Raw genomic sequence first — 57,022 nt, 5'->3', positions numbered from 1 at the left:
CAAAGGCAGTGCGTTCATCATGCTGAGCGACGGGACCATGCTCGCGCACCGCCCCTATTCGGACTACGAAGTGGGCGCGCAGATCGGCGAGCTGGATTACATCCAGACGATGCTGAAAACGAGCGATGGTTCGTTCATTGCCGCGGGCGAGGACGACAAGGTCCAGCGCATCTATACGTTCAAGCGCGTGCCGCACACGTCGCTCATCGCGGTCGTCGCGCCTTCCGTAGACGGCGCGCTCGCCGCATGGCATCAGCGCCTGCGCATCTATGTGCCGATGGCGTTGATCTTCGGCGCGCTCATCGCCGCTTCGTCGTGGCTGCTCGCATTGTCGATGCGCGCGCGGCTCGCTACGCAAAAGGAGTTCGAGCGTCTCGCGGTCACCGACGCGCTGACGAGCCTCCACAACCGGCGCGCACTCGACTTGCGTATCGAAACCGAATGGCAGCACGCGAGACGCGCGGGCGAACCGCTCTCGGTGCTCTTCGTCGACATCGACAAGTTCAAGTTGTTCAACGACTTTTATGGGCACGCGGAGGGCGACAAGGTGCTCGCCGCCGTGGCTCGCGCGATACGCGAGGCCTGCCGCCGCGGAACGGACATGGTCGCGCGCTACGGCGGCGAGGAGTTCGCCGTGGTCCTGCCGGCCACGCCTTTCGATGGCGCCGTGAAGATTGCGGAAGGGGTGCGCCAGCAAGTGGCGGCGCTGGGAATCGTGCACGAGCACAGCGAATACGGCACGCTGACCGTGAGCATCGGCTGCGCCACCTGCGTGCCGCGCGAGCGCACGGGCGCGCAGGCGCTGCTGCGCGCCGCCGACGCCGAGCTGTACGCGGCGAAGCAGGCGGGGCGCAACCAGGTGAAGGCGCGCGAATTCGAGGGCGCGCCGCCCGACCCGCGCGACGCGCTACCCACCTTGAAGGCGTGAGCACGCCTTTTTATTCGGCATCCTCACGATACCAGCGCGGCGTATAAATCCACTCGCCGCCGTCGCCGCGCGAGAACCCGCGTGTGGCCGAGGAGCCGACGATCACCATCGTGCGCATATCGACGTCCGACGAACGCAGTTCGCCCAGCGTCGTGGCGCGCAGCGCTTCGCCGGGGCGGCCCACGTCGCGGCCCAGCACCACGCGCGTGAGCGGCGCGCGCACGCTGCGCACGATGTCCAGCGCGCGATCGAGTTGCCATGGCCGCGCGCGCGAGATGGGGTTGTAGAACGCCATCACGAGATCGGCCTGCGCCGCATGCAGCAGGCGCTTTTCGATCACCGCCCACGGCTTCAGGTTGTCGGAAAGCGACAGCATGCAGAAGTCGTGGCCGAGCGGCGCGCCAACCTGCGCTGCCGTGGCGAGCGCGGCGGAAACGCCTGGCACGATCGCCAGCTCGACGGCATGCCAGCGCGGGTCGTCGGCGCCTTCGAGCGCTTCGAGCACGGCGGCCGCCATGGCGAACACACCGGGGTCGCCCGACGAGACCACGGCCACGCGCCGCCCCTCGCTCGCCATCTCGAACGCGTGGCGCGCGCGCTGCAGCTCTTCGCGGTTGTCGGTGGCATGGCGCTGCTGGTCTGCGCGCAACGGTCCCGCCATCTCCACATAGGTTGCGTAGCCGACGATATCGGTTGCGTCGTCCAGCGCGGCGCGCGCGGCGGGCGTAAGCAGATCGGCGCGGCCGGGCCCGAGGCCCAGCACCGTGAGCTTGCCGCGCGAGCGGCCCAGCGCGCGTGGATCGAGCGGCGCGGCGGCGCAGGCCAGCGCGATGCCGTCTTCGTTCGGCGCGTAGCGCTCGACGTCTGCAGCAAGGTTGAGCGCCGCGAGCGTGGCTTGCGGCGTGGGCTCCGCGCTTTCGACGAAGCGCAGCGGCACGCCGAGTTCGGTTGCCGCCAGCGCGAGCGATGCGTCGCACATGTGAGCAGACGGGGCGGCAAGCGCCGCAAGCGCGAGCGGCGCGAGGCCGTGCGCATGGAGCGCGCGCCGCACGCCTTCTGCAAGCGCCTCTTGCGGCGCGCCCACGGCCGCCACGATGCTGCGCGGATGAATCACAAGGTCGTCGGGGCTGCCGTTCCAGGCGTGCGCGCTCACGCGTATGGCATGACTGGCCGCTGCGTCGCGCGGCAGATCGACGCTCTCCAGCCACGGCGCCTCACCGTCCACGCGTGTCGTTGCGCCCGCAAGCAGATCGGAGACGAAACGCTTGCCTTGCGCGAGGCTCGCGAGCGCATAGCCCGCGGGCGGATTGAGCAAACAGGTGCCGAATCGCAGTTCGCCGCTCGTGGTGATGGCGGGCGCGACCGCGAGCGCCGCGCCAATTTCGCGCGCCATCACGTTCACGCCGGTCAGTCCGCCGAGCAGGGGCACGACGGCGCTGCCGTCCTCGGCGAGTGCGAGCACCGGCGGCTCCGCGCCCTTGTTGGCCAGCAGCGGCGCGAGGCACCGGATCACGATGCCCGCCGCGCACAGCGCGACGATGGGCAAGCCGCGCGTATAGCATTCGCGCAAATGCGCGCCAAGCTCGCTGAACGCGACATCGCCTTCCACGCGGCCTTGCAGCGCATGGATTTGCGCGCCCGCGTAGAGCCCCTGCACGCGCCGCGCGGTGGCCAGCGCGCCGGGCCCGAGAATGACGATGGCAGGCGGCGTCACGACTGCCATTTCACCCCCGGCACGACGAGCAGCGAGAAGTAGGGCGAAGCCATCGGATCGACGTCGTCGAGCGGGACGATGCGCTGGTTCGCCATCGTTGCGCGCTCGACATACAGCGCGCGATGCGCGAGACCCAGCTCGCCCAGCACGCGGCGCACCTTGTCGAAGTTGCGGCCCAGTTTCATGATGACGGCGGCGTCCGCGTCGGCCAGCCGCCGGCGCAATTCGTCCTCGGGCAGCACGCCCGACAGCACGGCGAGGCTCTGGTTGCGGTAGACGAGCGGCACGCCCAGCACCGCCGCGCCGCCCAGCATCGAGCACACGCCAGGCACGACTTCGGCCTCGTAGCGCGCGGCGAGCCGGTCGTGCAGATACATGTACGAGCCGTAGAAGAACGGATCGCCTTCGCAGATCACGGCCACGTCACGGCCGGCGTCGAGATGGCGCGACAGCATTTGCGCGGCGCCGTCGTAGAAGTCGGCGATGATCGCCTCATACGAGAGCGGCGGTTCGAGCGCTTCGGTCGTCACGGGGTACACGAGCGGCAGGCGTTCCTGCTCCGCTTCGAGATGGGCCTCGACAATGCCGAACGCATTGCCTTTCTTGCCCTTCGCGACAAAATACGCGACGACGGGTGCGGCCTTGAGCAGGCGCACGGCTTTGAGCGTGAGCAGTTCGGGGTCGCCGGGGCCGACGCCGATGCCGTGCAGACGTCCTTTGCGGGTCATTTATTCGGTCTCCGAAGCGAGTGCGTTGACGGCGGCGGCGGCCATCGCGCTGCCGCCACGGCGGCCATGCACGACGACGAAGGGCACGCCGTGATTTTCGGCGGCGAGCTGCGCCTTGGACTCGGCCGCGCCGACAAAGCCCACGGGAAAGCCGAGGATGAGCGCGGGCAGCGGCGCGCCGGCGGCGATCATGTCGAGCAGGTGAAAGAGTGCGGTGGGCGCATTGCCGATCGCCACGACGCTGCCTGCAAGATGCGGCCGCCAAAGTTCGAGCGCGGCGGCCGATCGCGTATTGCCAAACTCGCGTGCGAGCGTGGGCACAGCGGGGTCGTCGAGCGTGCAGATGACGGCGTTGTTCGCGGGCAGGCGTGCGCGCGTGACGCCGTATGCGACCATTTTCGCGTCGCAGAGAATGGGCGCGCCGCCTGCGAGCGCGTTGCGGCCCGCCGTGCCCGCGCCTGCGGAAAACGCGAGGTCGGCGGCGACGTCCACCATGCCGCAGGCGTGGATCACGCGTACGGCGAGTTTTTCCAGGTCGGCGGGAATGCGCGAGAGGTCGGCTTCGGCGCGGATCGTCGCGAACGATTCGCGATAGATCGCCTGGCCGTCGCGGATGTAATCAGACATCTTGGGTACTCCGGGGCCGCTGCGCGAGTGCGAGCGCAGCCGCTTCGATCGTCAGGTTGCGCGCGACGAGCTGGCCAAAGCGCTGGCCGAAGCCGCTTTGCGTGTCGTCGCGCTGGTAAAGGTCGTAGTGGTCCGGCTCGCTGGCGAGCAACGTGAACGGCGCGCAATGAGCGGCCGCGCAGGAGCGTTCGCAGCCGCTCAGGTGCGCTTGCGCGCCGGGCGGCAGCAGGGCGGCGAGACGCTGTGCGTCGGCTTTGGTGTCGGCGCGGCTTTTGGCGCACCCCGCCGAGCCCGTGCAGGCGATCAGGCGCGCGAACGGATCGGCGCGCGAGACAATGAGGCCGAGCGCGTGCAGCCGTTCGAGCGCGCCGGTCATGGCGCGCGCGGGCACGTTAGGCAGCAGCAGGCCTTGCCATGGCGTCACCCGCAGCGTCGCATCGCCCGAGTCTTGCGCGAGCGCGGCGAGCGCGCGCAGCGTATGCGCGTCGATGCGGCCGAGCGCGGGCTGCGCGCCTACGTAGCCACTGCCGTCGACGTGCAGCGCGTGCGCGCCCAGTCGCAAGCCGGCAGGACTCGGCTCGCGACGCCACGCGTGCAGCGCGGCGTCGTCACGCATCAGCGCGAAGCCGCCATGATCGCGCGCGCGTTGCAGCAGCGCATCGAGTGAGTGTGCGGCGAGCACGTCACGCATGCGCGTTGCGTCTGCGCCCGCGAGATCGAGGAACGCATGGAGCAGCGCACGTATCGATGCGCAAATATTTTCGGTCGCGAGCGTGCCGATTGGCTGCGTCGTGGGGCACCCTGCAAGGCCCAGTGCAAAGCGCACGGTCGCGCCGTGCGGCAACGCGGCGAGCCAGATGTCGTGCGGATGCCCGAGCATCGCCATGCGCTCGCCGCCGTCCAGTTGCAGCGCGAACTTGGGCGAGAGCGCGGCGAAACGCGCTTCGCGCTGCATCATGTCGATGAGGGCTGCGGCGAGCACCGTTGTGTCGCACAAAGCCTCAGGGTCAACGCCCGCGAGCGGGCTCAGCATCACGTTGCGCAATTCGTCGGCGGCGCACGCGTGCTCGACCGGGCTCGCGGCGTCGATGCCGGCGGGCCCGAGGCCCGCAGCGATCAGCGCGGCGCTCAACGCGGCCTCCTCGCCCACGCGTACGCCGCGAATCTGCACGTTCGCGCGATTGGTCAGTTCGAGCACGCCGCCGGCATGCGCCAACGCGGCGTCGGCGAGGGCGCGCGCCCGCGTGGCGCTCAGCACGCCGCCGGGCAGGCGGATGCGGCACAGGCCGCCGTCGCGCGCCGCGACCACGCGCACGAGCCCCGGGCACGCCGAGGGGCGGAGCACGGCCAATGCAGCAGCGGGCGAGACGGGCTTCGTTTCGTGTTTCAAGGGAATACCGGGTAAGCATCGCGCGGGAGCGGCGCGCTGCCCGCACGTGAGGCGGGAAACGGCAGCGGTATCGGTACACCCCGCCCGATATGGGTTCGCACGAACAGTCGGCCGGCAGGTCTCCTGGCTCGCAGGTCGTGGACCGCATCGGCCTTCCCGGTAAAACCAGTGGCTCGGGTGGATGCGGTCTCGCTGCTTACAGTCGCGGGGGCGGCCACAGCTTGCTGTGTTCCCTGTTTGCGATCCGGAGTTAGCGCTTCAGCGCTGACTCCGGCCTCATACAAAGTGCCTTAAAGGCGCCGGCGGACACGGTATTATGCCCGTTTTCGCGCGCGCTCCGCCCGGCAATCGGGTTGCGGGCCGCCGGTGGCGCAGGGAAACAGGCGACAAACCAGGCAACAAAGCAAGCAAAAGCGGGAGAACGAATGCAGGGCACGCAGGCATGGCTGACGGTGGTGGGCATAGGCGACGATGGCTACGCGGGCCTCGGGCGCGACGCGCGGCGCGCGCTGTTCGACGCTGCCGTCGTGACGGGCGGCGAGCGCCATCTTGCGATGCTGCCCTCGCGCGTGCGCGCGCGCCGCGAAGCGTGGCCGCAGCCGTTCAGCGTCGAGGCGCTGCTCGCGCATCGCGAGTCGAATGCGCCCGTATGCGTACTTGCGAGCGGCGACCCCATGCTGTTCGGCGTGGGCGCGACGCTCGCGCGCCGTGTGGCGCCCGGTGAAATGCGCGTGCTGCCCGCGCCTTCGTCGCTCTCGCTGGCGGCGGCGCGCATGGGCTGGGCGTTGCAGGATACGGCGATGGTCTCGCTCGTCGGCCGACCGCTCGATGCGCTGCGCCGCCATCTCTACGCGCGCTCGCGCGTCTTTGCGTTGAGCGCGGATGGGCGCACGCCCGCGGCGCTCGCCGCGCTGCTCGCCGAAGCGGGCTTCGGCGCCACGCGTCTTGCCGTGTTCGAGCATCTGGGCGGCCCGTTCGAGCGCCGCATCGAAGGCCGCGCCGATGCGTGGCACGTCGACGAAACCGCGGCGCTCAACCTCGTCGCGTTCGAATGCGAAAGCGATGTTGCGAATGCGCCTGCGCACGGCTGGACGCTCACGCCGGGCCTTCCCGACGACGCCTACCGCCACGACGGCCAGCTCACGAAGCGCGACGTGCGCGCGCTCACGCTCGCGCGCCTCGCGCCGACGCCCGGCGCGTTGCTCTGGGACGTGGGGGCGGGCAGCGGCTCGATCGGCATCGAATGGATGCGCTCGCATGCCGCTTGCCGCGCGATAGCAATCGAGGCGCACGCCGAGCGTCAACGCTTCATCGAACACAATCGCGCCGCGCTGGGCGTGCCGGGTCTGCAGCTCGTCGCGGGCCGCGCGCCCGAAGCGCTCGCGGGACTCGCCACGCCCGACGCCGTCTTCATCGGCGGCGGCGTGACCGTTCCCGGCGTGCTGGACGCGTGCTGGGCGGCGCTCGCGAGCGGCGGCCGGCTCGTTGCAAATGCGGTGACGCTGCAAAGCGAAGCGGCGCTCGTGACATGGCGCGCGCAGCATGGCGGCACGCTCACGCGTATCGGCATTGGCGAGGCGCAGCCGCTTGGCGGCTTCGATACCTGGCGTCAGGCGTTGCCGGTCACGCTCTACGAGGCGGTGAAGCCATGACCGCGCGCATCCTGCTGCTGGGCGGCACAGGCGATGCGCTGGCGATCGCGCGCACGCTTGGGCCCCAGCACGTGTACTCGCTCGCGGGCCTTGGCCGCGTGCCCGCCGATCTCGCCTGCGCGGTGCGTGTGGGTGGCTTCGGCGGGGCAGAAGGGCTCGCGCGTTTTCTCGCCGACGAAGCCATCGCGCTCGTTGTCGACGCCACGCATCCTTACGCCGCGCAGATCAGCGCCAACGCGGCGCGCGCCTGCGCTGCGGCACAGGTGCCGTACTGGGCGCTGCGGCGCGCGCCGTGGCAGCCACAGCCCGGCGACGACTGGCGCATGGTGAGCGGCTGGGCCGGCGTAGTCGAAGCGCTTGCGCCATTTGCGCGGCCGCTCTTCACGCTCGGGCGCGAACCGCTCGCGCATCTGCACGAAGTGCCGGAACAGCAGCATTGGACGGTCCGTTGCCTCGAAGCACATCCCGGCCACGCCCGCGCTCGCATCATCGACGCTCGTGGGCCGTTCACCGCAGAAGGCGAGCGCGCCCTGTTCACCGAAGCGCATATCGACGTCGTGGTCAGCAAGAACAGCGGCGGCGCGGCGACCGAAGCGAAGCTCGCGGTCGCGCGCGAATTGGGCCTGCCCGTGGTGTTGATGCAGCGGCCGCCGCTGCCGGATGCGCAGCGCGAATTCACGTCGGCGCAAGAGTCGATCGACGCGCTCGACGACTACATTAAGCGGAGTTTGAACGCATGACCGTTTTCTTCATTGGCGCGGGGCCGGGCGATCCTGAACTGATCACCGTGAAGGGCCAGCGCCTCGTGCGCAGTTGCCCCGTGATTCTCTATGCCGGTTCACTCGTGCCGCCCGCCGTGCTGGAAGGCCACCGCGCGCACAAGGTGGTCGATACCGCACCGCTCACGCTGGACGAGATCATCGCGCTGCTCGAAAACGCGCACGCCCAGGGCTTCGACGTGGCGCGCGTGCATTCGGGCGACCCGTCGCTCTATGGCGCAATCGGCGAGCAGATCCGGCGCTTGCGTGTGCTTGGCATTCCTTATGAAATCGTACCCGGCGTGACCGCGACCGCCGCATGCGCGGCGGCGCTCGGCAGCGAACTCACGCTGCCCGGTATTTCGCAAACGCTGATCCTCACGCGCTACGCCACGAAAACGTCGATGCCCGAAGGCGAGCAACTGGGCGACCTCGCGCGCCACAAGGCGACGCTCGCGATCCACCTTGGCGTGCGCCATATCGCGCGCATCGTCGAGGAATTGCTCCCGCACTATGGCGAGGACTGCCCCGTGGCGGTGATCTATCGCGCGAGCTGGCCCGACGAGGAACGCGTGACAGGCACGCTCGCGGATATCGCCGAAAAAGTGCATGCCACGGATATCGAGCGTACAGCGCTCATTCTCGTGGGGCGTGTGCTCGCGGCAGAGGGATTCGCGGATTCGACGTTGTATGGGGCGTCGAAGCGCTAGGGCTACGAGAGCGCTCGCAAATGCTCGCGCAGTTTGTCGACCTCGCCCATGGCGAAGTCCTTTTCGATTGCCTCATGCGTTTGCTGCCATATCGGAAATGCCGCGTTGAGCAGTCGATGCCCCTCGTCAGTGAGGCTCAGCAAGCGGCTGCGCTTGTCTTCGGGGTCCTGCTCGATGACCACGAGGCCGCGCCGCTCCAGCGGCTTGAGCGCGGCCGTAAGCGTAGTGCGGTCCATGGCCAGCAGCGACGCCACGTCTTTCATGCCGGGCGGATGCGGCCGGTTCAGCGACATCAGCAGCGAAAACTGGCCGTTCGTGAGATCGAGCGGGCGTAGCACGTCGTCGAAAATGCGCGCGAGATTGCGTGCCGCCCGCTGCATATGCAGACACAGGCAGCAATCGCGCACCAATAGCGTGGTTTCGAAGGGAAGTTTCTTTGCGCGTGCCATGTTGAAATTATGTTGATATCAACCTATGCTGTCAAGGCCGGACGGGCGTCACGCCGTTGCACCCGATTTCAGACCCGTAGCCGGATCATTCACCAGACCAGCAGTTGGAGGGCACATGAGCGATCAGAAACTGTTTCTCGCTGTTTTTCTCGGCACCAAAGACAACGCGCGCATGAAGGGGTGGGCGGCGCTTTCCGAAACGGAGCGGCACGCAAAGGAAAAAGAGGGCATCGCGGCCTGGCATGCGTGGGTCGAAAAGCACAAGGCGTCGATCGTCGATATGGGCGGCCCGCTCGGCAAGACCAAGTCGATTGGCGAGCGTGGCATTGCGGACACGTCTAACGCGCTAACCGGCTATACCGTTCTGCGTGCCGCATCGCACGAAGAGGCCGCGAAGCTGTTCGAAGGGCACCCGCATTTTTCGATTTTTCCTGGCGAGGCCGTCGAAGTGATGCCCGTCCTGCCGATTCCCGGTGCCTGAACGGAGGTTCGTCATGAAACTCTACGGTTTCGCTGGCACCCGTTCGCAGCGCGCGCTATGGGGCCTCAAGGAAGTCGACGCCGATTTCGAATTCATTTCGGTCAATCTGCTCGAAGGCGAGCACAGGCGGCCCGAATACCTGCGCATCAATCCCGCGGGCAAGGTTCCGGTGCTGATCGACGGCGACCGCGTGATTCCCGAGTCGGCCGCAATCGTGCTGTATCTGGCGGACAAATATCCGGAGAAGGCGCTGCTGCCCAAGGATCTCGACGAGCGGGCGCAGGCGTATCGCTGGACCCTGTTCGCCGTCACCGAACTGGAACAGCCGCTCTGGCGCATCACGCGGCACTCGTCCCTTTATCCGCCGGACAAGCGCAGTCCCGCCGATATCGAACTCGCGCGGGAGGACTTCAAGACCATGGCCGCCGTGCTCGAGAAACACCTCGAAGGGCGCGAGTTCATTGTCGGCAACCAGCTCTCGGTTGCCGACTGCGTGACGGTTTATCTGATGGACTGGGCCAACGAAGTGCAACTGCTGGAGGGCTTCCCGCGCTTGCAGGCGTATCTCGAACGCCTCTATGCACGGCCCGAAGCGCCGCAGCGCATCGCCGAAGCGCGCAAGGCAGCATAAAAAGAAAAACGGCCCAACCGGATCACGCCGGTTGGGCCGCCTTGTTATCGCGTCAGGTCAGGTCAATGCGCCCGCGCATGCTCATGATCGATATGCGTGCGCGGCTGCGTCACCGTGCTCACCACGGCCAGCACGATCACGTTCACGAACAGCGCAAGGAAGCCGATGTTGACGTCCTTGAGCGCATCGGGCGCGAACGGAATGAGCTGCGCCACGCTCACATGCGTGAGCGTCGTGACGATCACCACGAGCACGCCCGCCACGATGCCGCAGAACGCGCCTTGCTTCGTCACGCGATTGCGCGTGGAGAGGCTGCACACCATTGCCGGGAAGAGCTGCGTGACGAAGTTGTAGCCCATCAGCAGCAGCGCGACGATGGTGTCGCCACCGTTGAGCGTGAAGCCTACCGCCACCAGTGCGACCACCGGCACGAAAATGCGTGCGAGCTTCGCGACTTGGGCGTCGTCCGCGCTCTTCGCGACGCCGCCGCGATAGATATCGTTGGCGAGCAGCGTCGAAGCCGTGGTGAGGATCATCGAGCCAGGCACGAGCGCGGTCAGCACGCCCGCCGCGCCAATCACGCCCACGAACCACGGATCGAACGTTTGCAGCGCGAGACGGAAGAGCGAGAGGTCGATGTCGCCGCCCTTCAGGCCCGGCACCTTGAGCACGGCCGCGAAGCCGCAAAAGAACACGAACAGCAGGATGAGCTGGTAGAGCGGCAGGATCATCGCGTTGCGGCGGAAGATACGGTCGTTCTTCGCGGTGTAGACCGACATGAACGTGTGCGGCCACATGAAGAAGCCCAGCGCCGTGAGCAGCACGGTGGACTGGAACCACGTCACGCTCTGGCCGCGCGCCGGGAAGGTGAGGAAGCCGGGCTTGGCCGCGTCGATGGCGCGGAACATCTCGCTCAGGCTGCCGTAGTGATGAATCGGCAGGTAAATGCCAAGGAACACGGCGATCGCGAGAATCATCGTGTCTTTCACGACCGAATTCCACGCGCAGCCGCGCACGCCCGAAACGATCACGTAAGTCGTGACCACGGCCGCGCCGATCCAGATCGCCGCCGTGGAGGAAATCGCGCCATAGGAGGCCGTCGTCACAATGATGCCGAGCCCCTTCAGTTGCAGCACGAGATACGGCACGAGCGCGAGCACGCCCACGCATGCCACCAGCACGCCGAGCGCCGGGCTCTGATACTTGCGCGCGAAGAAGTGCGGCTGCGAGACGAGCCGGTGCTGCTTGGCGAAGCGCCACACGGGCGGCAGCATCCAGTACGAGATGATGTATGCAAGCGTGCCGTAAGCCAGAATGTAGTAAACGGGCGCGCCCTTGCCATAGGCGAAGCCGCTGCCGCCGAGGAACGTGAAGGTCGTGTAGATCTCGCCCGCCATCAGCAGGAACACGAACGCGGTGCCGAAGCTGCGGCCGCCCACGGCCCACTGCTCGAGGTCCATGTCGTGCCCTCTGCGGGCGCGCATGCCGAGATAGAGCGCGATGAAGGCCATCGCCGCGATGATGACGAGGGCACTCATGCTTGTACCTCCGCATCCGCTTCGAGTGGCAGGCGGTTGGCCGGATCGAGCCGGTAGACGATCCCCATGATCACTGCGGCCAGCACGACCCACATGACGATCCAGGCCAGCACGAGCGGCATGCCGAGCACGAGCGGCTCGGTGCGATTGACGAACGGCACCCCTAACAGGATGCCGATAAAGGGCAAGGCAGCGAGCAACCGCAGTGACATGGCAACTCCTCTTTTATATGAGAAGAAAAGAAACGTCGCGCCGGGGTGCGAGGCAAACCACTCTATGCTTGTGAACGCGCCCCGTAAAGCTGCCAAAAATACTGAAGCGCTTGCGGTAAATATTGGTGCGGCGCGCCATTTTTTCGGGCGCACGGCGACATCGATCAGGCACGCCAAACGCCGATCCGGCTACACTTCTCGCAGCCCGGCGCGCTGCTTGCGCGCATGCCCCTACCGGATCGACTCCATGATCGAGAGCCTGATTTCAGACATCCTGTTCGGTTTTACCGGACTCATCAGCATCATCAATCCCTTGAGCGGGGCTTTTGTTTTTCTCGATCGCACCGTAACGCTGACCGACGAAGAGCGGCGCCTGCTCGCCAAACGCGTGGCGATCAACGCGTTCTTCGTGCTGGTCGGGGCGTTTTTCGTCGGCACGCCCATCCTGCATTTCTTCGGCATTTCCATGGAAGCGTTGCGTATTGGCGGCGGTCTCGCCGTGGCCGTGGCCGGCTGGCAAATGCTCAATGCGCCGGAGCCGGAGCCGCCCGCGGTCGATCATCCGGTCAAGCCCGTGAGCCCGAGTTCGGCCGCCGGCAAGGCCTTTTTCCCGCTGACCATTCCGCTCACCACCGGCCCCGGCTCCATCGCCACGGCCATTGCGCTGAACGCCAACCGCACGCACAAGCTTTCGGCGTGGCTGCTTTCGAGTTGCGCGTCGATCGTGATCTCCGCGCTCGTCATGCTCGTGATCTATTACGTATATAGCCGCGCTGCGCGGCTTTCGCAGTACCTGGGTGTGGAAGGCACGCGCGTGGCCATGCGCGTGTCGTCATTTCTGCTCCTGTGCATCGGGGTGCAGATCATACTGACTGGCCTGACCGGCTTTCTCACGCCGATCGCCGACCTGCGCGCCGTGAAGTAGCGGCGCTTTCGAGGCGGCCGGCGTACACGAGCGTCCTTACACGAAGGAGACCATCATGTGCCGCTGGCTCGCTTATAGCGGGAACCCCGTACAGCTCGAAACCGTACTGTTTCACGCACGCCACTCGCTGATCGACCAAAGCCTGCATTCGACCAAAGGCGCGACCACGACGAATGGCGACGGTTTCGGAATGGGCTGGTTCCAGGACCCGGACGACATTCCTTATCGCTACCGCAGCGTGCATCCGGCCTGGAACGACCGCAACCTGCGCGAACTCGCGCGTGCGGTGCGCGCACCCATGTTCATTGCGCATATTCGCGCGGCCACCGACACGCCGGTGCAGGAAACGAACTGCCATCCGTTTCGTCACCGGCGCTGGATCTTTGCGCACAACGGGCTGATTCGCAGCTATCCGCTCATGCGCCGCGACCTGCTCGTCGCGATCGATCCCGACCGCTTCAACGCGCTCGAAGGCTCGACGGATTCCGAAACGATGTTCTATCTGGCCATGACGTTCGGCCTCGAAATCGACCCGGTCGCCGCGCTTGAACGCATGGCGGGGTTTGTGGAAGCCACGGCGAAAAAGCATGGCGTCGAGCCCGCGCTCAATATGACCGTGTGCGCTTGCGACGGCGAGCAGATCGTCGCCGCGCGTTATTCGAGCGAACGCAATTCGCGCTCGCTCTTTCACACCACGGCGTTCCGGCATCTGCGCGAACTGTATCCCGACGACCCGCGCATCGTGGCGGCAGGCGACGACGCGTATCTGCTTGTTTCGGAGCCGCTGGGCGACCGGCCCGAGGTGTGGGCCGAAGTGCCGGAATCGACGGCCATTGTCGTGCGCGGGCCCAAGGTCGAGTACCGGCCGTTCGTGCCGGTCGCGCCTTAAAGCAGCATCAGGCGCTTAGGCGCTCAGGCGTTGCGGCGCCGTTGCCGTGTCGCCGCGAGCGCGAGCACCTCGTCGAATAGCGTGACGTCCACGGGCTTCACGAGGTGCATCTCGAAGCCCGCTTCGCGCGTGAGTTCGATGTCGGCGGCCTGGCCGAAACCCGTCATCGCGGCGAACAGCGTGTGCTCGAGCGGCGGTAGCGCGCGCAGGGCGCGCAGCGTCGCATAGCCGTCGATCTCGGGCATGGCGATGTCGATGAGCGCGGCGTCGGGCGTGAAGCCGTCCACTTCCTCGCGCGCGTGGGCGGCGCTGTAGGCCACGCGCACCTCATGGCCTTTGAGTTCGAGCAGCATGGCGAGGCTGTCGGCCGAGTCGCGGTTGTCGTCGACCACGAGCACGCGCAGCGGCGGCACGCCGGCCGCGGCGAGCGCGGCAAGCTCGGCCGCGTCCGGGGTGAGTTGCGGCGGCTGCATAGCGTGCACGGTTTCGCGCGCGAACGGCAGGCGGATCGTGAACGTGCTGCCTTTGCCCGGCCCCTGGCTCATGGCGGAGATCGTGCCGCCATGCAGTTCGACGAGCGAGCGGCACAGCATGAGGCCGATGCCCAGCCCGTTTTCCGCGGGCCCCGGCACCGAGCGGTCCTGGCTGAACAGGCCGAAGATCGACTCGTGGGTGCCGGGCCGCAGCCCACGGCCTTCGTCGCGCACCTGGATCTGCACGGCGCGCGCAGCGGCACGCACGTCCACGACGATGCGGCTGCCGTCGGGCGAGAACTTCGAGGCGTTGTGCAGCAGGTTCTGCAGCACCTGCACGAGGCGCGTGTGGTCGCCCGTCATGGTGAGCGTCGCGTCGGGCATCTGCACTTCCACGTGCTGGCCGCGCGCCGCGGTAAAGGGTTGCGCCGCGTCGATGGCGTGCGCGACCACTTCGCACAGGTCGAGCGGCGCTTCGCGCAACTCGATCTTGCCCGACGTGATGCGCCCGACGTCGAGCAGGTCGTCCACGAGCCGCGTGAGGTGCACGATCTGGCGGTCGATCATTTCGCGCGCGCGCTCGATTTCGGGGCTCGGCGCATCCATGAGGCGCATGGTGGCCACGGCGTTGCGCACCGGCGCGAGCGGGTTGCGCAGCTCGTGCGCGAGCATGGCGAGGAATTGCTTCATCTGCTCGCTCGAATGCTCGAGTTCGTCGGTGCGGCGGCTCTCGGTCATGTCGCGCGTGACCTTCGCGAATCCCGTGAGCCGGCCGTGGCCGTCGTGCACCGCGGTGATCGTGACGTTGGCCCAGAACATCGAGCCGTCTTTGCGCACGCGCCAGCCCTCGGTCGCGACGCGGCCGAAGTCCTTCGCGCGGCGCAGCTCGCGCTCGGGTAGACCGGCGGCGATCTCGTCTGGCGGATAAAACACGGAAAAGTGCTGGCCGACGATCTCGGCCGGGCGATAGCCCTTCAGGTTGGTCGCGCCGGTGTTCCAGCTGATCACGTGGCCTTGCGGGTCCAGCATGAAGATCGCGTAGTCGCTCACGCTTTCCACGAGCAGGCGAAAGCGCTCTTCGGAAAGGCGCAGCGCCTCGACCTGGAGGCGTTCGGCGGTGAGGTCGCGCGTGACCTTGGCGAAACCCGAGAGCGAGCCGTCGCGCTCGCGCAGCGCGGTGATGACGACGTTGGCCCAGAACATCGAGCCGTCCTTGCGCACGCGCCAGCCTTCGTCGTTGAAGCGTCCGTGCAGCGCGGCTTGTTCCAGTTCGTGATCGGGCCAGCGGCGCGCGTTGGCTTCGTCGGTGTAAAAGCGCGAGAAGTGCTGGCCGATGATCTCGTGCGCTTCATAGCCCTTGATGCGGGCCGCGCCGCGATTCCAGCTCACGATGTAGCCGCGCGTGTCGAGCAGGAAGATCGCGTAATCCTCGATCGGCTCCACGAGCGCCTCGAAGCGGCGTTCGGTGTGGCTTTCGGCGGCGACGTTGTGCGGGGCGATGCCGGGGTCGGGCGTCGTCATGGTCCTCGGGTCTGTCATAGGGCCTGGTCAGAAGTTTGACAGGCTCTGGCCTCCTGAATGGACGGCCCGCGTGCAGCAGGCGCCGCAGCTTACCACGCGCGCTGCCCAGAGCGGTCGTACTTTTCGGCCATTGCCGGAATGCCTGCGCGCACGTGGCGTTCCGCGCGGCGCACCTGGCGGGTGAGCAGCACGACGTGGGGCGGCACCACGCGGCGCGCGCGCAATGTCCAGAACGCGCCGCGCAGCAGCGCGACGCCCGCGGGGCCGAGCGAGCGCTGGCGGGCGAACACGGCGAGCGCGCGGCCGGTTGCTGCGAGTGCGTCGCGTGCGGGCAGACGCATCCACGCCACCCAGGCCGTGTTGCGCGCGAGCGCGCATTGCTGCGCGCGCGTGAACCAGCGATACAGCGGTTCGCGATGCGCGAGCGCCTGTTCGCAATAAACGATCTGGTGGCCGGCCGAAAGCATGTCGAGCGCGGCAAGCTCCTCTGCGCCGCCGTGCGAAAGCCGCTCCTCGTAGCCGCCGAGCGAGCGGAACACGGCCGCGCGGAAAATGCACGCGCCGGCCATGAAGTTAGCAAGCACAGGGCCCGCCAGGCCTTCGGCGCCCGGCGACGTGGCGGCAAGCATCAGACAGGCGGGGTGAATTTCGCGCTCGTCGCCGCTCACCACGCGCGCGTTGAGTACGGCGACTTGCGCGTGCGCGTCGAACAGCTGCGCCGCACGCGCGAGCGCGCCGGGTGCGAACCAGGTGCTGTCGTCGCAGCACGCAACATAATCGGTGCGGGCGAGCAGCACGGCGCGATTGAAGCCGGCCATGCCGCGGTCGCCGAGCGTCTGGACGATGCGCACTTGTGGAAAGAGCGACGCCAGCAGGGAGACGGTGGAATCGGTGGAGCCGTTGTCGGCCACGATGACGTCGGGGTGCTCGGGCAGCGCGGTAAGGCGTGCGACGGTATCGATGGTTTGGCGCACGTGATTGCGCGTGAGGACGACCACCGTCACGCGTGGCGCGCTGGGAGTTCCGGGGGCATGAGCGGAGTCGTTCATCGCAGCAGGCGGCGGAAGCCGGCCGGTGAGTTGTCGAATTGACCTATGTCAGCATACGCCGATGGCGCGCGACATGCAGTACACGCGATGTGCTAAAGGCGTGGTGCCGCGGCGGTGCTGCTGCACTGCACAGCCGTCAAGCGCGCAATTTTCGCGCCATGGCCGGCGGTGCCCGGTTTGCTCCGTAGTGAGCCAACTCAGTCGCGGGCGCAGACTTCGTCGAGGTGGCCAAGCAAATCGGCGGGATCTTCGTACACGCGCAGCGCCCCCGCGCATTGCAGTTCCTCGGTGCCGTAGCCGCCCGACTGCAGGCCAATGCCGAGCGCCCGGCAGCGCTGGGCCGCCAGCATGTCCCAGACGCTGTCGCCCACCACGAGGCAGCGCTCGATCGGCATATTCAGCCGCAACGCTGCGGCGACGAAAAGATCGGGGTCCGGCTTGGCGTGGCGCACTTCGTCACGCGTGACCACGGTCGTGACAGCCGGGTCCACGCCGAGCGCCTGCAAGTTCACGGAAGCCGTGGCGAGCCGCCCGCTCGTGGCGATCGCCCAGGGCACCTGGGCGGCGGTCAGTGCGTCGAGCAGCGCCCGCGCGCCGGGCAGCGGGCGCACCTGGTCGGCGTGGTGGCGGTAGGCGTCGGCGTGGAGTTTTTGCAGGCGTGCGATGCGCTCGGGCGAGATGGCCTCGTGCGTCTCGCGCAACAACTGGTTCATGAAGAGCCCGCCGCTCATGCCGATACGCCGGTGAATGCGCCACACCGAAAGCTCGATGCCGTCCGCATCGAGCGCTTCCTTCCATGCGAGCACGTGCTGATAGACGCTGTCGACGAGCGTGCCGTCGAGGTCGAACAAAAAGGCCGATTCGCTGCGCATGGCTAGCTCCTGAAGCAACACGACGATTACGCTTTAGCGGCGCAAAAAGTGTACGCCGCGAGCCCAGGGCTTGCGCCGCGGGCGTTGCGGATGTTGCGGATGTTGCATTAAGGCGCGCTTGCCGCCGCCGCGCCTTGTGCCGCACCGGCTTGCGGATATATCTGCAGCAGCGCGCGCAGCACGCCGTTGGTCCACCCGAAGCCATCCTGCAGCGGATATTCGCCGCCGCCCGCCGCCGACGCCTGGGTGGCCGACGCGCTCACGTCATACTTCTCGACGAGTTTGTGCGTGCGCGCGTAGTAAGCGAGATTCGTCGCGATCCAGCGCGAGGCGATTTCCTGCGCGAGGTCCGCCTCTCCGTAGCGGCGCAGCCCCACGACCGCGAGATATTGCAGCGGCGCCCAGCCGTTCGGCTCATCCCATTGCTGGCCCGTCGCGACCTGGGTGGTGGCGAGGCCGCCCGGGCGCAGCAGGCTGGCGCGTACGGCGGCGGCCACGTCCTGCGCCTCGCCTTTCGTCGCGACGCCCGCATAAAGCGGGTAGACGGTCGCCGCCGTGAGCCGGTGCGTGAGCGTGCGGTGCGCGAAATCGTAGTCGCTGTACGCATGCAATTGCGGGTCCCAGAGCACGCGGTCGATGGCTTTGGCGCGTTGCTGTGCGCGCTTCGTCATCCATGCGGCCTCGCGCGCGTCGCCCTTCAGGCCGTAGGCCTTCGCGAGCGTGCGCTCGAGGATCGCCATCAGCGAATTGAGGTCCACGGGCGCGAGCGAGGTCACGTCGATGGTCGAGAGTGTGTGCCCGTCGGCGAGCCAGCGCGAGCTGTAGTCCCAGCCCGTTTCCGCGCCCGCGCGCAGGTTGCGCCAGAGGTCCGAAGCGTCGCGTTGCGGCGTGGCCCGCGCGGTGAGGATGTCCTCGCGGTACGACTCGTCGCGCGGCCGGTTGCGTGCGTCCCAGTAGCGGTTGAGCAGCGTGCCGTCGGGCAGGCGCACGAGGTGGCGCGCGGCGTGGCCGGGCTTGAGCGTTTGTTCGCCGGCCATCCAGTAGTCGTATTCCTTGCGCAGTTGCGGCAGGTAATGGAGGTACACGGCGTCGCCGTCTTTCTCGGCGACGAGGCTCACCATCTGCGCGAAAAACGGCGGCTGCGAGCGGCTCAGGTAGTACGTGCGATTGCCGTTCGGGATGTGCCCGTAGCGGTCGATCAGCGCGGCGAAATTGTTCAGCTCGTCGAGCGCAAGGTCGTGGCGGCCGCTCGCTTCCAGACCGAGCATGATGAAGTACGAGTCCCAGTAGTAGATCTCGTTGAAGCGGCCCCCCGGCACGACGTACGCATAGGGCAGCGGCAGCAGCGACGAATACGGATTCGGCTTCGCGTCGGGGCGGCGGCTCAGCACGTTCCAGAGCGTGTCGATGTGGCCGACCACGTCCTGGTTCGGATCGGAAACGTAGTGGTCCCCGGTTTGCGCCGGGGCCGCGAAATACTGGTTCACGAACTGCGCGAGCGCGGCCTGGCGCGCGGCGGCGTCGTGCTCGTCCGCGTGCTGCTGGCGCCAGCGCTCGTAGGCCGCCGTGATCTGGGCGGGGCGCTCGTTCGGCAGCATGTCGGCAAACGTCTTGCTGTCGGGGAAGATCTGCGCGAGCTGCACGTCGTGATAGAGGCGGCCGTAGAGGTCGGCGGGCGTGGCGGGCGGGTTCTCTTTTGCCGTGTCGTGTTGCGCTGGAGTACGAACCGGATTCTGTAATTCCTGCGCGCTGGCGGGGGCTGCGGCGTCAGCCTGAGCGTCGGCGGCACAGGCGGGTTGGGCGAGCGGCCATGCGAGGCACAGCGCGGCGGCTAGCGTGGCGGCAAGCGGTGTACGGCGGGGCGTGCGGCGGGATTTCGTGGCGGATTCGGGCGTGGGGGAGCGGCGTGGCAAAGGCATGGGCTTGATGTTCTTGGAGGGCGAGGAGCGCGCCGGCGGGCAAACCTGAAGCGCAGGCGAAGCGTGCCGTTGAGCAATTTCCGTTCCGCACAACGGTTAGCGAGCCGGCCGGCGGCTGCGGCGCTATTCGAAATCGGGATAGTGCATATTCTCCATATCGCGTTGCGCGATAACGGGTGCAGCGGTGAAACTTGCGAAAAATCAATTCAAGCAACGCCGCATCAGGAGACATCTCATGCGCACTCAGGTTGGCATCATCGGCGCCGGGCCCGCAGGCCTGCTTCTTTCCCATCTTCTGCATTTGCGTGGCATCGACTCGGTCGTGCTGGAGCTGCGTGGCCGCGAGCAGATCGAATCGACCATTCGCGCCGGCGTGCTCGAGCAAGGCACGATGGACCTGCTCACCGAAGCGGGCGTCGGCGCGCGCATGAAGGCTGAAGGCGCGCTGCATCACGGCTTCGAACTCGCGTTCGAAGGCAAGCGCCGCCGCATCGATCTCACTGGCCTCACAGGCAAAGCCATCACCGTCTATGCGCAGCATGAAGTGCTCAAGGACCTCGTGGCCGCGCGCGTGGCCGCCGACGGCAAGCTCTTCTTCAACGTCTCGAACACCTCGATTCACGGCGTGGAAACCAGCACGCCGTCGATCCGCTTCCACCACGAAGGCGAGGAGCGCGAGTTGCATTGCGACTACGTGATCGGCTGCGACGGCTTTCACGGCGTGTCGCGTGCCACGATTCCGGCGGCGCTGCGCCAGGACTATGAGCGCGTGTTCCCGTTCGGCTGGTTCGGTATTCTCGTCGAAGCGCCGCCCACTTCCGACGAGCTGATCTACGCGCGCCACGATCGCGGTTTCGCGCTCATCAGCACGCGCTCGCCGAATGTGCAGCGCATGTACTTCCAGTGCGACCCGCACGACAAGGTCGAGAACTGGTCCGACGACCGCATCTGGGCCGAGTTGCACGCACGCGTCGATTCGCTCGAAGGCCACCAGGTGGTGGAAGGCAAGATCTTCCAGAAGAACATCGTGGGCATGCGCAGCTTCGTCACGACCACGATGCAGCACGGCCGCCTGTTTCTCGCGGGCGACGCGGCGCACATCGTGCCGCCTACCGGCGCGAAGGGCCTCAATCTCGCGGTGGCGGACGTGCGCGTGCTGAGCGCGGCGCTCGTGGCGTTCTACAAGGAAGGCCGCAACGATCTGCTCGACGCGTATAGCGAAACGGCGCTGCGCCGCATCTGGCGCGCGGAGCATTTCTCGTACTGGATGACGCGCATGATGCACCGTCTCGACGACGCGACGCCGTTCGAGCAGCGCCTGCAGGTAGCCGAGCTGGAGCACGTCACCACGTCGCGCGCCGCCGCGACGGCGATGGCCGAGAACTACGTCGGCGCGGTCGCGGTGTGAGGTAATTGCAGCGCATCGAAACGGCCGCGCGAGTCCCGAGGGGCTCGCGCGGCCGTTATGCGCTTACGGCCTCGTGCTGGGCCGGCTCAAATCGCCGTGAGCGGCGCAATGCCCAGTTCGTTCGCGATATCGGCGAAGGGCTTTTTCACGGAGTCGGGCAGCGTGATCGTCTGCATGTGGCGCGCGCGATTTTCCGCTTCGTACTGGCCAGGATACTGCACCGGCTGCGAGGGGTCCTGGGGCGGGCAACTGAGCAGATAGTCGAGGAACGATTCGACCTCCTGCGAGCGCCACGTCGTATTGAAATCGACCTGCGGATCGAGCACGAGCGCGAACAGATTGTTGGTGGCGACGCCATTGCGCGGATTGTCCGGATGGATCGTGCCGCCACCCGAGAGCACGCCCGCGAGCAATTCCGCCACGAGCCCGAGCGCATAGCCCTTGTGCAGGCCGAACGGCAACAGCGCGCCTGGCGGGTCGGCGAACAGCACGTTCGGGTCGCTCGTCGGTTGGCCGTTCGCGTCGATCACGGAGCCATCGGGCGCCGGCAACCCGTTTTCCGCGAGCACGCGCGCCTTGTTCACGGCAATGGCGCTCGTGGCGATATCCACGACGAAGGGCGGCCGCCCGCCCGGCAGCGGGCCCGCGAAGCACAGCGGGTTGGTCGTGAGCCGCGGCTCGCGCCCGCCGAACGGCGCAACGGTCGGCGAGCGGTTCACCACGTTGGTGAACGCGAGCAGCACATAGCCTTGCGCTGCGACCATTTCGCCGTAATGACCCATGCGCCCCAGGTGATGGCTATGGCGCAGCGTCACGATGCATTGCCCATGTTCGCGCGTGCGAGCGATCGCGTCTTCCATCACGACCTTGCCCACGTGCTGGCCGAAGCCGCTGTGGCCGTCGTAGCCGATCAGGCTGCCGCGGTCGACCACGCGCTCGGCGCGGCCGTCGGCGGCGACGAATCCCGCAGCCAGCACGCGCTTGTAGTTCGGCAGGATCGACAGGCCATGGCTCGCGTAGCCCACGCGGTCCGACTCGATCAGATGGTCGGCTACGTCGGCGGCGATGTCTTCGGGCACCGCGACGTTCGTGAGCACGGCCGTGGCGAAGCGGCGTGCGTCGTCGATATTGACTTCCATGAGCGGCTCCTCGCAACAGTGCAGTGTTCAGGTGCAGCGTTCAGATCCAGCCCAGCCAGCGCCACCACGTCGCGGCGAACAGCAGCAACAGCAGGTAGCCGACAATCGTCAACACGATGCCCACGCGCGCGAACTGCTTCGCCGTGAACGTTTCGGTGGCGAGGCACACCATGTTTTGCGGCGCGTTGATCGGCAGGACGAAGCCGAAGCTCACGACGAAGCCGAGCAGCATCGTGAGACCGAGCCGATTGAAGTCGCCCTGCATGGACTGCAGCACCGACACGAGAATCGGCAGCATGGCGGAAGTGAGCGCCGTTGCGCTCGCAAAACCGAGATGGATGAGGATGAGGAAGGCCGAGAGAATCGCGAAGGCAATGAATGGGCCTGCGGTGTCGAGCCCGGTGTGATGCGCGACGAGATCGCCGAGCCATTGGCCCGCCTTCGTCGTGAGCAGGGCGGTGCCGAGGCTGATGCCCACGCCGAATACGATCACCGTGCCCCACGGAATGCGGCTCTGCACGGTCTTCCAGTCCATCACGCCGAAACGCGGCAATAACAGCAGCACGAGGCCCACGTACGTGACCGAGGTGGTGTCGAACGGGTGCAGCTTGCCTTCGGTCGCCCAGAAGCACAGCAGGCCGATGGAGACGCCCAGCAGCCGTTTTTGCGGACCCGTCATGGGGCCCAGTTCGCGCAGCGACGCTTCGACGGCTTCCTTGCCGCCCGCGATCGCATCGGCTTCGGGCGGCAGCATCTTCAGCACGATGAACAGCAGCACGGCCGACATCACGATCGCCCAGGGCGCGCCCGCGATGAGCCAGTCGAGCCACGTGACGCGTGCGCCGAGCATCTTGTCCATGAAGCCCACGGTGAGCAGGTTCTGCGCGGCGGCGGTCTGGATGCCGACGTTCCAGATGCTGGTGGCGTTGGCCACCACGATCATGATGCCTGCCGCGATGTTCGAGCGCTTGTCCACGCCGAACGCCGAGATCACGCCCACCATGATCGGCACGACGCAGGCGCTGCGCGCGGTGGCGCTCGGCACCACGAGCGAGAGCACGATGGTCACGGCGACCGCGCCGATCAGGATGCGCCGCGTGGTGGTGCCGATGAGCGAGAGCGTGACGAGCGCAATGCGCCGGTCGAGACCGGTGACGGTCATCGCTGCCGAGATGAAGAGGGCGCCGGCCACGAGCGCGAGCGCGGAATTGGAGAAGCCCGCGAGCGCCATGCTGATGGCTTTGTTGGTGCCGTAGTCGACAGCGGGGTTTTCGATGGTGGGCGCGGTGCCCACGAGAAACGCCATGAGCGAGGTGATGATGATGGCGCTCGCTTCGTACGACACGGCTTCGGTCAGCCACACGACCACGGCGAATGCGAGGATGGCGAGCATGCGCTGGCCGGCGGGCGGGAGGCTATCGGGCAAGGGCAGAAGCAGCACGACGACGAGCGCGATCACGCCCGCGATCAGGCCCACCGGTATGCCTTTTTTCTGCGGCGCGGCGCTTGCGTTGGCGGCTGGCTGGGGTGCGTTCATGGCGATGACTCCATGTTGGGCATGCACGCGGCATGGCTCGCGATGGCATCGGAGTGGCATCCGGGCGAGCGCGTGCTGCGTCGAAAAGCGACGGTGTTGCGGCTTGCGAACGAGTCAGCGCATTCGCTTCGCGGATGGTACTGCCATTCGACTGATGAAGCGTTTAGTGTGTACGGCGGGAGCGAGCGGGCGCGAAAGCGGGGGACGTGCAGCGTTCAATCGTGCTGCGGGTGCGGCGGGCAAATGGAAGGCGGAAGCGTTTTAACCGGCAACGCAGCCGGTTAAAACGGCTGATCACGCGAATTACTGGGCGGCGCCAGCAGCGTTAGCTTTCTTCTGTGCGTCCTGCAGGTTCTGCGGATAGTTCGGATCGTTCAGCGCCGGCTTGTAGCCCGCGTCTTCCAGCTTCTTCAACTCAGCATTGTTCTTCGCGCGGGCTTCCTTGCGTTCGGCCTTGCGCTGCGCCTTGGCCTGAGCCTTGGCTTGTGCTTTCTGTTCCTTGGTGAGCGGTTGCGTGGCCTGATTGGCGGCAGGAGCGCTGGCTTCCGTTTGCGCGAATGCCGGCGCGGCGACGCCGATCAGGAATGCGGCGGTAGCTGCGGCGAGAGTCAGCTTGCTGGTGGTGGAGCGCATTGATTCCCCTAATGATTGATTTGAACGGCTTACCCAGGGCTGGGACGACGGGCGCAAACGGCGGCGGTGCGCCCGTCACTCAATGTAATCGATCCACAACAAAGGCGGTATCTGGCGCTGACCCTGGCTGCCACGTCACCTCAAGGCAACAGCGAGGCAACGGCGAGGCAACGGCGCCGGCCTCGCCGGGCGCTCAGGCGGCGAGTTTCGCGGCTGCCGCGGCGACCACGCGCGCGCGTTCGGCGAGCGACGCAGCTGTCTGCGCGCGCAACCTTTCTACGATCGCAGGCGGCGCGCTGGCGGGGTCGCCAGCAGCGAACGGCGGCGCGGGCGCGTACTCGAGTTCGAGCTGCAACGCCTGGGCGGCCTCGTCGCCGATCAGCTCGGCGGCGAGCGTCAATGCGAAATCGATACCCGCAGTGATGCCGCCGCCGGTCAGCACGTTGCCGTCGCGCACCACGCGCGCTTTCACGGGCAGCGCGCCGAGCGGCTCCAGCAGTTCGTGGAAGGCCCAGTGCGTGGTCGCGCGGCGTCCGCGCAGCAGCCCGGCCGCGCCGAGCACGAGCGCGCCCGTGCAAACCGAGGTCACGTAGCGCGCCGTGCCCGCCTGGCGGCGCAGGAACGCGAGTGTCTCGTCGTCGGGAATCAGCTGCGAAACGCCGCTGCCGCCCGGCACGCAGATCACATCGAGCGGCGGGCAGTCGTCGAAAGTCGTGTCGGGCGTGAGCATGAGTCCGGTGCTCGAGCGAACCGGATCGAGCGTCTTCCAGATGAGCCGCGCCTGGGTGTCCGGCATCGAGGCGAGCACGTCGTATGGGCCGGTCAAGTCGAGCTGTTGAACGCTGGGAAAGACGAGAAAGCCGATTTGCAGTGCCATGGTGTGTTTCCAGTCAAGGGTTGGGCTGTCGAAAAGGGCAGGCGGTGGGCCGATGAATCGGGAATCACTGTAATCTCGCCACGATACGTAGCCATGCCAAAAACCGCGCAAAAACTGCCAGCGCCGCCCGCGCGAGTACAATCGCGCGCCGTGCACTACCGCAACAGGAAATACGCAACATGAATACGCCAGCCCCCGCCCCGACCACCGCAAGCCGGACCCGTTCGTTCACGACGGTCTTCCTGATAGAGATGTGGGAGCGCTTCGGCTATTACGGCATGGCGGCGCTTCTGGTGCTGTTCATGGTCGAGCAGGTCGGCTTCAGCGACCGCGAGGCGAACCTCACGTGGGGCGCTTTTGTCGCGCTCGTCTTCGCGGCCCCGGCCATCGGCGGATGGATCGGCGACCAGATTCTCGGCGCACGGCGCTCCATGGCGGCAGGCGCCGTGATTCTCGCCGCAGGCTACTTCATGCTCGCGCTGCCCAACGACAGTCTGAGCCACATGTACGCTTCGCTAGGCGTGATCGTGGTCGGCAACGGTCTCTTCAAGTCGAACGCAGCGAACCTCGTGAGGCGCATTTACGAGGGCGACGACGCGCAACTCGACAGCGCGTTCACCATTTACTACATGGCGGTGAACATCGGCTCGACCGTCTCGATGCTCGCCACGCCGTGGATCAAGGAGCATTGGGGCTGGCATGCCGCGTTCGGCGTGTGCTGCGCGGGCATGGCGCTCGGCATCCTCAACTTCCTTTTGATGCGCCGCTCGCTCGCGCGTATCGGCTCGGCTCCGGACGACCAGCCGCTGCACCTGGGCCGCGCCGCGCTCGTGGCAGTGGGCGCCGTGGCGCTCGGCGCGGCGACGATGTTCGTGCTTCAGCATGAAACGATCGCGCGCGACTGCGTGTACGCTGCGGCGGCCGCCATTCTCGCAATATTCGGCTGGATGCTCGTGCGTTGCGAGCACGCCGAACGCGCCGGGCTGATCGCTGCGCTCATCCTCACGTGCCAGGTGATCCTGTTCTTTGTGTTCTATCAGCAGATGTCCACGTCGCTCACGCTGTTCGCGCTGCGCAACGTCGATCCGCAGTTCTCGCTGTTCGGTATGACGCTGTTCCGATGGAGCCCGGCGCAATTCCAGGCGCTCAATCCCATCTGGATCATGGTGCTTTCGCCGGTGCTCGCCGTGCTTTACACGTCGCTTGCGCGTCGCGGCCGCGACGTGCCGGTGGCGGTGAAGTACGCCCTCGGCTTCGCCGTGGTCGCCGCCGGCTTTTTCGTGTTCGCGGCGAGCGGGCGTTATGCGGTAGAAGGGCGCGTGTCGTCGTGGTTCATGGTGGCTGGCTACGGGCTGTATTCGCTCGGCGAACTGCTCGTGAGCGGCCTCGGGCTCGCGATGATCGCGCGCTATGTGCCCGCGCGCATGAGCGGCTTCATGATGGGCGCGTATTTTGTCGCGACCGGCGTTTCGCAATATCTGGGCAGCGTGGTGGCGAATTTCGCGCAGATGCCCTCGGGCACGCTCGACCCGCTTACCTCGTTGCCGCTTTATACGCGGCTCTTCACCGGACTTGGCTGGCTCGCGTCGTTGGGCGTGCTGGTCGCCGTGCTGCTGTTGCCGATCATGAACCGCCTCTCGCGCGAGCATCACGCAAAAAGCGGCGCGCAAGCCGCGCGCGAGCCGCAATCGGAAAGCATCGAGTGATCGATACGCGCGCCGCGTTCAGCCGCCGCTTAATTTGCTGCGGCGGGAGCGGCGCGCTTTATTGCATGCTCAGGCCGGCAACTTGCGGAACGTCACCGCAATACGGTTCCAGCCATTGATCGCGATGATCAAGAGCGTGAGGTCGGCGATCTCCTGATCGCTGAAATGCGGCTTCACGCGCTCCCATACCTCGTCGGGCACATGTGTTTGTGCGAGCAGCGTGACCGATTCGGTCCACTCGAGCGCCGCGCGTTCGCGTTCAGTGAAGAAAGGCGTTTCACGCCACACCGAGACCGTGGCGAGCCGGCGATCGGTTTCGCCGCCCTTGCGCGCGTCCGTGGTGTGCATGTCTACGCAGTACGCGCAGCCGTTGATCTGCGAGGCACGCAGGCGCACCAGTTCCGCGAGCGGCTTTTCGATCGAGCTTTTGCTCGCGCGCTCTTCGAGCGCGATCATGGCCTTCGTGCCTTCCGGGCTGGCCTTGTAGAAATCCATACGTGCCTGCATGAGCGTTCACCTTTCGAGTTGACTGGCTTGCGTTGATCGGTTGGACCTGCGAATTGCGTAACCACAGGTGCACTTTAGGCGCTGCGCTGGCGCGTTCACATAGCCATTCTGGCAATATTTCGGGTGACCACTTTTTCGGGTGACCACTTTCGCTCCCGCAGCACGCTATCTGCCGCGTCATCATGGAACTCCACGTCACCGTTTCGGGCCGTCGCGACCTTGCAGGCCAGATTTATCGTCAACTGCGCGACAGCATTGTCGACGGCCGCCTTGCAGGCGGCACGCGCCTGCCGTCCACGCGCGACCTCGCATTGCAGCTCGGCGTTTCGCGCAAGACCACACTCGACGTATTCGAGCGGCTGCTCGCCGAGGGCTATCTGAACTCGCGGCGCGGCTCGGGCACATTCGTCGCCGATACGCTCGAACGCCTGCCCGCGCGCGGGCGCGGTCATCCGAATCCGCAGATTCGTGCAGCCACCGCGGCTTCCAGCGCCGTAGCCGCTTCGGTGCGCAAAGCGCAGGCCACGCCGTGGTGGCAGGCGCAAGCCGAAGCGCTGCACGGCTCGTTGCCGCGCCTTGACGCGCGGCTTGCCTGCGACTTCGCGGGTGGCATTACCGACAAGTCACGCTTTCCCTTCGACATTTGGCGGCGCTGCATCAACGACGCGTTGCGCGTGCAGGCGCGCGGGCACGGCATGTATCGCGATCCAGCAGGCGAAGAGAAGCTGCGCCTCGCGGTGTCGCGCTACCTCGCCTTCAATCGCGCGGTACAGAGCAACTGGCAGGACGTGATCGTCACGCAGGGCGCGCAGCAGGCGCTCGATCTGCTCGCACGCGTGACGCTCGCGCCGGGCGACGTGGTCGCCGTGGAAGACCCGGGCTATCCCCCCGCGCGCGATATCTTCGCGGCACTAGGGGCGAAGATCGTGCCCGTGCCCGTGGATCGCGAGGGGCTTGTGGTCGCGCGTCTGCCGAAAGCGGCGCGGCTCGTGTACGTGACGCCCTCGCACCAGTTCCCGCTCGGCATGCCGATGAGTCTCGAGCGGCGTGTCGCGCTGCTCGAATGGGCGCAGGCGCGCGGCGCACTCGTGATCGAAGACGACTACGACTGCGAATACCGCTTCGAGGGCCGCTCGATGGAGCCACTCAAGAGCCTCGACAACGCCGGTCTCGTCGCCTACGTCGGCACGTTTTCGAAGACCATGTTCCCGGAGCTGCGCGTGGGCTACGCGGTGCCGCCCGCCGCGCTGGCCGCGCCGCTCGCCCGCGCACGGCAGATTGGCGACGCGCACGGCTGCGTGCTCACGCAGACGGCGCTCGCCGATTTCATGCTCAACGGCCATTTCGCGCGTCATTTGCGGCGCATGCATCAGACGTATTCGCAGCGCCGCGACGTGCTGCTCGCGCATCTGCGTGGACCGCTTGCACCGTGGCTCGAACCCGTCACGCCGAACACGGCGGGGTTGCACCTGGCGGCGCGGCTCGCCGCGCCGCTCGACGCCGCGGCGGTGGCGCAGGCTGCACGCGGTGCGTCGATCGGCCTGCATCCGCTGGCGCCGTTTCACATGGAAGCGCCTGTGCAGAGCGGTTTTCTGTTCGGTTACGGCGGGGTCGACACCGAGTGTATCGACGCCGCGCTGACGTCGCTCGCCACGCTGCTGCGCACACTGTGACTGCGCGTTGCCGTCGCGCGGGCACCGGCATGGCAGCCAAAATCACGCAAAAACGCCATACGTATAGCGCTTTCCTGACAAACGCGCCAGGCGCCGCACCGGGCGAAGCGCGTCGTCCGGCATGGCTTCGGGCACGCAAGGTGCACGTTTACCCCTGTAAACAGGCGTCAAAATGTGTTCGAGAGTCAGCGCCACGCAACAAAATCGTAACGACAACGCAAAAGCTTCACGCAAAACGCTTGCGCGTATGTAGAATCCGCCGTTGAAGCACATGCATTCCGCAGTGCTTCTTCGATTCACTGACCAACACTGGTAGGAGAAACATGCCGACTTCCGCAAAGAAAGTGGCCAAAAAGGCAGCTGCCCCGGCCAAGAAGGTTGTTGCAAAGAAAGCGCCCGCCACCAAGACGGCCGCAGCTAAGAAGGTCGCCGTGAAGGCGTCCGGCGCACCGACGCCGATCAAGGACACCTTCACGAAGGCCTCGCTGGCTACCCACGTCGCTGAGCGCGCAGGCGTCGAGCCGAAGGCTGCCAAGGCTGTGCTCGCAGCGCTGGAAGACACGATCCTCGGTTCGGTCCACAAGAAGGGTGCCGGTGAATTCACGCTGTCGGGCCTTCTGAAGATCGTCGTGCAGGCCGTGCCGGCGAAGAAGAAGCGCTTCGGCAAGGATCCGTTCACGGGTGAAGAGCGCTGGTTCCCGGCCAAGCCCGCATCGGTCCGCATCAAGGCGCGCGCCCTGAAGAAGCTGAAGGACGCAGCAGCCGCCTGATCGCGCTGTAGCCGCGCCCTTCGGGGGGCGGCGATTTGTCAGTACCCAAAAATCCCCGTCGGCGTAGACGCCCGCGGGGATTTTTCATTTCAGGCCGACTTCTGCCTTGTGCGTTGCCGGCGGCACTACGGCCTGCCATCGCAGGTCCCTTGAAAGCAGGGAAGTGTCCACGCCGGCCGGGACGAGTGCATGCCGCCGCCCGCCGCGTGGGCGCAGTTGCGTTCACCGCCAAGTCCGGGAGAGCGTGATTGAACGTCCACGTGCTGCCGGTGGCGACGCGCAGAACATGGTCCATTGCCTACGCCGGACCACTCGCCTTCGCGGCTTGATTCCCTGGCCCCGTGCCAGCTCCCGCTCTCTCCGGCACGCTGCGCTCGCGCTTCCAGCCGAACGCCTTCACTTCGCGCAGAGACAGCGCTCACCGTTCACAACCCCATGAGCGTTGATTGTCCGTGAGCCGCTACTCGGTAGCCGCGTTGTTCTCCCGGCGCGACTTGCCGACGGACGTCTCCGTGCGCCACACAACTTTAAGAATTCTCCTATTAGAAATGGCGTGGAATTTGGATAACTTGTCAGCCGCCGATTCAATCGTTTGCTGCAGCTAATCTCGGGCCTGGTTTTGGGCCTCGCGAAACCCATCTTTTTCTTCAGCGGATCAAATCGTTCATGGACCGAAATTGCGGAAAGTTGGAAAAGTGTGTTGCAAGTGCATCCGTGCGTACCCGGAGTGAGGAAATTGTCGCATTGATAGGACGCGTCCTGATCGCCTTGTTTTTCCTCCCCGCCGGACTGGCGAAGCTCTTCGACTTTTCCGGTACGGTCAATGAGGTCGCCGCCGGTGGTCTGCCCTTGCCTGTCTTCTGCGCGGCGGCGACGATCGCTCTGGAAATCGGCGGCGGGTTGGCGCTGCTGTTGGGCTACAAGACGCGTGTTGCCGCGACTCTGCTCATGCTGTTCACTGTCGCGGCTTCGGTTCTCTATCATCCTTTCTGGGCGATATCGGGCGCGCGGAGAATGCAGGAAGTCATCATGTTTGCCCAGAACATTGCAGTCGCGGGCGGCCTGCTGGTTCTCGCAGGTCAAGGTGGCGGCCGTCTGAGTATTGATAAAGATTAAGAGTCTTAAGTGTTGTCAGGTCAGTTTATTTCAGTGTTTCCAGGTTGCATGGCGAGCGTTTCATTGCCAATGCGAAAGCCGGAGGCGAACATTCACAACGGAGAAGCGTGATTGAATGATTCGCCAGTTTCAGGCGGGCGGTGGTCATGCCGGGCGGTTCGCGAGATCGCGAAGGATCTCTTCGTCGCAGGCACGCCCGTGGGAATCACCTACCTCTCGGCTTTGTTTGTGATTGCCATTGCGCCGGACAAGGATAGTCATCACGGATGGTCCGTGGTGGCGATGTCGATTGCGCTGGCGTTGATGATATTGACCTATCCACTGGGACTTCGGCTTTTGCGCCGCTGGTTTGTCCATCTCGGCGTGAGGGGTGGATACGTCTCGTTATGGGTGTCCTATCTCGTCACTACGTTGTTGTTTCAGCAGCCGCTCTGGTTGATCTGCCAGAAGTTCGCGTTGATCGATAGTCGCAATGCGCTGGACAACGCGTATTTCACCCTGGTGACCTTCCTGACGATCGGGTACGGCGACATGGTGCCGCATAGCGGCCCCGGCCGCGCCTTTGCCATGGTAGTCGGCATCCTGGGCGCAGCACACAACATTTGCTTTATTTCCTATCTGCTCACCATGGGGCAGTCGGCAAAGGGAATAGAAACCTGATGGGCTTATGCAGGCCCGGAGATTGGAAAGTCGAGCCCTGACGAAATCTATGCGAAAAGAAACATCAATCGAATTGCTCATATCCCGATGTGGGGTTGCGTTGCTGCTCGCCGCATCGCTGGCAGGGTGCTCGTTGCCACCTTCCATTCCGGTTCTGGGTGCCTATTTCCCCGGGTGGCTCTTTTGCCTCGTGGGGGCGCTCGTGCTCACGGTCATGGTGCGCGCTCTGCTGATGCGCCTGAATCTGGAGCGGCTCGTTGGGTCGCCTGTCGTCTTGTATTCCGCATTGTATGCCTTGTTTTCCCTGCTCTTGTGGGTGTCGTTTTTTTAGTATCTCTTAAAGGAATACGGTTATGGCCGGTTCATCCAATGAAAAGCAGAACAGGAAGTGGCCAGCCCTCGCTCTTGCTCTCCTGGCGCTGCTCCTTGGCATTTACGTGATATTTCGCCTTGATACGGCTCCGCGCACGGACGACGCCTACGTGTCGGCCGATACGATCGACGTAGCCCCCGAGGTGAGTGGCCGTATTGTCGAGCTCGCCGTCAAGGACAATCAACGGGTTAAAAAGGGCGATGTGCTGTTTCGCATCGATCCTCGTTCCTTCGAGAATGATCTGGCGCGATCCAACGCTTCGCTGGTTGCGCTCGACAAGCAAATCGAAACGGCCCGCAGAACGGTGAAGTCTCAGGAATACGCAGCCGAATCCGCGCGCGCCAAGGTGGAAAGCGCGCGAGCAACCGCCGCCAAGGCCGCGCAGACATTCAAGCGTACCGAGCCGTTGCTGGCGCCCGGCTATGTGTCCAGCGAAGACCTGGACCAGGCGCGCACAGCAACGCGTACGGCCCAGGCCGATCTGGCGTCGGCCGAACAGCAGGCGCATGAGGCAGAGGCCGCGGTGACGAGCGTCGAGGCCCTGGTGGCCCAGCGTGACGTCGTTCAGACCGAAATTGCCCTCGCGCAACTGCATCTGGATCAGGCGACGGTGCGCGCACCGTTCGACGGCCGGGTCGTGTCGCTGAAGACCGCCGTTGGGGAGTTCGCCTCGGCGCAGAAGGCCATCTTCACGCTCATCGACACGGGGCACTGGTACGTGATGGCGAATTTTCGCGAAACAGAGCTGAAAGGCATTCGTCCCGGCATGGCGGCAACCGTCTATTTGATGAACGATTCGACCAGGCGTTTTCACGGCGAAGTCGACTCGGTTGGCTACGGTGTACTCCCCGACGATGGCGGTAGCGTGGTGGACGGCTTGCCCAAGGTGCAGCGCACGATCAACTGGGTGCGGGTTGCGCAGCGTTTTCCCGTCAAGATCCGCGTCGACAATGCCGATCCGGAGGCGTTTCGCATAGGCGCGTCGGCGGTCGCTCTGCTCGAGCACGCGCAAAGCGCCGGGACGAAGAAGGGGAGTTAGTTGCCATGACGACAACCGGGCCTTTCTCCGGAGAGTTATCGACGATCACGCGCTTTTTCAAGCTGGAGCTGGCCGACTATCCCGGTCGCATGGCGTGGACATTGCGTCTGCTGCTTATCGGCTTGCTTCTCGTTCTGATCTCGATGACATTGGGTGTGCCCTATCTGGTCTTGTCGATTGGGGCTGTCGCTTTCAACGTGGTCCAGCCCAACGTCGTGCTGACGCGGCTTGTCGGCATGACGTTCGTGATATCGACGTTTGTTGTCGTCGCGACCATTCTTCTGGTGCTCAAATTTGCATACGGATATCCGATGGTGCGCATTGTCGTGTCGTCGCTCATCTTTCTGGCATGCATGTACCTGATGCGCGTTCACAAGCTGGGGATTGTGTTTTTTGCGGTCGCGGTGGCCGTGCTCATCGGCCAGACCACTCCAGACACGCTCGACTATCCGGAGATCGCCGTTCGCAGCTCAATGTGGATGGGCATGTCGTTCCTCTATCCGGTGATCGTCATCTGGATTGTCTATGGCTGGTTTTTTCCCGCGGAGCCCCTGCGCCAATTGCAGGAGGAGGTTGGTCGGCAGATATCGGATATCGCCGCACGCCTTGAGCGGGGCGCTACCCCGGAGGGCGGCACGACCGCGCTGACTCAAGGCAATCTGGACGCGGCAGCCGGGAGGTTGCAGAAACTGCATGGATTTGCCGCTATGCGCAGTGCCCGCTATCGGTCGGCGCAAGCTTACTGGAAAGTCTGCATTGATGCGGTGTCCTATATGCACGGCGTGATATGCAGTGCTTCCGGAGTGAGTGAACTGGGTTCCGGCGATCACGCTCGCCGTTTGCTGGCCAGTTTGCGCGATCAGGTCGAGGCCTTGAACCGATCCTTTATCGACCTGACGCCGTATCGGTCCGACTGGAAGCCGACGGCAGAGGAAGCCGACCAGTACGAGCAACTCGGTTTGGGCGGCGTCTGCAGAGCGCTGCAGGAGCTGGCGCGTCTCGACCCGGCGCAGTTGACCATGCCGCCAGCCAGGAAAGGCGGCATGTTCGTGCCCGATGCGTTCACCAATCCGGCTTACCTTCGCTTTGCCCTGAAGACGCTACTCGCAAGCCTGATTTGCTATGTGTTCTATCACAGCGTTGATTGGGACGGTATTCACACCAGCATGATCACCTGCGGTCTGGTCGCCAATCCTACTCAAGGCGCGACTTCCCGAAAGCTCATACTGCGCTTCGGTGGCGCGCTCATGGGCGGGGCTTTGGCGCTGCTGTGCAGCGTGACCGTTCTTCCGCGGATAGACGACATCGTGAGCCTCCTTTTGATGGCGGCGCCTGTGTTCTTCGTCGGTGCGTGGATCGCTGCGGGTTCCGAGCGCTCGTCATACATCGGCATACAGATGGTGGCGACGTTCTGCATCGCGGTCATGGCGGATCAAGGTCCCAATGTCGATCTCACCGAAATTCGGGACCGTGCCATGGGCATCTGGATTGGTACGGCAGTTTCGGCAGTGGTGTACACCATGCTCTGGCCGGAAAGCGAAGCCGGCACGCTCCGCCAGAAACTGGTCGATCTCGTCAGGCAGCTCGGCCGGCTCGTGGCCCAGCCCATTCAAGGCGCAGCCGACGAACAGTTGCACTATCTGCAGCAGAGGGAGGCTTGCCATATGGCGATCGTGGCCTGCGAGGAGACGCGTAATCGCGTGTTTCTCGAGGACACGCGGCCGCATGGCGAGCGACGAGCGTTGCTGGAGAACGGCGACCAGGTGCTCGAGCAAAGCCGCGCCATGCTCCAGTCGTGGGACGCGTTGCGAGACGGTCTTGCAGCGCAGCGGGAGGGGGATGCCACCCAGCGCAATTCGACAGCCTGGCAGGAGAGGTTACAGGCGCGGCTGCAGCGCTATGCCGAGGGGATGGCGGGCGAACCGGCAGAAGCCACGCATGTCCTGTTTGGCCGCGATGACGCCATCGAGGTTCCGCGTCTCGCCGCGAAAGCGGAGCGACTCATGGACGATATTCGCGATCTGCCGGAATGGGGTGGACCTCAAACCGGCGCGCCGCTCATTTATATGCCGGGTAAGTAAAGGTGTCGTGTAATGACGTTTAAAAGAAAAGCTCTGCGCATTTCCGGCGCCTTCCTCATCACGGGGCTGATGTCGAGTTGCGCGTTAATCCATCACGACACGGCGCCACACGCGCAAATCGCCGCACAGGACATCAAGCTGGCCAGCGACATTCATCTCGCGAGTGACGGATGGCCCGACGCGCAATGGTGGACACGCTTCAACGATCCGCAGCTCAACGCCCTCATTGAACGAGCGCTGGCGGGCTCGCCAACCATGGCTACGGCCCGATTGCGTGTGACGCAAGCCCAGGCGCAGGTTGATGAAGTCAGGGCCGAAGGCGGCCCGCAGATCGGCGGTCTGGGCGTCGTGATGCGTGGACGCGGCCCGGCCAGCGGCTTTCTGGTGCCGATGAGCCCTTGGTATACCGCAGGTTTGCTCGGCGTATTCGGTACGTGGACTATCGACCTGTGGGGCAAGAATCGGTCGTCTGTTCGGGCCGCGATTGGCGAGGAGAACGCAAGTGTTGCTGAGGCGGCCTCTGCGCAGCTCGGCCTGGCCACTGGCGTCGCCCAAGCCTACTACTCGATGCAGATGAGCTACCGGCAGCTCGATCTTCTCCAGCAGTCGAAACAAGTCCTCGAGTTCATCGTGCAGGCGCACGCGGACAAGTACGCGCGCGGCGTCGAGGCGCGAACGTCGTTGCAGTCCGCACGTGCCCAGCTGCTGGCGCTCGAGCAGCAGGCAACCGCCACGCGTAGCCAGATTCTGGAAACGCGGGAGGGCATTCGGGCACTGATTGGCGCCGGCGCGGACGCCATGCCCGAGATCAAGCCAGCGCCGTTGCCTGAAGCGGTGTTGTCCGGTGTCCCGAGCACGCTGTCTTATGCGTTGCTGGCAAGGCGCGCCGATCTGCAGGCCATGCGTTGGGAGGTGGAGTCGTCACTCGATCAGGTCGCGGCAGCCAAGGCGGCCTTCTACCCGAGCCTGAATATCTCGGCGTTTTATGGATTGAATGCCATTCCCCTGTCCAAGCTGTTCAAGAGTGCGAGCCAGCAGGTCAATCTGATTCCCGGACTCTATCTGCCGATCTTCGACAGCGGCAGTCTGAATGCGCAATTGCATAGCGCTCGGGCGTCGAGCGACATCAAGATCGAACAGTACAACCAGGCCGTACTCGACGCGGTACGTGACGTCGCGGTGAACGGCAGTCAATTGCAGACGCTGGCCGACAAGCGCAAATTGCAGGCGGACAAACTGGAAGCCACGCGCTATTCCCAAAGTGCCGCCGAAGCGCGGTATGAGCAGGGATTGGGGAGCCGGCTTGCCGCCATGGAGGCTCGCTTGCCCATTATTGAGGAGCAGGCCAGCTTGCTGTCTGTCGACGGACAGTGGGTCAATCAGCAGATCGCCTTGATCAAGGTTTTGGGCGGCGGATATGACGCCGAGGCGCCTGCCAGCCAGGGTGCGCAATGAACTGGCGATATCGAACGGCGTTGGGCCTGCCGTGTCGTGCCTCGACGAGCGGCATGAATCACAGGCAGGTAGAGAGCCTGCTCTAAAAGCGCGCGGGCATAAAAAAACCAGCCAGGGCTTGCGCCCGAGGCTGGTTTGTGCAGCGTGTAGTTTTTAGCTGCGCGGTCTCGCTCGCTTCGCCGGGGTGGCTCGTCAGCCAGTTCCGGCGCCGGGCCGAAGCCCGGACTAAAGCGTTGCTTAGAACTTGTGGCGGATGCCGACGCTGACCAGGGTCTGCGAGCTCGAAGCCGAGTCGAAGCTGTACGAACCGATTGCTGCGCCAGCGGTCGTCGTGGTGCCGTCCGCGTTGCGCTGCGTGCCGTTGGCGTGCTGGTAGGCAGCCACAGCGTAGAAGTCGGTGCGCTTCGAGATGTTGTAGTCCGCGCCGAGCGAAACCTGGTTGTACGTGTTCGACGTGTCGCCAGCGCCGTGCGTCCAGGTGTAGCCGAGGCCGAGCAGGAGAGCCGGGTTCAGCTGGTAGCCGAGGAAGCCAGCAGCAACGTTGTAGCGCTGGTTCGAAGCGAATGCCGAAGCGGCGTCCTGGCGCATCTGGACGTTGCTGTAACGGCCGCTCATCGTGAACGGACCAGCAACATATTGCAGTGCAACCGAAGCGATGCCGACCGACTTCGCCGTGGTGTAGCCAGCGGTGATCTGGTTGTCGCCGAAGATGCCGTCCGACGTCGACGTCGACGACCAGCCTGCGCGCTCGACTGCCGACGCCGCGTTGTCCATGCGGAAGTAGCCAGCAGCGACGTTGAACGAGCCGATGCCGTACGTTGCTGCGCCGCCCCAGCTTTGACCCGAGCCCGTTGCGCCAGCCACGCCGCCCAGTGCGTACATGCCTTCGAACTGGAAGCCTTGCAGAACCGGCGAAACGTACTTGATTGCGCTGTTCGTACGCGAGGTGTTGTCGTTGTTGTCGACGTCACCCGGCGTTGCGAACGTGCTGCCGAAGTAGTTGTCGGCGGTCAGCGGCTGAACCATGTCGACCAGCGGGTCGTACTGGCGGCCGAGCGTAACCGTACCGTACTGGTCAGCCGTCAGGCCGACGTAGGCTTGACGGCCGAACATCTTGCCGCCTTGACCGAGCTTGCCGGTGTTGATGTCAAAGCCGTTTTCCAATTGGAAAATTGCCTTCAGGCCGCCGCCCAGATCTTCCGTACCCTTCAAGCCGAAGCGGTTGCCCGACAGGTTGCCGCCGGCCAGGCCGACCAGATTCGAATTGTTGCCGTTTGCGTCGACCGTGTTGTGGGCCCACTGGATCGATTCGTCGATCACACCATAGAGGGTCACGCTGCTTTGAGCGTGCGCGGTGCCAGCAGCGGCCAAGAGGGCCAGCGAGAGGGTCGAGAGAGCGACTCGTTTCATTCTGTTTTCTCCACGCAGAAATTGTGTAGTTGTTGCGCGATGGAGAATAACGCAGCAGGTCAGGCGACCTGAACTGAAAAAATAAAGTTTGTCGCAAAAACCTGACACCAGCCAGAATCCCTTGTCAGACGGGGGCTGCGTCGATTATGCCGATTTCAGAAATATTGGATTGTTGACCGAGCATTATTGTCGTTTTTGATAAAAGTTCCGTAAACGACTGTTATTTTTTTGGCTTGCTGCGACCATTGGAAGCAGCCTCGATTGGCCCGGCTTCGTGAGGGTGACGGCGCCTGCCAACGGCCGTCATGGCGAGCGCCGCGCTCGCGGCGAACAGCACCGAACTCCACGGATGGCGCTTCACGTAGCGGTCGGCGGCGGCCACCGTGCGGCCCGCCTGGACCAGCGTGAGCGCAGCCGCGTAGGTGGCGCTGTCCTCCATGCGCACGACCGAACGGCGAATCTGCAGCCCCGACTTCATCCTCCCGAACGCTCCGCCACGCGCACTCGCGAGCCCTACCGCGCCGAGCGGAGTTTCCGATAGTGTCGATTTGTCTGCCGCAACGGCCGCCGCCAGGGCCGCGGGCATTGCCGTGGCTGCTGGACTGCCGTTTCCGATCGGCACGGCCAACGGCTGCGGGGCCGCGGCAGAACGGTCCGCCTGCTTCGTGTCGTGGCGCGCGACGATGGTGGAGGCGGCGAGCACCGAGGCCAGCTTGGCGCGGCTGCCAGGCGGTGTTTCCTCAAGGAAACCCCACGCGCCGCGCGGGTCGTGCAGGCGCCCGCGCGCCGCCGAGAATTCGGCGCCGAGCAGCAGCACCGCCGCCGAAAAATAGAGCCACATGAGCAGCACCGCTAGCGAGCCGGCGGCGCCGAACGCCGTTGCCATGCCCGCGTGCGCGAGATAGAGCGCAAACAGCTTCTTGCCCGCCGAGAACAGGACGGCAGCGACGATGCCGCCCACCATCGCGTCGCGCCAGCGCACGTCGGCGTCGGGCAGGAAGCGCAGCAGGGCGCCGAATGCGACGGCCAGCACCACGAGGCCCACCCCCAGCTGCATCAGGTTGCCGATGATCACATAAGGAGAATTGCCCCAGAGCCACTGGCCGACAAAGGTGATGGCCGTGTCGAGCACGAGCGAGACGATCAGCAGGAACGCGACGCCCAGCACGAGGCTGAATGAAATGAGGCGCACGCGCACGAGCGCCAGCACGCTGGAGGGGCGCTGCCCGTCCGGCGGCCAGACGATATTCAGCGCGGAATTGAGCGACGAGAAGGTTGCGGACGCGCCGATCACGAGCAAGCTGAGCGAGATGATCGCCGCGACACCGCCCTTGCCGCCCGCGCGGTGCGCGTTCTGCACGATGGTGGTGATGCCGGCGGCCGCGTCGTTGCCGAGCACATTGTGGACCTGGCGGAAGAGTTCGCCGCGTGCGGCGTCGTCGCCGAAGAACCAGCCGGCTACGGCAATCACCATGACGAGCGTGGGCGCGAGCGAAAACGCCGAATAAAACGCGATGCTCGCCGCGAGCGACGGGCACCGGTTGGCAATGAACTGGCGCAGCGCGCCCACCACCCACGACGCTTCCTTGCGTGCGGCATGCTGCAGTCGTTCGGAGGAAAGCGTTGACATGAGGGAGCGCCCCGAAGTGGTTCTTCCGTGGTTCGTTTCGTCACACACCTGGCTCATTCGCCATCCAATATTAGCAAGCGTGGTTCCCGGGCGGCCTCGCGCTGTACGCGTGCAAAGCTCGCGAACATCCAGCGCGATCCGTCGCCCAAAACGTCTTATACTGAAAAAACCCACAACCAGGCCGAGGACGAATCATGCTGCAGATGTCCCGGCGTCAGTTTCTCAAGGTCACGGCAACGTCGCTGGCGGGTTCCAGCCTCGCGCTGATGGGTTTCGCGCCCGACAACGCGCTTGCCGAGGTTCGACAATACAAACTGGCGCGCACCACTGAAACCCGCAATACCTGCCCGTACTGCTCGGTCGGTTGCGGGATCCTCATGTACGGTCTCGGCGATGGCGCGAAGAACGCGACGGCGAGCATCATCCACATCGAAGGCGATCCGGATCACCCCGTCAATCGCGGCACACTGTGCCCGAAGGGCGCGAGCCTCATCGACTTCATCCACAGCGAGAGCCGCCTGAAGTACCCCGAGTATCGAGCGGCGGGTTCGAACGAGTGGAAACGTATCTCGTGGGACGAGGCGCTCGACCGCATTGCGAAGCTGCTGAAGGAGGATCGCGACGCGAACTTCGTCGAGAAAACGGCGGACGGCAAGACCGTGAACCGCTGGCTGACCACCGGAATGCTGGCGGCATCGGCGGGCAGCAACGAAGTCGGCTATCTCACCCACAAAGTGGCCCGCAGCATGGGCCTGCTCGCATTCGACAACCAGGCGCGTGTCTGACACGGCCCGACGGTGGCAGGTCTTGCCCCGACGTTTGGCCGTGGAGCGATGACGAACCATTGGGTCGACATTCGCAATGCGGACGTGATTCTGGTGATGGGCGGCAATGCGGCCGAGGCGCACCCGTGCGGCTTCAAGTGGGTCACGGAGGCGAAGGCGCACCGTAAGGCGCGGCTCATCGTGGTGGACCCGCGTTTCAATCGCACGGCATCGGTCGCGGACTTCTACGCGCCGATCCGCACCGGCACGGACATCGCGTTCCTTGGCGCTGTGATCAACTATTTGCTCACGAACGACAAGATCCAGCACGAGTACGTGAAGAACTACACCGACTTCTCGTTCATCGTGCGCGAGGATTTCGCGTTCAACGACGGCATTTTCTCGGGCTACGATCCGCAGAAGCATGCGTACCCGGACAAGTCGTCATGGAACTACGAGATCGGCGACGACGGCTTCGTGAAGACCGACGACACGCTGCAGAACCCGCGCTGCGTGTACCAGTTGCTCAAGCAGCATTACTCGCGCTACACCGCCGACATGGTCGAGAAGGTGTGCGGCACGCCGAAGGACAAATTCCTCAAGGTGTGCGAAATGCTTGCGAGCACGGCCGAGCCGGGCCGCGCGTGCACGATCCTGTACGCGCTCGGCTGGACCCATCACTCGATCGGCGCGCAGATGATCCGCACCGGCGCGATGGTGCAGCTGTTGCTCGGCAACATCGGCATTGCGGGCGGCGGCATGAATGCGCTGCGCGGCCACTCGAATATCCAGGGGCTCACGGACCTCGGGCTGATGTCGAACCTGCTGCCGGGCTACATGACGCTGCCGTTCGAAGCGGAGCAGGACTACGACGACTACATCAAGAAGCGCGCTTCGCAGCCGATGCGGCCGAACCAGCTCAGCTACTGGCAGCACTACGGCGCGTTCTTCGTGAGCTTCATGAAGTCGTGGTGGGGCGCCGCGGCCACGAAGGACAACAACTGGGGCTACGACTGGCTGCCGAAGCTCGACAAGCCCTACGACCTGCTGCAGACCATCGAGCTGATGAATCAGGGCAAGGTCAACGGTTATATCTGCCAGGGCTTCAACGTCATCGCATCGGCCCCGGACAAGGCCAAGACGCTCTCGGCGCTCGGCAAGCTCAAGTGGCTCGTGATCATGGACCCGCTCGCCACCGAGACTTCCGAGTTCTGGAAGAAGTTCGGCGACTATAACGATGTCGATACCGCTTCGATCCAGACCGAGGTGTTCCGTTTGCCCACCACTTGCTTCGCGGAAGAAAACGGTTCGCTCGTGAGTTCGAGCCGCGTGCTGCAGTGGCACTGGAAAGGCGCGGAGCCGCCGGGCGAGGCGCGCAGCGATCTCGAGATCATGTCGGGCCTGTTCCTGCGCATCCGCGCGGCGTACCAGAAGGACGGCGGCAAGCTGCCCGATCCGATCGTCAAGCTCGACTGGCCGTATTCGGATCCTGCCAGCCCCACGCCGGAAGAACTCGCGAAGGAGTACAACGGACGCGCGCTTGCCGACCAGACCGACGCGAAGGACCCGACCAAGGTGCTCGTGAAGAAGGGCGAGCAGCTTGCGGGCTTCGCGCAGTTGAAGGACGACGGCACGACGTCGAGCGGCTGCTGGATCTTCTGCGGGGCCTGGACCCAGGCGGGCAACCAGATGGGCCGGCGCGACAACTCGGACCCAACGGGCATCGGCCAGACGCTGAACTGGGCCTGGGCGTGGCCGGTGAACCGGCGCGTGCTCTACAACCGCGCCTCGTGCGATACGGCGGGCAAGCCTTTCGATCCCACCCGCAAGCTGATCGGCTGGAACGGCAGCGCCTGGACGGGCGCGGACATCCCCGACTTCAAGGTCGACGAATCGCCGGACCAGGGTATGGGGCCGTTCATCATGAACCCCGAGGGCGTGGCGCGCTTCTTCGCTCGCGACGGTATGAACGAGGGTCCATTCCCCGAGCACTACGAACCATTCGAGAACCCGCTCGGCTATAACCCGTTCCATCCGAACAATCCGCTTGCCACGAACAACCCGGCGGCGCGCGTGTTCCCCGACGATCGCAAGACATTCGGGACCGTGCAGCAGTTCCCGCATGTGGCGACCACGTACCGGCTCACCGAGCACTTCCACTTCTGGACCAAGCATGCGCGGTTGAACGCGATCATCCAGCCGCAGCAGTTCGTCGAGATCGGCGAGGCGCTGGCGAAGGAGGTGGGCGTGGTGGCGGGCGACCGCGTGAAGGTGTCGAGCAATCGCGGCTATCTGATCGCCGTGGCGGTGGTGACCAAGCGCATCAAGCCGCTCACGATCGAGGGCAAGACCGTGCATACCGTTGGCGTGCCGCTGCACTGGGGCTTCAAGGGGCTCACGAAACCGGGCTATCTGACGAATACGCTTACGCCACCCGTGGGCGACGGCAATTCGCAGACGCCCGAGTTCAAGTCGTTCCTCGTGAAGGTCGAAAAGGCATAGGGGGCGCGAACCATGGCATTTCAATCACTCGACGTCAGACGCATTTCCGCGACGACTACGCCCCCGCCCGGCGTGCGCGAGCCGGTCACGGGCACGGTCGCGAAGCTCATCGACGTGACCAAGTGCATCGGCTGCAAGGCGTGCCAGACCGCGTGCATGGAGTGGAACGACCTGCGCGACGAGATCGGCGTCAATACCGGCGTCTACGACAATCCGCACGACCTTAGCGAGCATTCGTGGACCGTGATGCGCTTCGCGGAATACGAGAACCCGAACGGCAACCTCGAATGGCTGATCCGCAAGGACGGCTGCATGCATTGCGACGATCCGGGCTGTTTGAAGGCATGCCCGTCGCCGGGCGCGATCGTGCAGTACACGAACGGCATCGTCGATTTCCACGAGGAAAACTGCATCGGCTGCGGCTATTGCATCACGGGCTGCCCGTTCAATATTCCGCGTCTCTCGAAGACCGAGCATCGCGTGTACAAATGCACGCTTTGCTCGGACCGCGTGGCCGTGGGGCAGGAGCCGGCCTGCGTGAAGACCTGCCCGACCGGCGCGATCGTGTTCGGCACCAAGGAAGACATGAAGCAGCACGCGGCCGAGCGCATCGTCGATCTCAAGGAGCGGGGCTTCGAAAACGCGGGGCTTTACGACCCGCAAGGCGTGGGCGGCACGCACGTGATGTACGTGCTGCATCACGCGGACCAGCCCTCGCTCTATCACGGCCTGCCCGACAACCCGCGCATCAGCCCGATGGTGCGGCTTTGGAAGGGTATCGCCAAGCCGGTTGCACTTGGCATCATGGCGCTCACGGCGCTGGCCGGCTTCTTCCATTACACGCGCATCGGCCCGAACGAAGTGACGGCGGAAGACGAAGCCGCCGCGCGCGACGAGGCGCGGCGCATCCGTGGCGAACCACCCGAGGAGCGCAACGATGAAAGACGATGAACCGCAACTGATCGAGCGCTACACGCCCAACGAGCGCAGCAACCACTGGATCACCGCGATCTGCTTCATTTTGCTCGCGCTCTCGGGGCTCGCGATGTTTCATCCGGCCATGTCGTGGCTTTATGCGGTGCTCGGCGGCGGCCAGTGGACGCGCATTTTGCATCCGTTCATCGGCGTCGTGATGTTCGTCTCGTTCCTGATCCTTGCGCTGCGTTTCTGGCACCACAACTATCTGGACAAAGACGACATCCAGTGGATGAAGCAGATGGGCGACGTGCTCAACAACCGCGAAGACCGGCTGCCGGAGATCGGCCGATACAATGCGGGACAGAAGCTGTTATTCTTTACGATGGTGGTTTGCCTCGTGCTGTTGCTCTTGAGCGGCATCGTGATCTGGCGGCGGTATTTCTCGTTCTATTTCCCGATCGAGATTATCCGGCTCTCTTCAGTGGTGCATGCGGTCGCGGCGTTCGTGCTGATATGCGGCATCATCGTCCATATTTATGCCGCGCTATGGGTGAAGGGATCGATCGGCGCCATGACGCGCGGTTACGTCACTTGGGGCTGGGCGAGAAAGCATCACCCGCGCTGGTTCCGCGAGAGCATCAAGTAACGCACAGGCTGCGCGCCGCCTGCCGTCGAGGCAGGCGCGGCGCGAGCGGCAAACCGCCGGCGCCCGCAAGGGCACGGCGGTTTTTTCTTGGTGAAGCCGTTCTGGAGCAGACCCGTCGTGACGCAACGCATTCTCGACCCGCAGCAAATCGAATCGCTCGACCCAACGGCCATTCCGCGCATCCGTCTGCCCGAGCGCTTCGCCTTTTTCAGCACGCGCGCCGTGCGCCTGCGGCATCTCGCGGATCACAATCCGATTGGCGGCTATGTGCGATTGATGGCGGCGCTCGTCGACGCGCAGCAGGAGGCGCTCGAACAGTGCAGCGCACCCATGCCTTCTCGCGACGCCATTGCGAACGCGCAGCATCATTGCATGCCGATTCTGCCGGCGCTTTCGGGCGAGCGTGATCCGCAATGGCGCGCGGTGCTATACCGTCTCGCCGATCGCGTTGAAGCCGCGGGCGCCGTTGCGCCGGCGCTCGCGAAAGTGCTCGCCGATCTGCGCGCCATGAATGCCGCGCAACTCGACGCCCAGGCCGACGCAATTCTCGCGCAGCGCTACACCGAAGTCGCACCTGCCACCGCGCCGTTGATCATGGCCGCGCTGCAGGTGCTGTGGACCGACCTCGCGAGCCGCATCGACGTGCGGGACATTCCCTATGTCGACACACCGGGCGTATGCCCCGTGTGCGGCTTGCCGCCCGTTGCCAGCATCGTGCGCATTGGCGGCGCGTATCAGGGCTATCGGTATGTGCAATGCGGCCTGTGCGGCACCGAGGTGCACGTGGTGCGCGTGAAGTGCACCAACTGCGACTCGACCAAGGGCATTGCGTATCACGGTATCGAAGGCGGCAATGCCGCACTCAAGGCCGAATCGTGCGACGAGTGCCAGACGTACCGCAAGATCGGCTATCAGGAGAAGGATCTCGACTTCGAGCCGCTCGCCGACGACCTCGCGAGCCTCACGCTCGATTTGCTGATGAGCGACGCAGGCTACCGCCGCGCGAGCCCGAATCCGCTGCTATGGCCCGAAGTGCCTGCCGATCAGTAAAGGAGTCGCGCACACCATGAGTGAAACCGTGGGACAAGCAGCGGAGCACGATGCACGCACCCTCAATGCGCTGCTCGCAACCATGCCGGCGGTCGAGCGGGTGATCGCCTCGGAGCAGGCGCAGCCGCTGATCGCACAATATGGACGCACCCAGGTGCTGGACGCGATACGCGCCACGCAGGACGCCTGGCGTCTTGACGCGCGAGCCAGCGTATTGACGAATGAAGACAAGGACACCGAACCGTTTTCGCTAGAGCGCATCATCGCGGCCACCTCGCGACGGTTAACCGAACGCACGCAAAGCCGCCTGCGGCCGGTCTTCAATCTTACGGGCACGGTGCTCCACACGAATCTCGGCCGCGCACTGCTCCCCGACGAAGCTGTAAAGGCCGTCGTGCAGGCGCTCACGCAACCCGCGAACCTGGAATTCGATCTCGCGAGCGGCAAGCGCGGCGACCGCGACGATCTGATCGACTCGCTCATCTGCGAACTGACGGGGGCCGAGGCCGCGACCGTCGTCAACAACAACGCGGCGGCGGTGCTGCTGCTGTTGAGCGCACTGGCCAATCGCAAGGAGGTCGTTGTTTCGCGCGGCGAACTGGTCGAGATTGGCGGGGCGTTTCGCATTCCTGACATCATGAGCCGGGCGGGCGCACGGCTGCGCGAGATTGGCACGACGAACCGGACACATCTGAAGGACTATGAAGCAGCGATCAACGCGCGCACGGCGCTGCTGATGAAGGTGCATTGCAGTAACTATGCGATCAGCGGCTTTACGAAGAGCGTCGAACTCGATGAACTCGCGCCGCTGGCGCGGCAGCATGGCTTGCCGATAGCGGTCGACCTGGGCAGCGGGACGCTCGTCGATCTCGCACAGTGGGGCTTGCCCGCCGAGCCCACCGTGCGCGCGACCGTGGAAGCGGGCGCGGACCTCGTGACCTTTAGCGGCGACAAACTGCTGGGCGGCCCTCAGGCGGGGCTGATCGTCGGACGCAAAGAACTTATTGCGAAGATCAAGAAGCATCCGCTCAAGCGCGCGTTGCGGGTGGGCAAGCTCACGCTCGCCGCGCTCGAACCGGTTTTGAGGCTCTATCAGGCGCCTGAATTCTTGCAGGAGCGGCTGACTACGCTGCGCCTGCTCACACGTCCCGCCGCGCAAATGCAGGAGGCTGCGCAGCGCGCGCTGCCCGCGCTGCAGCGTGCGGTTGGCGACGCGTATGCCGCGAGCGTCGAGCCGATGTTCAGCCAGATCGGCAGCGGCGCGTTGCCCGTGGACGTGCTGCCGAGCAGCGGGCTCGTCGTGCGCCATGCGGGCAAGGGCGGCAGCGGCCGCGCGCTGCTCAAGCTCGAACGCGCCTTGCGCGAACTGCCTCGGCCCATGATCGGCCGCATTGCCGACGACGCCCTGCATCTGGACCTGCGCTGCCTCGAACCGGCGGACGAAGCGGCGTTCGTTGCGCAACTCGCGGAGCTGCGCCTGTGATCGTCGGCACGGCGGGGCACATCGACCACGGCAAGACCACGCTGGTCCGCGCCTTGACCGGCGTCGACACCGACCGCCTGAAGGAAGAGAAGGCGCGCGGCATTTCGATCGAGCTGGGTTACGCGTACCTGCCGCTCGCCAATGGCGACGTGCTTGGCTTCATCGACGTGCCTGGCCACGAAAAGCTCGTGCATACGATGGCGGCGGGTGCATGCGGCATCGACTTCGCCTTGCTCGTGATTGCCGCCGACGACGGCGTGATGCCGCAAACGCGCGAGCATCTCGCCATTCTGCAACTGCTGGGTGTGCAGCAAGGCGCCATTGCGTTGACCAAGGTAGATCGCGTGGAGGCGGCGCGGCTCGACGCCGTGCGTGCAGAAATCGCTGCATGGCTCGCTAACACGATGCTTGCGGGCGCACCGGTCTTCGAGACGAACGCAACGCAGGCGCATGACGAAGGCGTCGCGCGCCTCGACGCCTGGCTGCGCGAGCGCGCGAGTACGCGGCGCGCGCGACGAGACGATGGCCTTTTTCGCCTGGCGGTGGATCGCGTCTTTACGCTGGCGGGCCAAGGGACGGTGGTGACGGGCACGGTATTCGCCGGGTGCGTACGAGCCGGCGACACGCTCATGCTTGCACCCGCCGGCACGCCCGCGCGCGTACGTGGCCTGCACGCGCAGAATCGTGCGGTCCACGCTGGCGACGCGGGTCACGCCGGCCAGCGTTGCGCACTCAATCTCGCGGGCATCGACAAAGAACAGATCACGCGCGGCGACTGGATCGTCGATGCGCGTCTCGCTGAGCCCGCCATGCGGCTCGACGTCGAACTGCGCTTGCTCGACGACGCAGACGTGACGTTGCAGCACTGGTCGCCGCTTCATGTGCACCTGGGCACGACGCATCGTGTTGCAAACGTCGCGCTGCTCGAAGGCGAAACGCTCGCACCGGGTGCAGTCGCCCGCGTGCAACTCGTTTTCGACGCACCGTTGCACGCGTTGCCGGGAGATCGGTTTATTGTTCGCAACGCGCAGGCAAACCACACCATAGGTGGCGGCCGTGTGCTCGATCCGTTCGGCCCATCGCGACGGCGCAGGACGGCCGAACGGCGCGCATGGCTCGACGCGTTGCGCATGTGGCTCGACGAAGCGAACCTCGCGCCGCTAATCGAAGAAGCGCCGCGCGGCATTGCGCGCGCGACGTTGGTACGGTTGACCGGCTACGACGATGCCGCGCTGGCATTGCCCGCCGATGCGATTTCAATCGCACCGCAAGGGCGCGACGACGAAGGCGCGGTGATCGCGCGTGCGCACTGGGTGAAGCTCGCCGAGCGCATTGATGAAGCACTCGGCGAGTTTCATGCGCGCTCGCCCGACGAACAGGGGCCGGACGCGGCGCGTTTGCGGCGCATGGCGGCGCCGCTAGTGAGCGATGCGGTGTGGCGCGCCGCGATCGAAGCGCTCGAACGCGAGGGGCGCGTGGCGCGCAGTGGCCCGTGGCTGCATTTGCCTTCGCATGCGGTGACGCTCGACGCCGACGACGAAGCGCTCGCGGCACGCCTCATGCCTTTGCTTGCGCAAGGGCGTTTCGATCCGCCGTGGGTGCGGGACCTCGCGCGCGAGACGGGTCAGCCGGAGGAGAAGGTGCGTGCGTTGCTGCGCAAGCTCGCACGCCTTGGTGTGGTGTATCAGGTCGTGCGCGATCTCTTTTACGATCGGGACGTGGTGCAGACGCTCGCTCGCGCCGTGGCGCAGATTGCGGCGGAGCAGGGCGGCGCCGTCAACGCTGCGGCGTTTCGCGACGCCACGGCGTTGGGCCGCAAACGGGCGATCCAGATTCTGGAGTACTTCGACCGCGTTGGATATACTCGCTTTCAGCGCGACACGCATCTGTTACGGCACGATAGCCGGATGCGAGAGTGGTTGTAGGCACATCGATGTGTGCTTTCGATTGCAGTTGCGGTTGCGGTTGGTTTCGACGAAGGAAGGCATTCGTATCCGGTGGTACGGCCGGGCTTCAAACCCGGTTGGGGGCGTCAGCCGCTCCCGGGTCGGTTCGACTCCGGCTGCCTTCCGCCAGTTCACGCTGTGGGTCCTAAAGCTGCTCCCCATTCACGGTGATACCTGAGGGGCGGCTATGGTCGAATTGTGAGCGTAGCTCGCACGTTAGGTTCCAGTGTCCTGTAGTCGTTCCAACAGCAGGATTCTCGTTCGCTCAAGACAGATCGTGGCCACATTGAGGCGGCCGTTCGCAAAATCCACCAAACGTCTCCAGGAAGTCACCGTGGGCAGGGCGGCTATGCCACGGCCGAAAGCTCTTTTTCGGCAAACGCCGCTATCAATGCAAGAATACTTATTGCAATAGCTCCGTTATATGTCGATTTACGGGAAACCTGGACCCTGCGCGCTCCGGAGTGGGACCTTTGGGAGGGGTTTGCAGCGCAGAGAGCTTTACGTCGGGATGAGCAATTCGCGCACGCTATTGGCGGCCACTTGAAACAGTTGCCACCGCAGAACCAGCATTAACTTAAACCAGCCAGCCTCCATGATTCCCGGGGCGGTTCAGTTGCGCTGGCGCAGGCGTAATGCCGCCGAGGCGGCAAGACGAATTCTTCAGGGCCGACTTCTGAGACGCACGGTAAAGACGATATAGAGGCGGTCTGATACCGTCGTTTTTTTTCCGTGCAGTGAAAGTTCACACGATTTCGCGCTTCACGACGCGAAACGAACCTATATAGAAGCCTGCGAGAATCACGGAGTCAGCGAAGGTGAGGTCGGATGGAAACGGTTTATCGGATGCGTGGTACGTGAGCGAGTAGCAGGACATATGGTCGACCTTACAGCTGTGCTATTCAAGCGCTACAACCGTGTTATGTGGGGCACGTTTGTCGGCGTTCTCCTCGTTGCTTGTGCACTCGTCTATTTTCGGTTCAAGCTGATACTTGGCGCGGAAACGGCAAGCTTGGTGCAAAGCGTGCAGGAGCAAGCCGTCGTGCTCGATGCGATAGTCAAAAGCAACGCTGACGCAGTCAACGAGATGCGTATTCACGCGCAGAGCTGGTATCGTCTGCATCCGGAGGGGGCGCGGCCTTCCCAGTTGCGGCGGGCGCTTCAGCCTTGCCCCGACTCGGGCCGCGTGTGCCTCGACCGTTTGCCGCCACCCTGGACGACAGCAGATGCCGGAAACCTTACCGGTCTGATAGATTCGCCTGCGCCGCCGCTCGACAAGGAGCTCGAAATGGCGTTGAGTCTGAATGACGTATTCAAGGCGATCAAGGCGAACCTGGCGGGTGTGACGTGGGCCTACTACTCATCCAGGCGCCGCTTCAGCAACGCGTATCCGTGGGCCTCGTCAAAAGAATTCTTTTACACCGATACGGCGGCGCAGCGTGAGTTTCTGGACAGCGTCGAACGCGCTCCCGATCCCAAGCGAGCCGTGGTGTGGTCGCCCGCGTACCTGGACCAGGCGGGGCGGGGGGTGATGATCACGGCTTCGGCCGGCGTCTATGGGGACGGCGCCTTTCTCGGCGCAGTCTCGATAGATGTCACGCTGAATTGGCTTAATCAATTCCTGCGGAATTGGCGCAGCCCGTTCGGGACACTGTTCATCATCAACGACCGCGGGCAACTGATCGCGCATCCAACGCGGGTCCATGATGGCGCGCTCGGGGTCGAGTCAGCGGCCGTGGCCTTTCCACGTTCTCTGGCGCAAGACATGAACGCGACGCTGGAAGCGTCGACCGGACGCCTGGTGCTGCTGCACGGTTATTACGTCGAGACCGTAGCCATCCAGAACTCGCCGTTTCGACTTGTCTTGCTTGCGCCGCAGTGGGCCCTTGTCAGTACGGCGCTGCAAACCGGTTTGCCGAGCATGTTCCTGCTGCTTATCAGCTTGGCCATCATGCTGGTTACTGCAAGCCGGTTTGCGTATCGCGACGTGATCGTTCCCGCGCAAAAGCTCGTGCGCTACATTCAGGATGAACAACGCGGCTCGGTGAAGTCGATTCCGGATATTCCCCGGCCTTGGCGCCCTTGGTTTCTCACCATTCAACATGTCTTCAACGCTCATACGCAACTCGTGTCGATCCAGCAGGAACTGGATGTTGCGCGGCGTATGCAGCAATCCATTGTCCCTACGCGTTTTCCGTCGCGCCCCGATCTGCAGATGTTCGCGCGCATGATTCCGGCAAAAGAGGTGGGCGGCGACTTTTACGATTATTTTTGGCTCTCCGACAACAAGATCGGTATGGTCATCGCGGATGTATCAGGCAAGGGTGTGCCCGCAGCGCTTTTCATGGCAGTGGCGAGAACGCTGCTGCGCGCGATCGCGCCCGGTGCTAGCGGCCCTGCAGCTTGTCTTGCCCTCGCTAACGACCTTTTGAGCCAGGATAATGAAGCGACGATGTTCGTGACGTTGTTTTACGGCATTCTGGATATCCGCACGGGTGAACTCGAATATGCGAATGCGGGCCATAATTCGCCATATGTGATCACCGCGGACGGCACGGTATCAGCGGTTCAGCGAACGTCAGGTATGGCGCTCGGTGTAATGGATGGTATTGCTTACGAGCAGGGGCGCATGCGGCTGGAGCCCGACTCTACGCTGCTACTCTATACCGACGGTATTACAGAGGCGTTCAATCCGGTCAACGAGCAATACGGCGAGGCACGCCTCGCGTCTTGTCTTACCGGAGGGGAGGAATTGACTGTGGAGGCGTTGCTGAGCCAATTGGTCAATGACGTTGTCGCGTTCGCGATCGACGCGCCTCAGTCTGACGATATTACCTGTTTCGCGGTGCGCTTTGGGGCGATGTCGCTCGTTATGGAGTAGCAGTGAAGCACACATTCGACGCGACTCTCGCCCCTGCCGATCCCGACATCAACGGATTGCTCGATAAACTGCAGCAATTTTTTGCGGACCATAGCCTGCACAGTTCATTAGTGCAGTGCTTTGCGCTTACATTTGACGAACTGATTAGCAATATTGTCATGTACGGTGCTGCGCGCGAGCCCATCCAGGTTCATCTAAGCATCACTGACAGTGAGGTCAGTGCGTGGATAATCGATGACGGTGTGCCGTTCGACCCGTTAAGTTTGCCTGATCCGGACGTGACGAGCGGCGTCGAAGAACGACCTGTCGGCGGCGTTGGCATTTATATCGCCCGGAAAATGATGGACAGGATGACTTATGAGCGCGACGAGCTGCGTAACCGAATCAGCCTTTCAAAGCGCATAGATACGCCGACGCCCGAATGAGGCGAGCAATATTGTCGAGCTCGCTCTCACTTCTGGTCTGGTTGCGGCGAGATTAGCCTTAGCTCAAGCGGTCTGGTTGAAGCGCGAGAGCGCCTGCTCGCGCGATTCCGCCACATCGAGAATATTGAAGAATCCGCTGATTTCAAAAACTTCCCGGATCGGGTTGCTGATGCCACAAAGTGCCATCTGGCCGGCCGACTGTTTGAGCCGTTTCGCGGTCACAAGTACGACCCGCAGCCCGGCGCTGGAAATATAGTCCAACTCCCCAAGATCAATCACCAACTGGTTTGTGCCCCGGTTGATGTGCTGCAGGATTTGCGCCTCCGTTTGCTCCGCATTCGTGCTGTTTAGCTTCCCCTGCAAACAGGCTACGAGGACGGTGCCGATCATTTCGAATTGGTTGGCCATTTTAGTCTCAGGTATTGCATTTTAAGATTGAACAGATCAATTTCGACTGCTACACGTCTGAAGCACGTGCTCAAACGGTGGTGTTAAAGTCAGTTTCGCTATTGAATCGTCAGGATTTCTGACAATCATTTGCGCTAAAGCGAACGATAGGGCTGAAATCGTTTTCTCTACTGCGGTCGCGCAAGCTCTCCTTCCAGAAAAAAAAGAAGGCGCGGTGCTTATCGGTCGAGAAGCGCACCCGCGAGCGGTTGGCTGCGGGGAGCGAGGCGACATCAACGTGGCTATGCGCAATAGCCCTCGACGATGGTTGCGATGGCCGGTTGGCGGCCCGGGTAGCGTATTGGTCCATTATTTTGACTCCGGCCGTGCGTAACGTGACGCCGCGGGTTGGCCGATTGTATCCGATGCGGGAGCGACTGCAACGCCCACGAAAGTCCGTACGGCGTTTGTAAGCAACGATGGCTTTCCGGGGCGAGTCCTGGCTTGGTCATTTGAGGCGTGATCGCTGAAAAACTGAGACGCACGGTCAAGTGAATTTTTCGGGCCGGTGCTACGATTTTCGCCGATCACGTCCTGCTTATCGGACAGGTTGTGAAAGGCTGGAGGCAGGCGTCAACGCCAGAGGAGAAGCCATCGAAAGTGGCGGGAAACGAACCTCAACGCTTGAAATCAGCCTCAATGCGACAACCGAAGAAAGCTGAACTCGAGTTGAGATTGTGTTGCTCGAGAAATGATGTGCCAGTACGTTCAGGTGGCATGGTGCGCTTGCGCCGGGTCGAATTTTCGCGGTCTTTCAGGAGGGTATTTGTGACACCCGCTGGACGATTTTTCCCTGGATGACTTGTAAGGACTGTGCGCTGCCCCGCAGAAGGGGGCAATGGCTTCGTTCGGAAGACCGCTGGCGCTTGTCGCAGGCGAAGCTATCCGACCTTGACGCCCACGCACATACAGCGCTCGAACGGCAGATGAGCGATTCCACTAGCGAGCACTGGCTGTAGCAGATTTTTCGCGGAACGTATCAAAAAGATCATAAAAATAGCTTGGGTTTTCAACTTTCGTTGTTTTTGAATTGGGGGTAAGCATGGCATCCGACGGTTCAGTCGCTCCTAAGGAGCGAGTCAATATTGTGTATCGTCCGGCCACCGGAGATGCAAAAGCGGAAGTCGAGTTGCCGCTGAAATTGCTCGTGCTCGGCGACTTCACGTTGCGCGATGACGACACGCCGCTCGAAGAGATGAAGCCGACCAGCGTGGACAAGGACAACTTCAACGAAGTGCTCAAGGGGCAAAAGCTTTCGCTCGATCTCGTGGTGCCGAACCGACTGGAGGCGAACGCCGAGGGGCGCGAACAACTCGCAACGAGTCTGAAGTTCGACTCCATTGACGACTTTTCTCCCGATGCGATCGTCGAGAAGGTGCCGGAATTGCGCCAGATGATCGCCTTGCGCGATGCGCTCAAGGCACTGAAGGGGCCGCTCGGCAACATTCCGGATTTCCGAAAGCGCGTTCAGGAACTGATCGAAGATCAAGGCGTGCGCGCTCGCTTGATGAGCGAACTCGGCATCGAAGACAAGTGACTTTCGTATTTATCGGTGGACGCAGCGGGGACCGCACATGAGTGATTTGGAAAAAGGACCGGGAAGCGCGGTCACGACGGAATCGGAATCAACCGTTTCGCTGCTCGATCAACTGATCGAGTCGGCACGGATCAAGCCAGGCGACGAAGCCTATTCGATTACGCGCCAGGGCATCCAGGCCTTTATTTCGCAACTACTGGAGCCGAACCTCGCGGTCGAGCGCATCACGCAGGCGACCGTCGACAGCATGATCGCGGACCTCGATCAAAAGCTGTGCGCGCAGGTTGACGCGATTTTGCATCACGCCGACTTTCAGAAGATGGAATCGGCATGGCGTTCGCTGAAGTTCCTGGTGGACCGCACGAACTTTCGCGAGAACGTCAAGATTCAGGTGCTGAGCGTCAGCAAGGGCAAACTGCTCGAAGACTTCGAAGACGCAGCGGACATCACCAAGTCGGGTCTCTACAAGAATCTCTACACCGCTGAATACGGGCAGTTCGGCGGCCAGCCGTTCGGCGCCATCGTGGCGAACTACGAGTTCGGGCCGGGCACGCAGGACGTGAAGTTGCTGCAGTACGCGGCAAATGTCTCTGCCATGAGCCACGCGCCCTTTATCGCAGCAGCGGGGCCGCAATTCTTCGGTGTCGACAGCTATGATCAGCTGCCGAATCTGAAGGATCTTTCATCGATTTTCGAAGGCCCGCAGTTCGTCAAATGGAATGCGTTCCGTGAATCGGAAGATGCCCGCTACGTCGGCCTCACCTTGCCGCACTTTTTGCTGCGCGTGCCCTATGGGGCGGATACGGTACCGGCCAAGAAGTTCAATTACAAGGAAGACGTTTCGGGCGGTAACAGCCAGTTCCTGTGGGGTAATGCGGCCTTTGCGTTCGCTTCGCGCCTGACGGCGAGTTTCGCCGATTACCGCTGGTGCGCAAACGTGATCGGACCTCAAGGCGGTGGCACGGTGGGCGACCTCCCCGTGTACACGTATGAATCGATGGGCGAGTTGCAGAACAAGATTCCGACGGAAGTGCTGATTTCCGAGCGTCGTGAGTTCGAACTGGCGGAGCAGGGTTTTATCGCGCTTACGATGCGTAAGAATAGCGACAATGCGGCATTCTTCTCTGCCAACTCGGCGCAAAAGCCGAAGTTTTTCGGCAATACCAAGGAAGGCAAGGAAGCCGAACTCAATTACAAGCTCAGCACCCAACTGCCCTACATGTTCGTTGTGAGCCGTCTTGCGCACTACATCAAGGTGATCCAGCGCGAGAACATTGGCACGTGGAAAGAGCGCGTCGATCTCGAAGGCGAGCTCAACATGTGGATTCGCCAGTACGTTGCGGATATGGACAATCCCGCGGAGGGAGTGCGCAGCCGCCGTCCGCTGCGTCAGGCGGAGATCGTCGTGGCCGATGTTGAAGGCGATCCGGGCTGGTATCGCGTGGATATGAAAGTGCGTCCTCATTTCAAATACATGGGCGCATCGTTCACGTTGTCCCTGGTGGGCAAGCTGGAAAAAAAGTAGGCGGAAAATTGCCGTGAAACAGGCCATGTTTCATCGATAACGCAACCTGGAAAGACAGCGACAGTCCGGTCGTCGCGTCTTGCAACAGGTGAAACATGAGCCACACGAACAGCAGTTGAGCAAAACCACGGCGGTCGGCTGGCCGCCGTGGCGAAATGGAAGTCAGTGCGAGACGTCGAACGCGACTCGCAGTTCAATTCCGTACCACTAATTATTTACTGCCGTAAAACGGGGATTACTATGCCAATGCCGTGCTATCTCACTCTCGAAGGCCAGAACCAGGGCAAGATCGAGGGCTCGACCAAGGTTCAGGGCCACGAAGGAAAGATTCTCCTCCAGGCCGTCGACCACTCCATCGAAATTCCGAAGAGTCCGCAAACGGGGCTGCCGACCGGCAAGCGTGTTCATCTGCCGATGACGCTGACCAAGGAAATCGACAAGTCCTCGCCAAAGCTGTTTCAGGCGCTGACGTCGGGCGAACAGATGAAGAACGTCACGCTGGAGTTCTATCGCATTTCGCCGAAGGGTACGGAGGAGAAGTACTACACCGTGAAACTGTCGAATGCGATCCTGACCAATATGCGGTCGTGGACGCCGAACTGCCTGTCGCCGGAAAACAAGCAACTGGGTCACATGGAAGATATCTCGTTCACCTACGAGAAGATCACCTGGACGTTCGATCCGGACGGCATCGAAGCCGAAGATTCCTGGCTCGCGCCGAAGTCCTGAACCCAACCTGAGCTGGAGCGACGGTGAGAGAGCAGCGGCTGTTGGAGCGAATCGCGAGGTGGGGCCCGGATCAAGAGCGTACCAACGAAACGAAGGTTGACGCGCTCATTGACTCGGTGATGAGCCACCTCAGCCGTCTGCTCAATACCCGGCAAGGCAGCGTGCCGATTGACCCACTATTCGGTGTGCCCGACTTCACCAACCTTGCCGGGACGACTTCGATGGGGTCCACGCGCGAGATCGAAGAAGAGATTCGCCGCATGATCGTGCGCTACGAACCCCGTATCAAGTCGCCGCGCGTGACGCTCAATCGCGAGGAAACGGATGTGCTGTCGATCCGTTTCGCTCTCGAGGGCACGCTCGAAGTCGCGGATCGGGAGATTCCGCTGCGTTTGTCGACCACCGTTGGCGCCAACGGCCGCGTCAGTGTCGGCTGATTTCATCCCGTTTGCACTCTGTCTTTTCGATCCAGCTGAAGCAGTCACGCATGTTCAATCGATACTACCAGGATGAGCTGAACAAGCTGAAGGGGCTGGCAGCTGAGTTCGCACGCGCGAATCCGGGCATCGCTCCGATGCTGTCGGGCAGCTCCGCGGACCCCGATGTCGAGCGCCTGCTGGAAGGGGTTGCTTTTCTCACGGGTCTCACGCGCCAGAAGCTGGACGACCAGTTTCCCGAGTTCATCCAGG

Annotated in this window: 51 protein-coding genes, 1 tRNA gene and 1 riboswitch (2 of these 53 running past the window's edge); of the genes, 32 read left to right on the top strand and 20 right to left on the bottom strand. The window is 64.0% G+C overall.

The features are described from left to right. Positions 1-928, top strand: partial view of a sensor domain-containing diguanylate cyclase gene (locus U5A65_RS14930; protein ID WP_321946705.1) — the 3' portion only. The gene continues 590 nt to the left of window position 1, outside the view; the window shows 928 of its 1,518 coding nt (coding positions 591-1,518); its start codon lies beyond the left edge, outside the window; it ends in the stop codon at positions 926-928. A 10-nt stretch (positions 929-938) separates the two neighbouring features. Here the strand turns inward: U5A65_RS14930 and cobJ are convergent, their stop codons facing one another. From cobJ to cobG, 4 genes are read right to left on the bottom strand one after another with little or no spacing between them, the layout of a single operon-like run. Beyond that, positions 939-2,651 carry a precorrin-3B C(17)-methyltransferase gene (gene cobJ / locus U5A65_RS14925; protein WP_321946704.1) on the bottom strand — a complete coding sequence of 571 codons (1,713 nt, stop codon included), beginning with the start codon at positions 2,649-2,651 and terminating at the stop codon, positions 939-941. Continuing rightward, positions 2,639-3,370, bottom strand: coding sequence for a precorrin-2 C(20)-methyltransferase (locus tag U5A65_RS14920; protein ID WP_321935758.1), 732 nt, complete (start codon positions 3,368-3,370; stop codon positions 2,639-2,641). The genes cobJ and U5A65_RS14920 overlap by 13 nt, the downstream gene beginning before the upstream one ends. Beyond that, on the bottom strand, positions 3,371-3,997 hold the full coding sequence (locus U5A65_RS14915) for a precorrin-8X methylmutase (RefSeq protein ID WP_321910507.1): 627 nt from the start codon (positions 3,995-3,997) through the stop codon (positions 3,371-3,373). It lies immediately after the preceding gene. Further along, positions 3,990-5,387, bottom strand: a complete 1,398-nt coding sequence (gene cobG, locus U5A65_RS14910) for a precorrin-3B synthase (protein WP_321946703.1) — start codon at positions 5,385-5,387, stop codon at positions 3,990-3,992. The genes U5A65_RS14915 and cobG overlap by 8 nt, the downstream gene beginning before the upstream one ends. Before the next feature lie 95 nt (positions 5,388-5,482). Then, positions 5,483-5,671, bottom strand: a riboswitch (cobalamin riboswitch). Between the two features lie 141 nt (positions 5,672-5,812). Between cobG and cbiE the strand changes: the two genes are divergently transcribed. From cbiE to cobM, 3 genes are read left to right on the top strand one after another with little or no spacing between them, the layout of a single operon-like run. Beyond that, positions 5,813-7,039, top strand: coding sequence for a precorrin-6y C5,15-methyltransferase (decarboxylating) subunit CbiE (cbiE, locus tag U5A65_RS14905; RefSeq protein ID WP_321946702.1), 1,227 nt, complete (start codon positions 5,813-5,815; stop codon positions 7,037-7,039). Further along, the gene (locus U5A65_RS14900; protein WP_321946701.1) at positions 7,036-7,779 is read left to right on the top strand and encodes a cobalt-precorrin-6A reductase; all 744 of its coding nucleotides are present in this window, start codon (positions 7,036-7,038) and stop codon (positions 7,777-7,779) included. The genes cbiE and U5A65_RS14900 overlap by 4 nt, the downstream gene beginning before the upstream one ends. After that, entirely contained in the window at positions 7,776-8,507 is a 732-nt protein-coding gene (cobM, locus tag U5A65_RS14895) for a precorrin-4 C(11)-methyltransferase (protein ID WP_321946700.1), read from the top strand. The genes U5A65_RS14900 and cobM overlap by 4 nt, the downstream gene beginning before the upstream one ends. Positions 8,508-8,509: 2 nt before the next feature. Here cobM and U5A65_RS14890 read toward each other — a convergent pair whose 3' ends face one another. Next, the gene (locus U5A65_RS14890) at positions 8,510-8,956 is read right to left on the bottom strand and encodes a MarR family transcriptional regulator (protein WP_321946699.1); all 447 of its coding nucleotides are present in this window, start codon (positions 8,954-8,956) and stop codon (positions 8,510-8,512) included. 115 nt (positions 8,957-9,071) lie between these two features. On the opposite strand from U5A65_RS14890, the gene U5A65_RS14885 reads away from it, so the two are divergent. Together U5A65_RS14885 and U5A65_RS14880 are read left to right on the top strand one after the other, a co-directional pair. After that, a complete protein-coding gene (locus tag U5A65_RS14885; protein ID WP_321946698.1) occupies positions 9,072-9,437 on the top strand; it encodes a hypothetical protein in 366 nt (121 codons plus the stop codon). A 13-nt stretch (positions 9,438-9,450) separates the two neighbouring features. Continuing rightward, a complete protein-coding gene (locus U5A65_RS14880) occupies positions 9,451-10,068 on the top strand; it encodes a glutathione S-transferase family protein (RefSeq protein ID WP_321946697.1) in 618 nt (205 codons plus the stop codon). Between the two features lie 62 nt (positions 10,069-10,130). Here the strand turns inward: U5A65_RS14880 and U5A65_RS14875 are convergent, their stop codons facing one another. Both U5A65_RS14875 and U5A65_RS14870 read right to left on the bottom strand, forming a co-directional pair. Beyond that, positions 10,131-11,606, bottom strand: coding sequence for a sodium:solute symporter (locus tag U5A65_RS14875; protein ID WP_321910523.1), 1,476 nt, complete (start codon positions 11,604-11,606; stop codon positions 10,131-10,133). Further along, positions 11,603-11,818, bottom strand: coding sequence for a DUF3311 domain-containing protein (locus tag U5A65_RS14870; protein ID WP_321935749.1), 216 nt, complete (start codon positions 11,816-11,818; stop codon positions 11,603-11,605). The genes U5A65_RS14875 and U5A65_RS14870 overlap by 4 nt, the downstream gene beginning before the upstream one ends. A 247-nt stretch (positions 11,819-12,065) precedes the next feature. Here U5A65_RS14870 and U5A65_RS14865 point away from each other — a divergent pair, with 247 nt between their 5' ends. After that, positions 12,066-12,743, top strand: a complete 678-nt coding sequence (locus U5A65_RS14865) for a MarC family protein (protein WP_321910527.1) — start codon at positions 12,066-12,068, stop codon at positions 12,741-12,743. 55 nt (positions 12,744-12,798) lie between these two features. Continuing rightward, positions 12,799-13,632 carry a class II glutamine amidotransferase gene (locus U5A65_RS14860; RefSeq protein ID WP_321910529.1) on the top strand — a complete coding sequence of 278 codons (834 nt, stop codon included), beginning with the start codon at positions 12,799-12,801 and terminating at the stop codon, positions 13,630-13,632. A gap of 23 nt (positions 13,633-13,655) precedes the next feature. Here the strand turns inward: U5A65_RS14860 and U5A65_RS14855 are convergent, their stop codons facing one another. From U5A65_RS14855 to treF, 4 genes are all read right to left on the bottom strand, one after another. Then, positions 13,656-15,626 carry a PAS domain S-box protein gene (locus tag U5A65_RS14855; protein ID WP_321946696.1) on the bottom strand — a complete coding sequence of 657 codons (1,971 nt, stop codon included), beginning with the start codon at positions 15,624-15,626 and terminating at the stop codon, positions 13,656-13,658. Between the two features lie 89 nt (positions 15,627-15,715). Further along, a complete protein-coding gene (locus U5A65_RS14850; protein ID WP_321935748.1) occupies positions 15,716-16,630 on the bottom strand; it encodes a glycosyltransferase family 2 protein in 915 nt (304 codons plus the stop codon). 242 nt (positions 16,631-16,872) lie between these two features. Beyond that, entirely contained in the window at positions 16,873-17,547 is a 675-nt protein-coding gene (locus tag U5A65_RS14845; protein WP_321946695.1) for an HAD family hydrolase, read from the bottom strand. A gap of 107 nt (positions 17,548-17,654) precedes the next feature. Next, entirely contained in the window at positions 17,655-19,466 is a 1,812-nt protein-coding gene (treF, locus tag U5A65_RS14840) for an alpha,alpha-trehalase TreF (RefSeq protein WP_321946694.1), read from the bottom strand. A 235-nt stretch (positions 19,467-19,701) separates the two neighbouring features. Between treF and U5A65_RS14835 the strand changes: the two genes are divergently transcribed. Next, positions 19,702-20,874: a 4-hydroxybenzoate 3-monooxygenase gene (locus U5A65_RS14835; protein ID WP_321910540.1), complete on the top strand. Its 1,173-nt coding sequence runs from the start codon at positions 19,702-19,704 to the stop codon at positions 20,872-20,874. 86 nt (positions 20,875-20,960) lie between these two features. Here the strand turns inward: U5A65_RS14835 and U5A65_RS14830 are convergent, their stop codons facing one another. The 4 genes from U5A65_RS14830 to U5A65_RS14815 form a co-directional block, all read right to left on the bottom strand. Continuing rightward, a complete protein-coding gene (locus U5A65_RS14830; protein ID WP_321935745.1) occupies positions 20,961-22,013 on the bottom strand; it encodes an Ldh family oxidoreductase in 1,053 nt (350 codons plus the stop codon). A gap of 40 nt (positions 22,014-22,053) precedes the next feature. Then, positions 22,054-23,550, bottom strand: coding sequence for a DASS family sodium-coupled anion symporter (locus U5A65_RS14825; protein ID WP_321910544.1), 1,497 nt, complete (start codon positions 23,548-23,550; stop codon positions 22,054-22,056). A gap of 303 nt (positions 23,551-23,853) precedes the next feature. After that, on the bottom strand, positions 23,854-24,183 hold the full coding sequence (locus tag U5A65_RS14820) for a DUF4148 domain-containing protein (protein WP_321910546.1): 330 nt from the start codon (positions 24,181-24,183) through the stop codon (positions 23,854-23,856). Positions 24,184-24,376: 193 nt separating this feature from the next. Next, complete coding sequence (locus U5A65_RS14815) at positions 24,377-25,060, bottom strand: DJ-1/PfpI family protein (protein WP_321910547.1); 684 nt, start codon at positions 25,058-25,060, stop codon at positions 24,377-24,379. Positions 25,061-25,239: 179 nt separating this feature from the next. On the opposite strand from U5A65_RS14815, the gene U5A65_RS14810 reads away from it, so the two are divergent. After that, positions 25,240-26,766: an oligopeptide:H+ symporter gene (locus tag U5A65_RS14810; protein WP_321946693.1), complete on the top strand. Its 1,527-nt coding sequence runs from the start codon at positions 25,240-25,242 to the stop codon at positions 26,764-26,766. Between the two features lie 69 nt (positions 26,767-26,835). Here U5A65_RS14810 and U5A65_RS14805 read toward each other — a convergent pair whose 3' ends face one another. After that, positions 26,836-27,273, bottom strand: coding sequence for a carboxymuconolactone decarboxylase family protein (locus tag U5A65_RS14805; RefSeq protein WP_321910550.1), 438 nt, complete (start codon positions 27,271-27,273; stop codon positions 26,836-26,838). A 182-nt stretch (positions 27,274-27,455) separates the two neighbouring features. Here U5A65_RS14805 and U5A65_RS14800 point away from each other — a divergent pair, with 182 nt between their 5' ends. The 8 genes from U5A65_RS14800 (at position 27,456) to U5A65_RS14765 (ending at position 36,440) form a co-directional block, all read left to right on the top strand. Continuing rightward, the gene (locus tag U5A65_RS14800) at positions 27,456-28,946 is read left to right on the top strand and encodes a PLP-dependent aminotransferase family protein (RefSeq protein ID WP_321946692.1); all 1,491 of its coding nucleotides are present in this window, start codon (positions 27,456-27,458) and stop codon (positions 28,944-28,946) included. Positions 28,947-29,269: 323 nt separating this feature from the next. After that, positions 29,270-29,716, top strand: a complete 447-nt coding sequence (locus tag U5A65_RS14795; protein ID WP_321910554.1) for an HU family DNA-binding protein — start codon at positions 29,270-29,272, stop codon at positions 29,714-29,716. 666 nt (positions 29,717-30,382) lie between these two features. Further along, the gene (locus tag U5A65_RS14790) at positions 30,383-30,832 is read left to right on the top strand and encodes a DoxX family protein (RefSeq protein WP_321910556.1); all 450 of its coding nucleotides are present in this window, start codon (positions 30,383-30,385) and stop codon (positions 30,830-30,832) included. Positions 30,833-30,943: 111 nt separating this feature from the next. Continuing rightward, positions 30,944-31,492, top strand: a complete 549-nt coding sequence (locus tag U5A65_RS14785; protein WP_321910558.1) for a potassium channel family protein — start codon at positions 30,944-30,946, stop codon at positions 31,490-31,492. Positions 31,493-31,499: 7 nt separating this feature from the next. After that, entirely contained in the window at positions 31,500-31,823 is a 324-nt protein-coding gene (locus U5A65_RS14780; protein ID WP_321946691.1) for a YtcA family lipoprotein, read from the top strand. Between the two features lie 22 nt (positions 31,824-31,845). After that, positions 31,846-32,904: a multidrug transporter subunit MdtN gene (gene mdtN / locus U5A65_RS14775; protein ID WP_321946690.1), complete on the top strand. Its 1,059-nt coding sequence runs from the start codon at positions 31,846-31,848 to the stop codon at positions 32,902-32,904. Positions 32,905-32,909: 5 nt separating this feature from the next. Then, the gene (locus tag U5A65_RS14770; RefSeq protein WP_321946689.1) at positions 32,910-34,985 is read left to right on the top strand and encodes an FUSC family protein; all 2,076 of its coding nucleotides are present in this window, start codon (positions 32,910-32,912) and stop codon (positions 34,983-34,985) included. Positions 34,986-34,997: 12 nt separating this feature from the next. Further along, complete coding sequence (locus U5A65_RS14765) at positions 34,998-36,440, top strand: MdtP family multidrug efflux transporter outer membrane subunit (RefSeq protein WP_321946688.1); 1,443 nt, start codon at positions 34,998-35,000, stop codon at positions 36,438-36,440. Between the two features lie 237 nt (positions 36,441-36,677). On the opposite strand, the gene U5A65_RS14760 is transcribed toward U5A65_RS14765, so the two are convergent. Together U5A65_RS14760 and U5A65_RS14755 are read right to left on the bottom strand one after the other, a co-directional pair. Next, positions 36,678-37,850, bottom strand: a complete 1,173-nt coding sequence (locus U5A65_RS14760; protein WP_321910565.1) for a porin — start codon at positions 37,848-37,850, stop codon at positions 36,678-36,680. A 220-nt stretch (positions 37,851-38,070) separates the two neighbouring features. After that, the gene (locus tag U5A65_RS14755; RefSeq protein WP_321946687.1) at positions 38,071-39,480 is read right to left on the bottom strand and encodes a YihY/virulence factor BrkB family protein; all 1,410 of its coding nucleotides are present in this window, start codon (positions 39,478-39,480) and stop codon (positions 38,071-38,073) included. A gap of 194 nt (positions 39,481-39,674) precedes the next feature. Here U5A65_RS14755 and fdnG point away from each other — a divergent pair, with 194 nt between their 5' ends. The 9 genes from fdnG to U5A65_RS14710 all read left to right on the top strand — a co-directional run bounded on the left by fdnG (position 39,675) and on the right by U5A65_RS14710 (position 52,095). Next, on the top strand, positions 39,675-42,746 hold the full coding sequence (fdnG, locus tag U5A65_RS14750; RefSeq protein WP_321946686.1) for a formate dehydrogenase-N subunit alpha: 3,072 nt from the start codon (positions 39,675-39,677) through the stop codon (positions 42,744-42,746). Between the two features lie 12 nt (positions 42,747-42,758). Continuing rightward, on the top strand, positions 42,759-43,697 hold the full coding sequence (gene fdxH / locus U5A65_RS14745) for a formate dehydrogenase subunit beta (protein WP_321910571.1): 939 nt from the start codon (positions 42,759-42,761) through the stop codon (positions 43,695-43,697). Then, positions 43,684-44,310 (top strand): formate dehydrogenase subunit gamma, encoded by a 627-nt coding sequence (locus U5A65_RS14740; RefSeq protein ID WP_321946685.1) that lies wholly within the window; start codon positions 43,684-43,686, stop codon positions 44,308-44,310. The genes fdxH and U5A65_RS14740 overlap by 14 nt, the downstream gene beginning before the upstream one ends. Positions 44,311-44,427: 117 nt before the next feature. Further along, a complete protein-coding gene (gene fdhE / locus U5A65_RS14735; RefSeq protein ID WP_321946684.1) occupies positions 44,428-45,360 on the top strand; it encodes a formate dehydrogenase accessory protein FdhE in 933 nt (310 codons plus the stop codon). A 16-nt stretch (positions 45,361-45,376) separates the two neighbouring features. Continuing rightward, a complete protein-coding gene (gene selA, locus U5A65_RS14730) occupies positions 45,377-46,843 on the top strand; it encodes an L-seryl-tRNA(Sec) selenium transferase (protein WP_321946683.1) in 1,467 nt (488 codons plus the stop codon). Beyond that, a complete protein-coding gene (gene selB / locus U5A65_RS14725) occupies positions 46,840-48,768 on the top strand; it encodes a selenocysteine-specific translation elongation factor (protein ID WP_321946682.1) in 1,929 nt (642 codons plus the stop codon). The genes selA and selB overlap by 4 nt, the downstream gene beginning before the upstream one ends. Before the next feature lie 54 nt (positions 48,769-48,822). Further along, positions 48,823-48,918 (top strand) — tRNA-Sec (locus tag U5A65_RS14720). Positions 48,919-49,666: 748 nt separating this feature from the next. Further along, a complete protein-coding gene (locus tag U5A65_RS14715; protein ID WP_321946681.1) occupies positions 49,667-51,670 on the top strand; it encodes a SpoIIE family protein phosphatase in 2,004 nt (667 codons plus the stop codon). A gap of 2 nt (positions 51,671-51,672) precedes the next feature. After that, the gene (locus tag U5A65_RS14710) at positions 51,673-52,095 is read left to right on the top strand and encodes an ATP-binding protein (protein WP_321910582.1); all 423 of its coding nucleotides are present in this window, start codon (positions 51,673-51,675) and stop codon (positions 52,093-52,095) included. Positions 52,096-52,158: 63 nt separating this feature from the next. Here the strand turns inward: U5A65_RS14710 and U5A65_RS14705 are convergent, their stop codons facing one another. Further along, entirely contained in the window at positions 52,159-52,503 is a 345-nt protein-coding gene (locus U5A65_RS14705) for an STAS domain-containing protein (RefSeq protein ID WP_321946680.1), read from the bottom strand. Positions 52,504-52,612: 109 nt separating this feature from the next. Next, entirely contained in the window at positions 52,613-52,852 is a 240-nt protein-coding gene (locus tag U5A65_RS14700; protein ID WP_321946679.1) for a hypothetical protein, read from the bottom strand. Between the two features lie 732 nt (positions 52,853-53,584). Here U5A65_RS14700 and tssB point away from each other — a divergent pair. The 5 genes from tssB to tssF form a co-directional block, all read left to right on the top strand. Continuing rightward, positions 53,585-54,079 carry a type VI secretion system contractile sheath small subunit gene (gene tssB, locus U5A65_RS14695; protein ID WP_321910586.1) on the top strand — a complete coding sequence of 165 codons (495 nt, stop codon included), beginning with the start codon at positions 53,585-53,587 and terminating at the stop codon, positions 54,077-54,079. A gap of 37 nt (positions 54,080-54,116) precedes the next feature. After that, positions 54,117-55,604 (top strand): type VI secretion system contractile sheath large subunit, encoded by a 1,488-nt coding sequence (gene tssC / locus U5A65_RS14690; protein WP_321910588.1) that lies wholly within the window; start codon positions 54,117-54,119, stop codon positions 55,602-55,604. Positions 55,605-55,844: 240 nt separating this feature from the next. Further along, a complete protein-coding gene (locus tag U5A65_RS14685; protein WP_321910590.1) occupies positions 55,845-56,333 on the top strand; it encodes an Hcp family type VI secretion system effector in 489 nt (162 codons plus the stop codon). A gap of 23 nt (positions 56,334-56,356) precedes the next feature. Next, on the top strand, positions 56,357-56,770 hold the full coding sequence (gene tssE, locus U5A65_RS14680; RefSeq protein WP_321910591.1) for a type VI secretion system baseplate subunit TssE: 414 nt from the start codon (positions 56,357-56,359) through the stop codon (positions 56,768-56,770). Between the two features lie 50 nt (positions 56,771-56,820). Further along, a protein-coding gene (tssF, locus tag U5A65_RS14675) for a type VI secretion system baseplate subunit TssF (protein WP_321935729.1) crosses the window boundary here: on the top strand, positions 56,821-57,022 show its 5' end (the start). The gene runs 1,523 nt beyond the window's last position; only the first 202 of its 1,725 coding nucleotides appear in the window; it begins with the start codon at positions 56,821-56,823; the stop codon falls past the right edge of the window.

Origin of the sequence: Paraburkholderia sp. J10-1 (genome assembly GCF_905220165.1) — a bacterium.
Taxonomy (GTDB): Bacteria; Pseudomonadota; Gammaproteobacteria; order Burkholderiales; family Burkholderiaceae; genus Paraburkholderia.
Note: the sequence above shows the minus strand (reverse complement) of the source record. Positions and strands in the feature narration are given on the sequence as shown.

Excerpts from the sequence above, each read along its gene's own strand:
- U5A65_RS14870 (WP_321935749.1), bottom strand. The coding sequence starts at position 11,818 with ATGTCACTGCGGTTGCTCGCTGCCTTGCCCTTTATCGGCATCCTGTTA.
- cobJ (WP_321946704.1), bottom strand. The coding sequence starts at position 2,651 with ATGGCAGTCGTGACGCCGCCTGCCATCGTCATTCTCGGGCCCGGCGCG.
- U5A65_RS14715 (WP_321946681.1), top strand. The coding sequence starts at position 49,667 with ATGGTCGACCTTACAGCTGTGCTATTCAAGCGCTACAACCGTGTTATG.
- U5A65_RS14770 (WP_321946689.1), top strand. The coding sequence starts at position 32,910 with ATGACGACAACCGGGCCTTTCTCCGGAGAGTTATCGACGATCACGCGC.
- U5A65_RS14835 (WP_321910540.1), top strand. The coding sequence starts at position 19,702 with ATGCGCACTCAGGTTGGCATCATCGGCGCCGGGCCCGCAGGCCTGCTT.
- U5A65_RS14780 (WP_321946691.1), top strand. The coding sequence starts at position 31,500 with ATGCAGGCCCGGAGATTGGAAAGTCGAGCCCTGACGAAATCTATGCGA.
- U5A65_RS14900 (WP_321946701.1), top strand. The coding sequence starts at position 7,036 with ATGACCGCGCGCATCCTGCTGCTGGGCGGCACAGGCGATGCGCTGGCG.
- U5A65_RS14830 (WP_321935745.1), bottom strand. The coding sequence starts at position 22,013 with ATGGAAGTCAATATCGACGACGCACGCCGCTTCGCCACGGCCGTGCTC.
- treF (WP_321946694.1), bottom strand. The coding sequence starts at position 19,466 with ATGCCTTTGCCACGCCGCTCCCCCACGCCCGAATCCGCCACGAAATCC.
- U5A65_RS14755 (WP_321946687.1), bottom strand. The coding sequence starts at position 39,480 with ATGTCAACGCTTTCCTCCGAACGACTGCAGCATGCCGCACGCAAGGAA.
- U5A65_RS14825 (WP_321910544.1), bottom strand. The coding sequence starts at position 23,550 with ATGAACGCACCCCAGCCAGCCGCCAACGCAAGCGCCGCGCCGCAGAAA.
- U5A65_RS14740 (WP_321946685.1), top strand. The coding sequence starts at position 43,684 with ATGAAAGACGATGAACCGCAACTGATCGAGCGCTACACGCCCAACGAG.
- U5A65_RS14915 (WP_321910507.1), bottom strand. The coding sequence starts at position 3,997 with ATGTCTGATTACATCCGCGACGGCCAGGCGATCTATCGCGAATCGTTC.
- selA (WP_321946683.1), top strand. The coding sequence starts at position 45,377 with ATGAGTGAAACCGTGGGACAAGCAGCGGAGCACGATGCACGCACCCTC.
- U5A65_RS14855 (WP_321946696.1), bottom strand. The coding sequence starts at position 15,626 with ATGACGACGCCCGACCCCGGCATCGCCCCGCACAACGTCGCCGCCGAA.
- U5A65_RS14805 (WP_321910550.1), bottom strand. The coding sequence starts at position 27,273 with ATGCAGGCACGTATGGATTTCTACAAGGCCAGCCCGGAAGGCACGAAG.
- U5A65_RS14815 (WP_321910547.1), bottom strand. The coding sequence starts at position 25,060 with ATGGCACTGCAAATCGGCTTTCTCGTCTTTCCCAGCGTTCAACAGCTC.
- U5A65_RS14860 (WP_321910529.1), top strand. The coding sequence starts at position 12,799 with ATGTGCCGCTGGCTCGCTTATAGCGGGAACCCCGTACAGCTCGAAACC.
- U5A65_RS14700 (WP_321946679.1), bottom strand. The coding sequence starts at position 52,852 with ATGGACCAATACGCTACCCGGGCCGCCAACCGGCCATCGCAACCATCG.
- U5A65_RS14875 (WP_321910523.1), bottom strand. The coding sequence starts at position 11,606 with ATGAGTGCCCTCGTCATCATCGCGGCGATGGCCTTCATCGCGCTCTAT.
- cobM (WP_321946700.1), top strand. The coding sequence starts at position 7,776 with ATGACCGTTTTCTTCATTGGCGCGGGGCCGGGCGATCCTGAACTGATC.
- tssC (WP_321910588.1), top strand. The coding sequence starts at position 54,117 with ATGAGTGATTTGGAAAAAGGACCGGGAAGCGCGGTCACGACGGAATCG.
- mdtN (WP_321946690.1), top strand. The coding sequence starts at position 31,846 with ATGGCCGGTTCATCCAATGAAAAGCAGAACAGGAAGTGGCCAGCCCTC.
- U5A65_RS14865 (WP_321910527.1), top strand. The coding sequence starts at position 12,066 with ATGATCGAGAGCCTGATTTCAGACATCCTGTTCGGTTTTACCGGACTC.
- U5A65_RS14790 (WP_321910556.1), top strand. The coding sequence starts at position 30,383 with ATGGACCGAAATTGCGGAAAGTTGGAAAAGTGTGTTGCAAGTGCATCC.
- fdxH (WP_321910571.1), top strand. The coding sequence starts at position 42,759 with ATGGCATTTCAATCACTCGACGTCAGACGCATTTCCGCGACGACTACG.
- U5A65_RS14890 (WP_321946699.1), bottom strand. The coding sequence starts at position 8,956 with ATGGCACGCGCAAAGAAACTTCCCTTCGAAACCACGCTATTGGTGCGC.
- U5A65_RS14685 (WP_321910590.1), top strand. The coding sequence starts at position 55,845 with ATGCCAATGCCGTGCTATCTCACTCTCGAAGGCCAGAACCAGGGCAAG.
- U5A65_RS14705 (WP_321946680.1), bottom strand. The coding sequence starts at position 52,503 with ATGGCCAACCAATTCGAAATGATCGGCACCGTCCTCGTAGCCTGTTTG.
- U5A65_RS14820 (WP_321910546.1), bottom strand. The coding sequence starts at position 24,183 with ATGCGCTCCACCACCAGCAAGCTGACTCTCGCCGCAGCTACCGCCGCA.
- U5A65_RS14810 (WP_321946693.1), top strand. The coding sequence starts at position 25,240 with ATGAATACGCCAGCCCCCGCCCCGACCACCGCAAGCCGGACCCGTTCG.
- U5A65_RS14795 (WP_321910554.1), top strand. The coding sequence starts at position 29,270 with ATGCCGACTTCCGCAAAGAAAGTGGCCAAAAAGGCAGCTGCCCCGGCC.
- U5A65_RS14880 (WP_321946697.1), top strand. The coding sequence starts at position 9,451 with ATGAAACTCTACGGTTTCGCTGGCACCCGTTCGCAGCGCGCGCTATGG.
- U5A65_RS14800 (WP_321946692.1), top strand. The coding sequence starts at position 27,456 with ATGGAACTCCACGTCACCGTTTCGGGCCGTCGCGACCTTGCAGGCCAG.
- cbiE (WP_321946702.1), top strand. The coding sequence starts at position 5,813 with ATGCAGGGCACGCAGGCATGGCTGACGGTGGTGGGCATAGGCGACGAT.
- U5A65_RS14765 (WP_321946688.1), top strand. The coding sequence starts at position 34,998 with ATGACGTTTAAAAGAAAAGCTCTGCGCATTTCCGGCGCCTTCCTCATC.
- tssB (WP_321910586.1), top strand. The coding sequence starts at position 53,585 with ATGGCATCCGACGGTTCAGTCGCTCCTAAGGAGCGAGTCAATATTGTG.
- U5A65_RS14920 (WP_321935758.1), bottom strand. The coding sequence starts at position 3,370 with ATGACCCGCAAAGGACGTCTGCACGGCATCGGCGTCGGCCCCGGCGAC.
- U5A65_RS14885 (WP_321946698.1), top strand. The coding sequence starts at position 9,072 with ATGAGCGATCAGAAACTGTTTCTCGCTGTTTTTCTCGGCACCAAAGAC.
- U5A65_RS14845 (WP_321946695.1), bottom strand. The coding sequence starts at position 17,547 with ATGCGCAGCGAATCGGCCTTTTTGTTCGACCTCGACGGCACGCTCGTC.
- U5A65_RS14760 (WP_321910565.1), bottom strand. The coding sequence starts at position 37,850 with ATGAAACGAGTCGCTCTCTCGACCCTCTCGCTGGCCCTCTTGGCCGCT.